The sequence below is a fragment of the Pseudomonas sp. TUM25319 genome, assembly GCF_056388475.1.
Genome location: NZ_CM150751.1, coordinates 1,914,960 through 1,965,924, shown reverse-complemented (window position 1 = coordinate 1,965,924; position 50,965 = coordinate 1,914,960). Strand labels below are relative to the sequence as shown.

Here is a 50,965-nt window from a genome sequence, read left to right as displayed (position 1 = left end):
GTACCAGGCGGAGAACTTCCGCGCCGGCATCCAGGCCATCCAGCAAGGCCAGATCGAAGCCGCCGAATCCCTCGGCATGCGCGGCCCGATGATCATGCGCCGGGTGGTGCTGCCCCAGGCGTTCCGCATCGCCTTGCCACCCTACGGCAACACCCTGGTGATGATGCTCAAGGACTCCTCGCTGGTGTCCACCATCACCGTCGCGGAAATGACCCGCGCCGGCCAGCTGATCGCCTCGTCGACCTTCGAGAACATGACCGTCTACACCCTGGTGGCGCTGCTCTACCTGGCCCTGAGCCTGCCGCTGTCGTTTGCCCTGCGCCGCCTCGAAGCGCGGATCGCCACGAGGAAGAAAGCATGATCAGCATCAAGTCCCTGCACAAAAGCTACGGCAGCACCCGCGTGCTGGAAGGGATCGACCTGAGTGTCGAAAGCGGCCAGGTGGTGTGCCTGATCGGCCCGTCCGGCTCCGGCAAGTCGACCCTGCTGCGCTGCATCAACGGCCTGGAAACCTACGAGGGCGGCGAGATCCTGGTGGGCGCCGAGCGGGTCGATCGCCATGGAAAATCCATCCATCAGATCCGCACCCAGGTGGCGATGGTGTTCCAGCGCTTCAACCTGTTCCCTCACCGCACCGCCCTGCAGAACGTGATGGAAGGCCCGGTGTACGTGAAGAAGGAGCACCCCGACGCCGCCCGCGAGCACGCTCGCGCCCTGCTGGAAAAGGTCGGCCTCGGCCATCGCATGGACGCCTACCCGGACGAGCTGTCCGGCGGTCAGCAGCAGCGCGTCGCCATCGCCCGCGCCCTGGCGATGCGACCCAAGGCCATTCTGTTCGATGAACCGACCTCGGCCCTCGACCCCGAGCTGGTGGGCGAAGTGCTGGCGGTGATGCGCAAGCTCGCCGACGAGGGCATGACCATGGTGGTGGTGACTCACGAAATGGGCTTTGCCCGCGAGGTCGCCGACAAGGTGTGCTTCCTGTATGGCGGTCGCATCGTCGAGGAAGGCGCGCCGCAAGACGTGCTGGGCGCGCCTCGCCAGCCGCGCACCCAGGACTTCCTGCGCCGCCTGCTGAACACCGACGGAGGCGTCGCATGAGCAACCAGCGTCTGCAACTGCCGCCGTCGCTCTGGGCCGCCACCGCCATCGCCGGCCCGGCCACCCCGCCGCTACCGGCGAGCGCCCGCTTCGATGTGGCTATCGTCGGTGCCGGCTACACCGGGCTGGTCACCGCCCTGCACCTGGCTCGCGGCGGTGCCCGGGTCTGCGTGCTGGATGCCGGCGAACCCGGCTGGGGCGCCTCCGGGCGTAATGGCGGCCAGGTGATTCCCGGCCTCAAGCATGACCCGGACGACCTGCGCCGCCAGTTCGGCAGCAACCAGGCAGAACGCCTGATCGAGGTCGCCGGCCATGCCGCCGATCATGTCTTCGAACTGATCGAGCACTACGGCATCGACTGCGAAGCGACGCGCAAGGGCTGGATTCAGCCAGCGGCCTCACCCGCCGCCATGCGTGCCATCGAACGCCGTGCCGATCAATGGCGCCAACGCGGCGTGCCGGTGGAAATGCTCGACCAGGCCAGCGTCACCCGTCGCATCGGCAGTCACGACTACCTTGGAGCCTGGGTCGATCCGCGTGCCGGCAGCGTCCAGCCACTGAGCTATGCCCGTGGCCTGGCCCACGCGGCGATCAGGGAGGGCGCGCAGATCCATGGCGGCACCCGGGTCACCGATCTGCGCCGCGAGGAGGGTCGCTGGGTGCTCACCACCCACCAGCAACACCGCGTCCACGCCGAGCATGTGGTGCTCGCCACCAACGGCTACACCGACGGCCTGTGGCCCAACCTGCGCCAGACCCTGCTGGCGGCCAACAGCTTCATCGTTGCCACTCGGCCGCTCTCGGACGACCTCAGGCGCAGCGTGCTGCCGGGTGGTGAAGTCTGCTCCGACGCCCGCCGTCTGCTCCTGTACTTCAAGCAGGACGCCAGCGGCCGCCTGCTGCTGGGCGGGCGCGGGCCCTTCGCCGAGCCGCGCTCGGCGGCGGACTGGAACCACCTCAAGCGCTCCATGCTCGGGCTGTTTCCACAGCTGGCCGACGTCGAGTTCGAATACCAGTGGAGCGGTCGCGTTGCCCTGACCCAGGATTTCATGCCGCGGCTGCACGAACCGGCTGCGAACCTGAGTATCCTGCTGGGCTACAACGGCCGCGGCATCGCCATGGCGACCACCCTCGGCCGGCATCTGGCGCAGCGCCTGCTGGGCCAGGAAAAGGACTTTCCATTTCCGGTCACCCCGATCCGCCCGATTCCCTTCCATGGCCTGCAGCGCCTTTACCTGGGCGTGGGCATCGCCTGGTACCGGCTGCTCGATGCCGTTTTCTGAGACACAGGAGCCCTTCGATGAAACCGGTCGTATTGAACGCCGCCCAGGACCATCACTTCAGCCAGCCTGCCGCAGTAGGCCAGCCACTGGGCAAGCCCGTCGCCCAGGCGCGCACGGCGTGCGAGCACCCACTGCAAGGCGTCGCAGCAGAAACCGGCATTTGGGAATGCACACCCGGCGCCTTTCGCCGCGGCGTGAAGGAAGCGGAGTACAGCTACATCATCAGCGGTGAAGGCAGCTTCACGCCCGACGGCGGCGAACCCCTGGAATTTCGCGCCGGTGACACGCTGTGCTTTCCGCCCGGCAGCCAGGGGGTCTGGACCATCCGGCAGACCGTGCGCAAAAGCTATGTGATCTTCGGCTGATTCAGCGTCGCCAGGGAAGGCGACCGTTGAGCAGGGCGTAAGCCAGCCATCCGATCAGCAGCCCCCAGAAAGCCCCGCCGATGCCGAAGAGCGTGATCTTCGCCGCACTGGCGAGAAAGGTGATCAGTGCCGCCTCCCGGGACCGTGCGTCCGCCAGCGCATTGGTCAGGCTCGCGCCGAGGGTTCCCAGCAAGGCCAGCCCGGCCAGCGTGCTGATGAAGGTCGCCGGAAAGGCCATGAACAGCCCCGCCAGCGTCACCCCGAACACTCCCACCAGGATGTAGCAGAAACCGGCCACGATGCCGGCAATCCAGCGTTTGCCCGGATCTTCATGAGCCTCCTTGCCGGTACAGATAGCCGCCGTGATCGCTGCGACGTTGAAGGCATGGGAGCCGAAGGGTGCCATCAGCAGAGATCCCAGCCCGGTGACGGCGACGATCGGGCTGGCACTGGTCTTGAAGCCATCGTTGCGCAAAACCAGCATGCCTGGCATGTACTGCCCGGTCAGGGTAATCAGGAACAGAGGCAGCGCGACGCTCAGCGAGGCGTTGAGGCTGAATGCCGGCACGGTGAAGACGGGACTGGCCAATTCCAGCGTCAGCCCGGACAGATCGACCTGGCGCGACGCCAACAGGTAAACCAGACCGAGCAGCAGAATCCCGACCACTGCGTACCTGGCACTGAAGCGCTTGAAGATCACATAAGCGAAGATCAGCAAGCCTGCCAGCAGCGGGTCGACCGACAGGCTGGTGAACGCGCCGACCCCGAACGGCAACAGAATGCCCGCCAGCACCCCTGCAGCGATACCCGGCGGAATCAAGCGGATCAGCTTCTCGAAATATCCCGTCACGCCGAGCAGCACGAAAGCGCCAGCCGACAGCAGGTACGCCCCTATCGCCTCCGCATGGCTGACACTGGCCAACGCGGTGACCAGGAACGCCGCCGCCGGCGTGGACCACGCGGTGATGATCGGCTCGCGGCTGTACCACGACAGCAACAGCCCGGTGACACCCACGCCAATCGACACGGCCCAGACCCACGAAGCCGTCAGCTCGGGGCTGAGCCCCGCCACCTTGGCCGCCTGGAAGACCAGGATGAAAGTACCGCCATAGTTGACGATGACCGATAGCAGTCCGGCCACCACGGGATGAATCAGATCGGTCAGGCGGATGCCGGACGCAGGACGTTCAGCGGACGTGTTCAAGATGACCTCCCGAGGGGGTTGAAAGGAGGCGTTTTTATAGCGCTAGAATGGCCGGAGATTTCCCGCCATTTCACGGAAGAAGAGCAGTCCAATGTTCAAGAATGCCCAACTGGAATCAGTCAAGGCCTGGATCAGCGATCCAGCCCACGGTGCGCTGTCGTTGCACGTGCGCATTCAGCGCGCGATTCGCCGCTTGATTCTCGATGGCGCGCTGGCAGCGGGCAAACCGCTTCCGGCGACCCGCCCGCTGGCATCGTCCCTGGGCGTTTCGCGGGATACGGTGGAGGCGGCGTACAGCCAGTTGCACGCCGAAGGCTTCATCGAACGGCAGGTCGGCAGCGGAAGTCGCGTGTCGGAGCGCATCAGTGCGCTGCCGTCGCGAACACGCCAGCGCTCGAAGCCCCGAGGTGAACAGGCGGAGCTGAGCCAGCGGGGGGCGGCGATCGCTCGAAGCGGCGGCGTCCGCAACTTCCAGTACCCGCGCGCCTTCGCTCCGGGCGTGGCCGAGACGCGGAATTTTCCATTGTCGATCTGGGAAAGACTTGAGCGTCAGGTCCTCAAGGAACACGGCACCCGAGCGCTGTTGCACAGCGCGCCGCAGGGCCTGGAGGTACTGCGCAACGCGATTGCCGATTACCTCAATCTGGAACGGGGCGCCCAGGCCAGCGGCGAGCGCATCCTGATCCTGACCAGTTCACAACAGGCCCTCGCCCTGTGCGCGACCGTCCTGACGGATATCGGCGATCAGGTTCTGGTGGAAGATCCCATGTACCACGGCGCAAGAAAGGCCATCGCCGCCGCAGGCGTCGAATGCCTTGCGGTCCCGGTCGACCGGCACGGCATGCAGGTCGAAGACATCATCGAACGAGCCCCGGATGCGCGAGCGGTATTCCTCACGCCGTCCCATCAGTTTCCCAGCGGCACCACCCTTTCCCTCGAGCGGCGCCTGGCCGTTATCGAATGGGCCCGGCAGCGGCGAGCCTGGATCATCGAGGACGACTACGACAGCGAGTTCCACTACGACGGCCGGCCGACCGCCTGCGTGCAGGGGCTCGACCCGCATGACCGGACCCTCTACATCGGCACCTTCACCAAATCCATGTTCCCCGGCTTGCGCATCGGCTACCTGGTGCTGCCGCCCCAACTCGTCGGCCCGATGACCGCGGCACGGACGCTGCAGGACGGACATAACGCCTCCCTCGCACAGCTCACCCTTGCCCGCTTCATCGAAGGTGGGCACTTCAGTGCCCATGTGCGCACGATGCGAGCGCTCTATGCGGCGCGGCGGGACATCCTGGCCGAACAGGTGCAAAACCGCCTCGGCGAATTCCTGACACCCCAGGTTCCGGCGGGCGGCATGCAACTGCCCTGCTATTTCAATCGCCCCATGAATGAACAGGCGATCGTCACGGCCGCGCAGGCCGTCGGCGTGGACCTTCTCGGCATGGGCGGCCTCTACGCGCGAGCGCGCAACGACGTGGGCTTCCTGATGGGCTTCGCGGCGCATACGCCGGCCGAACTGGCGTCCGCAACAGGCAGACTGGAGAAGATCCTTCGCGAAATGGCCTGATCCGAACGGAGAAATTGGTCGGGCCGTTCAGGCCATTCAAGCCCTATAAATCGCAATCGGGCAAACGCTCGATTTCGATCATTCCGAAGGATCCTTCCAATGGCAGCGATACAGCAACCGATTACCGTCCGTCCTGTGGCTCAGGGCGATCTCGAACAATGGCTGGAATACTGGAACGGCTATCAGGCGTTCTACAAGGTCGACCTCGGCACTGACATTACCCGGCTGACGTGGAAACGCTTCTTCGATCCCACCGAACCCGTGCATTGCGCGGTGGCGGCCGACAGCGAGCGGATCTACGGCTTCGTCAACTATGTGTTTCACCGTTCGACCTGGGGACGCAACGACTTCTGCTATCTGGAAGACCTCTACGTCTGCCCGAGCGCGCGGGGCCAGAAGGTTGGCAAGAAACTCATCGAGCATGTCCAGGAGCAGGCGCGGGAAAAGGCCTGCGACCGACTGTACTGGCATACCCAGGAAAGCAATCGCACCGCGCAGCGACTGTATGACTGGATCGCTGAAAAGCCGGGAGTGATCGAGTACCGGATGGGCCTGGACTGACCCCGGGGCCTGCACGCCCACGGCATAGCGTCCTGGCAGCCATGTGCAGACAGTTTCACCTGCCTGCACATGAAAGACGTTCCGATCGTCGCGCCTTCAGCACTCAGATACGTTGCAGGACATAACTGTTTTCGAAGCCATGCACGCTGCCCAGCACGTTGAAGCCCTGGAAGAAGCCGGTAGCCCTCAGCAGATCAACGGCCGGGCCGACTTCCGGCGAGTGCTGAAAATCGTTGTAGTCGTCGAACACGATGAATCCGCCAGGCACCACGCTTGGCGAGTACAACAGGAAATCCAGCAACACATGGCGACGGGTGTGCCCGCCATCGATATGCAAGAGCGCGACCTTGGGTGCAAGGCTGAAGAACCGCTCGGCGCTCAGTTCGGAATAGCCGCGGATCACCACCGCATCAGGCAGCAGCAGGTCCTTGTAGTGGCTGAACTCTTCGAATTGGTTATCCAGCGCGAACGGGTCGATACCAATCACACGGCGCTCGTGGTTGGAGACCTCGTTCATCAGCATCAGCGACTTGCCTTTCCAGACGCCGATTTCCACCAGATCGCCGGGCAGGTCGCCGACCAGCAACGCAAGATAGCCCAGCAGGCGAACATGGTCATGGAAGGACAACTCGCGCCGTTGCATCGCCCGCTCAGGCGGCAAGCTGGCCTGCGCCTCCTGGTAATGCTGCCCGATCAGGTTCCAGACCTGCGTTACACAGCCAGTCAGTTCAGGGTTGCTGGTGAAGTCGTTGAGCTCTTGGATCGTGATCATCGTTTTCCCTGATTACATCGAACGGCTGGAAGGACAAGTATTTTGAAAGCCAGGTCATGCGACCCGTTCCGACTGCCCGCTTCGCGCCAGGCTATCCCCGATGATGTCGGCACGGGCAGCCCTAGCTTTACCGAAAATGGCCAGAAAAGGGGACTGACGCGTTTTCCATAGCCTGCCAGCCCCCCTGAAAAGCAGATTCAGGCTAAGCCAGACAGCCCGTGAACCCGTTGTGAAAGCAACTGCCGGGCACACTATCGATGCTTCGGCTTCGGCGTCAGCACCAGGGTTGCCCCGACAATGATCAGCATGCCGAGAAGCTCGTTGGGCGCCGGCACGTCGGCCCAGCACAGGTAGCCGATCAGGCTGGCGAATACCAGGGTCGAGTACTCGAACGGAGCGACCGCCGAAGCCGGCGCAAGCTGGTAGGCCTGGGTCAGAAGCACCTGCGCCACGCCCCCGACCAGGCCGATGCCGACCAGCACCGGCCAGTCCTCGGGCGCCGGCATGATCCACTCGAACCCGAGGCTGGCGGCCCCGACCACGGTACCGAACAGGCTGAAATACAGCGCGATGGTCGTCCCCTGCTGATCTCCCGTCATCGAGCGGATCGACAGCAACGCGCCAGCGGTCGCCATTGCCCCCAACAGCGCCACCAGCATGCCCGGCTCGACACCGTCGAAGTCGGGCAGGACGATGACATAGACTCCGGCAAAGCCGACCAGCAGCGACAGCCAGCGCCCCCTGCTGACCGACTCCCGCAGGAACAGCATCGCGAACAGACCGATGAACAGCGGCGCGGTATAGGTAAGTGCGGTGGCCGTCGCCAACGGCAGCAGACCGACTGCCGCGAAACAGAGAAACTGCGAAGCGATGCCGAAACTGCAGCGGTAGGCGTGGGCCCGCAGGTTTCGTGGCCGCAGGTCGTGCCATTGCCCCAGTAGATGGATCAACAGGCAGATCGGAAGCAATGCGAACAGATTGCGCGCGAACAACACCTGCCCCACCGGATAGCTCTGGCCCAGGCTCTTGATCAACCCGTACATGACGGCAATGAGCAAGGCCGAGACCAGTTTGCAGAGGATCGCGCGCCCGACCGCAGGCGTATCGGCGACCATTACGCCGCGTAGTCCACGATGGCCAGGATCTCGTCCCGGGTTGCATGCTCCAGCCCGAGCGCGCGGAGGTTGCGACCGCAGCTCAGGTAATCGGTGTTGTTCACTGCCGACGCCAGGCGGATGATCGAACCCGTCATCGAGCTGTCGACGCCGATACGCCCGGCCAGCTCGAACCAGGGCACCAGTACGTAAGGTACGTCCTGGGTCACGAAGCGGTGATCCAGATGCTGAGGTGCCATGCGCATGGCGTTGTGTTCAGGCGAAAGGCTGGCGAATTCGGTGAAGCTGGCGAACGCCCGCCCATAGAAGCCGTTGAGGATCTCGACCACCGAACGGCTCTCCAGGCCGAAGCCCTGGGCAGTGGCTTGCCGCTCCTGATCCAGTTGCTCGGCGACCTTGCCGACCGAAGCGGAAATGCCTTCCCTGTAGAAGTAGAAGTTGCCACTGGACGTCTCGATCCAGCCGGCATTCATCAGCGCGGGAACCGGGTGAATGACACCGGTCACGCAGGACAGCCCGATCTCCAGCACATTCTTGCGCCAGTCGAGCGGCATGGGAAATATCGACTCGATGGCTGAACGTACTTGCGGCTCGAGATTGACGGGCAACGAAGCGATAGGCAGCGTCTTCTTTATCCCGGTTATACGCACGGCCCCATCTTCAAAGCGCGAAGCATAAGGCGAAGTGCTGGTTTCAATCAGGGCTTTCGCATTCAACTGGCGACGCGCCACCAGGCTGAAGAAGTTTCCGGTAATACAGATAATGATATGTTCGCTCAAGTCGTGCCGGGCCAACTCATCAATAATGGTCTGGTGTCCATAAGCCGGAACAGTAACAACTATGAATCGCGAGAACGCCAGTGCCTCGGCAATGGACGTCGTGAGTCGCGGGCTGAACTGCTCGCCGGGCGACAGGCTGGAAGACAACCCGCCGGCTTGCTGGATGCTATCCAGATTGCAACTGTGCTGTGGATGAGCGTACAGCAGCGTGTCCATGTTGCGCCGCGAAAGGTCGGCTACCAAGGCACAACCACAATGTCCGGCACCAATGATGGAAATGGGAGTTTTCATGAAGATGGCCTCACGTACTTGATGGGGCCGCCATTAAGCTCCCGGTAAAACAGGCCAAACAATACAACGGCTAAGACAAGATATTTCCGGAGGAAAAAAGTAATAAGAACCTTGAACTGAAACTTGTCGTCCATTTCTACAACGATTGAGTGACAAGGGGAAAAATAACAACAGGATTAGGTTTGTTTAAAAATTGCCTGACCTGCTTATTACATTTACGTAAGGAAAGATCGAATGGTGATGGGCGGATAGGCCACCAGAAACGAAAAAGCCCCCGAAACTTTTCAGTTCCAGGGGCTTCCTCTTGTATGGCGGAGAGATAGGGATTTGAACCCTAGGTACTGTTGCCAGTACAACGGATTTCGAATCCGTTTTAGGCCTCATATTTTTTTCATTCATTTTCGGAAAACCCAATAAAATCAGCAACTTCAACGAAGCATGACACAACAGCACTCCACACCATTCGGGGGATCAATTCCCCCAAAATTCCCCCACGATCTTTTTGCAGCACCTCGTCGGCCTACGCTGGCCGGCCAAGCCAAATCAAAATACTGTATGCACATACAGCAAAATCAGGTGCAAGATGGACGTTGATACAACCGACTTTGAGCTTGGCATACCGACCCGGCTTGAGATACTCGAGCAGCAGTGCCTGCTCATGCAGTCCGAATATGAGCAAATCGGCGAGATGCTGGCAAAGGCCCAGGCGGACATCAGACGCTTGGTCAGCATGCTCGATACCGCTGCGGGCCGGCGAGACCTCGCAATCAAAGAGCGAGACAAGGCCGAATCACTCCTCACCGATTTCCGTGGAGAAAATGCCCGCCTTGAGAAGCGAGTGCTGGAGCAGGCCGCCCGAATCAGAGGGCTGGAGCGCAGGCTGGACGCGGCAACCAGGCGCTAGCGCGTTATCTGCATGCTTGGATGGCAGCCTCTATCTGGCGTTCGTACCCTATACGCTGCCGGCGCTCAGCCAGCAGCGCCCGCACCTTCACCTCCAGGCTATCGGTCTTCCGCAGGCCTGCGGCTGCCCATGGCGGTACCGCGACCTCCGGCGGACGGCACGGCACCTGCACCGGAACCTCGACGCGCACATACTGCACCTGCGGCTCAACCTGTCCACCGCAGCCGGCAAGCGCCAGCACGCTACTGATCAGCACCCTCCTCATAACCCCAACTCCTTGTCGATGATCGACACTGCAGCGGCGCACTGGTCGCCACCGGTGCGCTCTTGCTGCAAGCGGTTCGCCGCGGTGTACTCGGCCTGGGCGCCGGCCTTCGCCTCGCCCACTGCCTGCTCTGCCCTGGTCTGTCGCTCGCTCGCGGCCAAGGTCAGGTCGCCCAGGGCCTTGCCCTGATCCTGTGCCAGGCCGGCAAGGTTATCGCGCGCAGCGGCGCACGCGGAGGCCTGGTCCTGAACCGCATCGAGAACCGGACGGAAGTGGCTGGTAGCGGCCCAAGTACCCATCACCATACCCAGCAGGATCAGCAGTCCGGCGCCGGTGAGACGCAGCCCCCAGGCGCTCATGCTGCCTCCAGGAACAAGTCACGCTCAGCGGCACGCCGGCGCACCAGGCCGGGGAGAACCTTGCCGCCGGCCTTGTTCCAGCGAGGGAACTGCTCGGCAGCGCCGCCGTAGTCGCCATCATTGAGCAGCCGGCGCAGCGTCGAAGACTCCAGGTTCGCTGCGCCGAGGTTGTACGTAAAGCAGATCAGGGCGTCCCACTGGTTCTGGCTCAGCGGCACGGTGACCAGGCGCTGCACCTCTGGCTCGAAGCGCTGCACGTCATTCAGCAGCATCCGCTCGGCCTGCTCTTTCGTGATCGACATGCCGGCTTTCACGCCGCGGGTCGCCCCATAGCCAATGGTCCAGACGCCGACGGAGTCTTGGTAGGCCTGCAAGCGCAGGCCTTCAAACGACTTGATAAGGCTCAAGCCGCGTTGCGATGTACGCATGTGTTTCTCCAGGCAAAAATAAACCCGCCGAAGCGGGTTGGATGTTGTTGCGATCAATCAGGCCGGCGGTGCGGGCCAGTCGATGCTGCTCGGGTAGCCGGGTTGTTCCGGCAGGCGGTTCAGCGCAACGCGGTACCGCTTCCAGTCTTTCAACAGTGCGGCTTCCGCATCTGTCGCTTCTTCGATATCGACGGCGTCTTGCAGCGGCGCGATCGCAGAATCAGCCGCTGCCCGACGCAGTGCTGTTTCTGCCTGCGCCTGGGCGAGCTGCTGCTCTGCTGCAGCCTGGGCTTTCATTTCAACGGTGATGAGTTGCGACCAGTCGATTACGCCGGGCGTGACAGGCGGCTCTGCGCCCAGTGCAATGCCGGGCAGGCGCACTTGGCCATCGGCCGGGTTGATGTCGGAGGGGAAGCGCACAGCTTCGGACGCATCTGCTCCGTGTGGCAGCATAAGTGTGACGACCAGGTCATCGGCGACGCGCTCGATTGGCGCGATGACGAACTCACAGCCGACCGCAACTGCTGGCAGCGTCTCGCCACTCGCAAGGCGGGAGAAGTCGAGCGACACGCCATTGATCTTGAGTACTTCGCCCATTTTGCTGACGGCTAGTTCAGCGTCGGATCGGACTGGTGAAAGCTTGATGATCATTCGAACCACCTCCCGTGGGCGGAATAACAGATGGTGTACCAGTTCGACGCACGGGCGACCGTGCCGTAGAGCAGGATCGGTGGCCAACCGGTATATGCCAATTCGCTAAAGCTGAAGTCTTGATAGCCGATCATTGTGGGACCGCCGGTCCCGTTTGCAGCAATGCTGATCGCTGGCATCGATGAGAAAACTGCCGGAAAAGTCCTACCGCCTTCAGCACCCGGCGCAGCAAATGCACCGTTGTAAGCAACGTTCACCGTCCTGAGCACTGTCAGCGACAGCCTGCAAATGAGCGTGCCACATGCGAATTTTTCGTACGTGCCATTTGCATTGGTGCCTCTCTCCATCAGAGCACCCGTTGGCACTCCAGTAGCATGGCTCACAGTGCCGAGAACCTCTGCTACAGCTGCCGACTTGAGCTCCAGTCCAGTGCGAGCAGCTGCAGGTGTGGTCCCTCCGGTGCCACCCTTGGTGACAGGCACAACGTTCTCTGTCGACACAGCGCCCAGGCCTGCGAGGGTTGAGCCCCACTGCTCGACGATCTGTCGAAGCCGGTCTGCGGACTCTTTGACGTATCCTTGCATGGGTGCGAGCCCGTACGCGCCGCCCGCAATAGTTGCACCCTGGTACGCTGGCAAGATCGACATCACGGTCGCGCTCGCAATGTTCGTGACTTCGTACCAGCGACCATCTGGCCCTTGAAATGCGTCACCTACCCGACTGTTTGCAGAGAAGCTCGTACCCGCGCCCGTCACTGTGTTTTGGCCGGCAGTGATCGCCACCGTGCCCTCTCTATACCATGGCATGCGTTTTCCTCTTAAATTGGACGCATTGGTCGAGCCGCAAAAAGCGTCCGACCGTTGGGATAAATAGCTCCGACTCCGCCGGAATTGTTAGTCCATGCCTGCATCAAACTTCGATTACCCTTGTACCAGCCTGCCGCATTAAATCGGTTGGGGTCTGATGTTCCGGCGGAGGCATAGACGAATGACAATAGAGCGTTTGCGAGAACATAGTCGGCATAGTCCCCCGTCCATGCCATTTGCGAACTTGCGTAATAAAATCCGTTTCCGGATATTGATGGGCCTCCGACATAGAACTCATTTGATTTCGGCTGACTATTCATCAAGCATAAATCATTTGTTGTTGAAAATATGTCGATCCCCAGCGCATCACGAACTCGCTCCCCGTATGCGCCCTGCCCTATCAGACCAGGCGAATAGCTGGCTACGAACCAGTTCAGCACGACTTGCTCTTGCCAATCTATTCCGGTTACTGAAGGCCAGTCGAAGCGTGCTATCCGCCAGCCGGTCCAATTGCCAGGCGAGCCCAAAACATAAAACCCATTAAAGAATCCACCGTTTGGGGTATTGATGAATACGAATGGACGCTCGTAGGTCTTAATTGGAGTGGGAAAATCAAAGCCGTTTACCCAGCCGGGCGGCGTGGGATTCTGGAGCCCGTAGAATGTAAAACTTCCCTTATAAAGAACATTTAGTGCTCGATTCACAGAATCGATCTGCATCACCGAGGATTCATTTCTTGACCTCAGTCCGTAGTCTGCCGATGACGCCGCCGAGATAGTGTTTGCCAGTATTGAGACCTGCCAAGTCTCTGTCCCGCCTCGCCGGATGAGCAAGTTGCCGGGCGAGTACCACGCTTGTGGAGACCATGTAGTTGTCGGCGAGCTGTACTTCAACGTGTCGACGACGACAAAAGAGCCGGCCGTGATTTCAGGTATTGCGAAGTTCTGCTCAAAACTCCCATTGCACGTCACTGTCAATGAGTAGAGAGACCGGATGGTAGCAATTGTCGTGTCGAGCGTGACAATGCCGGCAGCGTCCTTCGTCCTGTGCCCATACTGAACAGCCATCAGTTCAACCTCCCCACTGCAACGCGCTCTGTGCCGGCGGCGTCGTAGACATACAGTCCGCCGTTGTTCAGCAGTGTCGAGCCGTTCGCATCCTGCCCGCGCAGCACGAACGTGCCTGCCGCAAAGTTGATTTCGAGCAAAGGCAACCCTTGCGAGTTGAGTGCCGCGGACCGAATCGTCATTGCCGCAACGATCTGCTGGATGAACGCGGTGTTGATGATCGCAGTGTTGATGAACACCTGGCCGCCCTGGACAACAAAGGGCAGAACGAGCTGGCCGCTGCTCTCGTCGACGATCGCAAACCGCTGAGCAAAGGCGAGGATCTGCGAGGTTTCACCATCGCTGCCCAGCGCCAGGCCCGCCATGACTTTCCGGCCTCCAGTATCGGTCTGGGCTTTGATCGTGACCTGAGCACTGACCTTGCCATCCAGGCCGACCACGGCCTCGCTTACTTGCTGGACTGACGCTCTTGTGTCGCCGAGCGATGCCTCAAGCGTCTCCGACCTCCGCGCCAGCGCAACATCGGCATTAGCGAGCGTCCGCACCTCAGTCGAGAACTTGGCCTTGGTCTGCCAGGCATCCAGCGCGCCATTCAAATCCCCTTCCCCGCTGTCGTCGCGCCCGGCGGTGTAGACGGACTCCACTGATGTGCGCAGCGATGCAACCGCCTGATTGGTATCAGACAGGGACTCGCTCACTTGCTGGATGTGAGTCGTGTTGCCGTCGACTTCCGTCTTGAGCTGGCTGATGCGACTCGCCGCCGCCTGCTCGTTGGTGGCCACAACTTGCTCAAGCGAGGTGATGCCAGCCTTGTTCCCGGCGACCCCTGCATCGAGAGAAGTCAGGCGCGTTACCACCGCCTCGTTCTGGCTTGCACGGACGCGGACCTCTTCCGCGAAACGGGCCGTGCTATCCCATCCCTTCATCGCGTCCGCGAGATCACCCTCGCCGTCATCTGCGCGCCAGGCAGCCTGTAGAGCTTGGAGCTGGCTGGCAGAGGCAGTGACCTTGCCGTCCAACTCCTCGATCGCTGTTTGGTGCTGCTGCACCTGCATGGCCAGTGCATCGACCGTCTCGACGATGGTGCCCACGTCGGCCCAGTACTGCGGGTCCGGCGGCGCCGCTCCGGCCGGCACGGCGGCGCGGGCTTGGTACAGCCTCTGCCCCACGCGCACAACGTCACCCAGGGCATAGGCCTTCGACTCGTCATACGCGAGCGCGTCGGTCAGCTGATCGATCCGTTCGTACAACTCTTGCTTAGCGTCCTCGATGCGACCATTGACCGAATCAGGTCCATCACCCGAGATCTTCTCGATCTCCTCGCGGAGCTCTTGGTAGAGCGCGCTCGCGCCGATCTTGTCGCGGAAGTATTCGTCGTACAGCGCCTGGTCAGAACTGGCCTGGCCGTTTACGCCTACGCCCTCTGGGTACCATGGCCCGATGTTTCCGGAGCGATCGACGAGCCGCGCCCAATAGAAGAACGAAGTGCCAGGCACCAAGCCGTGCAACTCGTGCTCCGCTTGCGGGTAGGCGTAGTCGCCGAGCTTGATGGCGGCGTCTCGGCTGGTCGTCGTGCTCTGCCATATCTCTGTCCGCTGAGTGTCCTCGGCGCCAGCCGGAAAGCCCCAGTTGAGGCGAGTGCCGTAGACCAGAGCGGTGGACTCGAGGAACGCAACTGCAGGCGGCAGACCTTCCTTGCCCTTCAGTTCCGTTAATGCCGAACTGCGCCAGATCGATGTGATGTCGAAGGCGCTGACGGCGCGCACGCGAGCGAGGTAGGCGCCAGCATAAATTCCGGTAACGTCGACGCCCGTGGTGCCGGTACGCTGCAAGCGAATCCAGTTCCCGCTGTCCTTACGCCACTCCACGTCGTACGCGACCGCGCCCTCCACAGCCGGCCAGGCGATGGTCATCGTGCTGACTGCAATGCCCTGGTCCAGCGCGTAGCCCGAGGACAAACTCACGCTTGCCGGTGGCGGCACCGTGGTCACTGGGATGACGCTGATCGGGCGCTCGTCGAGCTTCGCGCCAGTGTCGATTGCTGCAAACTTGCTTGGATTGAACTCCAGCGCGGTGAACTCGTACTCCCCTTCCGTTGTGCGGGTGCGCTTCAGCACACGGAAAAGCTGGACAGCCAGGTCTTCGTAGTCGATTGCCCATTGCAACTCCGGCTCCGGCTGGAGCGCATAGGCAACAGTCACGGTCACCGCTCGCCCGGCGACGAACTCAACCGTCCGCCCTTGGGCAGTTCCGTTCGGCAGGTTGACGATCAAGCGGTCTCCGGCCTTGATCGGAGTGTCGCGGTCGAGCGTGACCACTCGACCTGCAACAGCCGAGATCCGCCCGCCATTCGGCCTACCGGCGACCAGCTCATCGGCAACGGGGATGACGTAGCCCGGGAGTACGTTGGCGCCCTCCATACCGGTCTTGAACGTGACGGTGCGATCCTGGTTATTGCTCAGTAGCGCCCACTTGCCGCGGCGCTGCGCCTCGCTCGCGCGGGTGCAGCCGATGGCCGATAGTTCAATTGGCCGATCCCGGTACCGGCGCTGCAGCGCCAGGTCGGTGACAGGGATGACGTCGGTGTCGTAGTTGTTTGCCGGATTGTCGTAGCTGACCAGAGCGCGGCTGTAGTGGGTGCCCCGCTCGGCGCCGCCGTAAACGAAGTCACCGTCAATGACGTTCGACCTGGTGAAGACGTAGTCGATGTCTTGGGCCCGAGGCATGTCGGCCTGCATGAACAGGGAGCCCTGGGCCCAATAGACCATCCCGCGGTAGATCGCGGAGAGGTCGCGCAACAGCGTCCAGGCCTCTGCCTTGCCTTGCAGGTTGAGATCGCAGAGATACCGCGGCTCCATGCCGCCGACGCCGTCCGGCACAAGCTGATCGCAGTACTGGGCGATGCGGTACATCTCCCACTTATCGACCATCCACGACTTGATGCGCTTGCCAAGGCCGAAGCGGTCTTCGACGCAGATGCCATAAGTCGCCCATACCGGGTTGTTGGTCCAGGCCTGCTTGAATGTGCCATCCCAGACCCCGGTGTAAGTGCGGGTTTCCGGATCGTAGTTGCTCGGCACCGGCCAGCGCCGAGCCTTGCAGTCCACGGTCACAGCCGGGATGTTCTGGAACTGCTGCGCGTCAAACTCGATATAGAGCAGCGCGGTGTTCGGGTACCGCAGCTTCTGGTCGATGATCTCGGTGTATCCCGCCACGGTCATTGTGTCGGCGATGGTGCCGCTGTTGGCATTCGGCGTGATCCGGCGCACACGGAGCATCCAGCCCGAGTTTGCCGCCGGCAAGTCGACACGGACGGAGCGCTGGTAGCCATTGGTAGTCTTACCGTCTACAGCTCCGCTGTGCGCCTCGACGTAAGCGCCACCATCGGTGGCTACGTCGATGGCGTACTCGATGCGGTAGCCGTTGGTGTTGCCTGAGCTGTCCTGCTGCGCCAGGCGCGGCCAGTTGAAGCGCAGGCGCACAGCGGAGAGCTGGGTATTGCTCAACGAGCGCACGAACGGATTGTCGCTGCGCAGTTCGACGTTGGTGGTCGTCTCGTTCTCGACGGCCGGAATACCTTGGATGTACTCCTGCTCCACGGTGCCGCGGCGCCACTCCCACTTCACGCCCGGGAAGTTCACGTTGCCGCTGGCATCCATGATCGGAGTGTTGTCCAGATAGATATCCCAGTCGGCCGGGATCCCTTCAAACTCGCCCTCCCCGACCGCGATCAACATCTTCGCGATGTTGGTGGACTGCAGGCTGTCCGGGGCCTCCACCGGGGATTTTGGCTTGCTCTCGCCTCCCTTCGCGCCGGCGACTTCGAGTTGCAGTGCTGCGCCCATGCTTTTCTCCAGGCAATAAAAAACCGCCCGGAGGCGGCTGGCTTTGTGGCGTTTGGATCAGGTCTTGTCTTCGGCGTAGATCGAGGCTGAGATGATCGCCCCACCCCACCGGCGCTTGCCGATGCAGATCGGGACAGGATTGCCGCTGGCGGTGGTGTTCTTCGCGCTGCCGAAGGCATAGCTGGGTAGGTTCTCCGGAGCTGCGCTCTGAGACAGACCCTTGGCCTGGGGGCTGAGCATCTGAATGACGCCGCCCGCCATCAGCGAGGCGCCGAGCGACTGCCCCCAACCCTGCATACCTGGCACGAAGAACGATGCAACAAAGATGACTGCCCCGATTATGGTTTGCAGCAGTCCGCCCCGTTTGCTACCGCTGATGACGGGGACAATCCGCAGCTCATGCGTGCCTCTGCGCCCCAGATCATCGGCGCCAACATTCTTCCGGTTGCGGAAGACCGCAAAGCGGATCCCGAGACTATCAAGGCGTTTGATCTCCTCTACAAAACCCGGGAGCGTGGCGCGCAAGGCCTTGAATGCCTCCCACCCTTCGCCGCTATCGAGCAGGCGGCGGTGTACTCGCCCGAACTTCTGAGCGAGCGAGCCAGAAAGCTTGATTGTCGTCATCGGAGCGTAATGCACTACAGTTGCAGCCACGTGGTCTCTCCAGGCATAAAAAACCGCCCGTAGGCGGCTTATGATTGATAGCGAGTCAAAGGCAAGATTTGACCGCACCCTCGATTGCAGAGCGGCCGACACCAGGCATCCATGGAACTCGTTGATAGAACACAACCGAACTCCCCGCTTTGGCCTTGGAGACCTCAAGCAACTCGTCAGTGAGATTCATTGCGGCAACCACAATCCGGTACCCATTTTGCGTTTCGGACATGGTCGCCTCTGATCGAGCGTCCTGCCATTGAGGGAAGACACAGAGCGCATATTCTCGAGGCGACTTCTTCGTCATGGCTTTCGTTGTTGGTGAATTGCTTTTCAGGTCGCTCGGAGAAACGCACCCCACCAACATCGCTAGCCCTAAGGCCGCAATCAAAATCCGCATCATTTCCCCTCCCTTGAAAACCGGGACTGTATCACCGAGCATCGCGATGACGCAGCACAAGGCGCGTTCGATCGAGCCAGGGCCCGCCGAACACGATTATTTCTGATGGCCTGCCGTACAGGTGGTGCAGCAGGAACGGACCCGGGCCGAACACCTCAGCGCGCTCGCCAGGCATCACCGGATCGGCGCCCAAGTAAATGCCGGCATGGTTCGGGTGAGAGGTACGCCCCACCGCCATGACGATCAGATCACCACGCTGCGGCCGGCTGACCTGCTGGAACCCGGCAGCCTCGTAGGCCTGCTCGTAGAGGCTCGGGCCCTCGGCTTGCTCCCACCACCCATCCTCCCGGGCGTAGGTCGGGAACTCCAGCCCCCACTCGCGTGCGTACCAGTCCGCACAGACCTGCCAGCAGTCCCACGCACCGTGGACAAATGGGCGCCCCAGTAAAGGCGTCTCGCCGGTCGGCGTGATCGTACGTAGATCTCCCTCAGGCCAGGACATGATGTGCCATGGCAGGCCAGTGGCCTCGCACATGGCCAGGTCCCGTGGCGACGGCCTGCTGGTCGCATCAGGGTGTGAGTGAACGATTCCGATCACCTGGCCCCGGTCTTCCGCCTCAGCGTACTGCTCGGGCGCAATCCGGAACTCCTCGGCCGGATCTCCGGCGGTGTTGTCGCAAGGGAAGTAGACCTGCTTGCGCCCGACTTCAAGCAGCAGCCCGCAGCACTCGCGCGGGTATTCGGCCTCGGCGTGCCTTTGCACGGCGGCAAGGATATGTTTCAGCATGATCAGCTCCTGGCAATCAGGGAGACGGCCGGGAAGCCACCGAATGGAACGGGGTTGCCGGTACCGTGCCGGACGATGCAGCCGCTGTCGAGGCAGCCGTTGCACTGGTCCTTCGCGGGATCGTCGGTCGGGTTGCCGTCGAGGTCGTAGTAGGGGCCGGTGTAGCCACAATCGGCGCCGCGGTAGCCGTTGGTCATTGCCCAGTGGCACAGCTGTGTCATCTGCCGTCCGATCGTCTCACCGCCAACATCTCCCGGACTGGCCAGCTCCCACGACACCGATGTACCGTTCTCCGATACTTTCTGGTCGATAAACCAGATCTCGATGCTTTCCTCGCTTGGCGCCGCATCAGGGTTGCCGTCAGGGAAGTTCTCCGCGTCCAGGTACTCCGCCAGCGTGTGGCGAATAGTCAGCTGGAACTCCAGCAGGTCGTCGAACGCCAGACACAGGGCGGTGATCCGCCCCGTGACATTGCCGACAGAAACCCGGGGGCGGACGGCGGTTCCGTCCGAGTTGGCTTCGATACCCTCGATCTGGATTGGCCAGGCGCCGTACTCCTCACCCTGCCACCAGATAGACTTGGCGGGCAACTGGTCCGCATCAGCGCCGGCGGCGCGAAGCTCGTCGGAGGTATGTGGGATTGAATGCCCATGAAAGCGCAAGATGTCCGCACCGAAGTCGCTGCCGTCCAGCTCGAAGAGCATGATCTCAGCCCCCGGCTCGAGTTTTTGAATCTGCGCGACAAAGCTCATGGGTGATACGCCCTTTCAAAAGTAAGCGAGAGCACCAGCACTCCGCCTGGCTTGTGCTGCCGGCGAAGAGCCGAGCAACGGTACATGCCGAGGTCATCGCCCGGCGGGGTCCAGAGAAAGGACCGGTGGCCACCGTGGCGACGCACGAAGCTCAGAACCGGTGCCATCTCCTCCTCCGTCCCGCCAAACGTGAGCGACCACGGCTCCTCCTCGGTGTTGAGCCCGTCGCCAGACACCTGGGCGTAGCCGTCGCCGAACTGGGCCTTCCGGACGCGAAACGTGCCATCCGATGTCGCCTCGTCATCCGGCACCCAGGCAAATGTTTCAATTGCCATCAGCCCCTCCCGTTGGTCTGTCGATAGCTGGTACCACCAGGGCGCCAAGAATCAGCGATCGCTTTATCGGCGACCGAGCGCATTCCCTTCTCCATGTTCTGTTGCAGCGCGGCGGCGTCGAGCTCCATACCGTCTGAACTTCGGTCCTCAACGGTGATTGCCACTGGTGCGCTGATCTGCACGGTTGTGGCTCCGCCCGCTCCGCCCACCATTCGCACGCCGAGCGATCCGTCGGAGCCACGGGCCAGCGGCATGATTGCCTCGGGCCCAGCCTCCCCCATAAGTCCGGATTGACCACCGGCCATGCCAAACGAAGTTGGGGTATTAACGACCGAGTTGGTGAACGCCCCACCTTTTGCGAACTTCTGGACCCCGCCAGACCAAGCCCCACCTTTTGCTTGAACCGCGGCTGCGGAGGTTCCGGCGGACTCCGCCGTGGCACCGCCACCGAAGTACGCCCCCGCAGCCGAGATGCCCGCACCGACCAGCCCACTCAGTAGTGAGCTCGCCGCCTGCTGACTGGCAATCCTTGCCATGTCGGCGATAACGCTGGTAGCGAAGTCCTTGAAGCTGGCCTTGCCGGTGCGGGCGAACTCGGCGATGGAGTCGCGGGCCGTATTGAAGCCGGTTGTCAGCATGTCGTCGGTAGCGCCAGCCACATCGGCTGCATCCATTTGGATGTTCTGCCAGGCCCGGCGAGCGCCATTTCGGTAGTTGCCCTGGGCCTGCAAGCGAGCCTCGAAGCCATCGACCTCCATCTGCATCTCGCGAGCTTGGTATTCAGACAGATCAGCGAGACGCTGCGCGTAGGCCTGCTGGCTGAGCCGCCGGGAAGCATCCTCTTGCTGCTCCTCCAGCGCCCGCCGGGCCTCGGCGTACTTCTCCCGCACTGCATTGAGCCGATCAGCCTGCTCGCGCTCGTTGTCGCCCATGCCGACGCCGGCCACATCGGCATTGATGGCGTCTTGCCGGGCCTGCAGCACGACCTCCATGGACTTGCGGTAGGCCTCTGCACTGTTGCGCCGGACCTCCGCCAGCTTCTGTTCCTCCTGGATACGCTTCTGGATCTCGCCCTCGCCGTAGGCCTGGTTCAGATTTTTGATGCCAAGCTCCATCTCAGCTGCAGTGAGCTTGCCGGCGGCGTGCGCCTTGCGCAGCCCAGTGACGCCTTCGGCCAGATCCTCCAGCCGTTTCTTCTCCGGCAGCGCTCGATCGATCAGCGCGTCGAGTGCTTTGAGTTCATCCTTTATCGACTTGGTTCTGGCATTTCCGGATTCGGTCGCGCTCTTGTTGGCCTTCTTCTGCGCCTCAATCGCGTTGGCCGACGACAGGATCGCAATCCGATCAACATCGGTGAGGTCGGCATTTTCCGCGATGTAGCGGTTGGCCGCCTTGACCGCGTCGCCGTTGTCCTGCAGGCCGCCGAGCTGCTTGTTCAGCGTATCCAGATAAGTCTGGCCGGCGCTGCTCATCGCCTTCTTCGCGGCGTTGTTGGCGTTGGTCGAAGCGGTGTTCTCGTCGGTAACCCCACTGAGAACCTTGAGCGTGTCGGCGATCAGCCTGGATCGCTGGTCGGCATCACTGACCGCGCCGGCCTGAGTGATCCACTGCTGAATCGTGGCCTGTGGCAGTTTCAGCCGGTCGCCCACCTCCTGGAGGATCGGAGACAGGTCGCCGCCGGACTTTCGCGCTTCGTTCAGCTTGTCGACCACCTGCTGGTAGTCGCTCAGTTGCTGACCATAGCGCCCGCCGGAATCCCGCGCGGGGGCGGTGACGGTTGCCGAGCGGATCGCCTGAGAAAGCTCGCCATAGGCGTCCTTTACCGCGTCGGTCGCACTGACCTGTTCCTGCTGCCATTTCACCAGCGAGGCTTGGCGTTGGTCCCGGTTGAGCTTTACGAACTCTTCGCGCAACTGAGCAACCGGCTTCTGCAGGTCCTCGATGCTGACGCTGGCCTTGTCGGCGTTGCTGCCCAGCAGCAGGAAGCTGGCCGCGGCGGTACCCGCGAGAATGGCCAGGCCCGTCGGGCCGCCCAGCGCCGCGAGCAGACCGCCTGTGGTCGCGCGGGTCAGGTTCGCTTGCGCGATCGCCAGGGCATCAGTCGACGCCTTGAGCGCGGCCTGCCTAGGGATCAACTGAGCCTGAACCACAGACAGCCGCTGCATGCCGGTGGCGGCAGCAACAGACGCTTGGGCCTGCTGGACCTGGGCTTGGGCATAGATGCGCTGGGCATCAGCAGCACGAAGCGCGGCCTGCGCCGCCTGAATGTCAGCGGCGCGCTGGGCCAAGGAGGCTTTGAGCGCCAGCCCGGCCTTGGCCACGTAGGTGGTGATGGCAGCAGCACCCGCGCCGCCCATGACCGCCGCTACCAGGTTGATGTTGTCAGCAACCGCGATCAGCGCTCCCGAAAGTGCACCAACGGCGCCGGTACCCTCCTCCAGCCGGCCAAGGTAGGCGCCGATGGCATTGCCGATGTTCACCATCGCGTCCTGCACGCTGGTGGACATATCCGCCGCAGCCTTGCGGTTGGCTTCCACAGTTCCGAGCAGGCCGGTGTTGAGGGTGTCGAGGGACAGCTTGCCTTCCACGCCCAGCCTGCGAATCTCTTCCGCGCTTTTCCCGGTCGCGCTTGCGATCGCATTGACGACCGTCGGCATTGCCTCTTGGATGGATACCCAGCCGTCCGCCTCGATCTTGCCGGTCTGGAGCGCCTTCGAATAGGCATCAAGCGCCGAGCCGGCCTTGTCAGCCGCCGCAGCATTGGTGACCAGCAGGAAGCTGAACGAGTCAGTGATGTCGAGCGTCTGCTGAGTGTTGAAGCCCAGGCTGCGCATCACATCAGCGGTGCGGATGTACAGCTCCTGCGCTTCAGCCAATGGCCGGTAGGTTTCCTGTGCCGTACGCAGCAGGTGATCCTGGACAAGCTGATACTCGCCAGCGCTGCCGGCGGCGGCCTTCATTCGGTCGGCCATCTGCCCATAGGCGTCAACCTGGCGAATGATCCCGCCAACCAGCCCGGCGCCCGCGACCGCAGCGAAGGCGCCACGGATCAGCGCACCAGCCTGCTGAGCGGCACCACCCACGCTGTCGAAGGCGGAGTCCACATTTGCCAGATTGCGGTCGATCGCCTGAGTGGTGCGGGCGACAACGCGATCAGCGTCCGTGAGCTCACGCCGCAGTTGCGCCGTGGTGGCCTCGATCTGGACCAGCATGCCCTGTATTTGTTGGTCCGCCATCTCGGTATCCGGTGAGGGCCGCACCAGGCGGCAAGTGTGTTATTGCGACCGCCCGCGCAGGAACGACTTCAGTCGATCGGCGACGCTGGCTTTCTTCTGAGCGGTCGGAGGCTGCTGAGCCTGGCCGCGCCCCATCCAGTCGAGGCGCGCATCAAGGGCAAGCATGATCTGAGGGATTGGGGTCTTCCACGCAGTGTCCGGCGGCCAGCCGAGCCAGCCGGTAGCCACGCCGAACAGGTAGTCGACGTAGCTGCCGTTTCTCACTGCGCTGTGCTGGCCGCCTCGGGCTTTCCCCGTTCGGCCACGCTTGGGGGCACCGGATTCAGCAGGAACGTGATGTACTCGGTCAGCTGGGCTGCCACCTTGGCGACACCGGTCTGGAATATCTCGGAGGCCACCACCGCGTGCTGTGTGGCGTTGAGCCCGGCACCGGCCAGCACGACCTCGGCACTGGCGCCGATGCTCAGCATCCGCATCGACTCCAGGGCGCCACGCAGCCCGCCGAAGTGGCTTTCGATGCGCAACGCCGCTTCGAGGGTTGGCTGCAGGGTGTAGGTTCGGGCGCCGATAACCAGGGTGACCGTGCCGTGCAATGCTTCACTCATGAGCCTGGTTCCGGTGGGTTACGGGGTGACGGGCGCCGGCAGCAGCTCGAGGATGTCCGAGTTGATACCGATGGTGATGTTGCGGCGGATCACGTTGTCCGCCGCCCCCGGGGCTACGGTGTTGTTCATCACCTTGCCGCGCATGTAGAAGGTGGTCGGATTGATCACCGGCGTGGCATCAGGGTCGCCGTCATTGAGGGTCATCTTGATGTTGTAGTCACCCTTGCTGCGGTCCTTGTGCGCAGTCTTCACCGCGTTCTGGCCAGCGTCGCCGTTGTCTAGGCCGACAGTCAGCGTAAGGTCGCCAGCATCGGCGGTACCCTTGTACTTGCGTACTCGGCCATCGCTCAGAGCGGTGAAGGTCACGCTGCTGAAGGTATCGCCGAATTCGCCCAGGTCTTCGATCTCGCCGACACCAATGTAGGTGTCAGCCTCGTACTCGGTCTGGGTGTCTGCACCGGTTTTGCCGCCGATGAAGAGGCGGCAGCCGGCGGCTGTGTTGAGGTTGTCTTCGGCCATGAGGGGTCCTCCAAAGGCACATTGGATCAAAGCCGCGGCGCGGCCGATGGGTGAATCAGTGGGTGGTGATCACGCGAACCGTGACCGAACCTTGATAGGTAACGCCGTCTGCATCGCGCTGGGCGCCGGCCTGGTCGACGCGAACCGAGACTGCTCGGCCAACGGCCAGCGGCAGCGGTCGCTCGTCCAGGGCGGCGATGATCTCGCCGTTGAGGCGCTTGACCTCTGCCTGGCCCACGGCATCGGACCAAACAGACAGGTACAGGAGGCGAGTTTCGCGCTTGCGGCCCGAGATCGGACTGCTGTTGACTGAGACCTCGCGATCAATCGACACATAGGGCATCTGAGTATTGATGTCCGCCCCGTCGTAGATTGGGCAACTGACCTCGGCCTGAAGCCTGGCAAAGATGGCCTCCTGCAGAGCCAACGAAGGATCAGCCATTGCCTACCCCCTGGCTCGCTTTGCGCAGCGTGCGGCGCACTGCTGTCTCGATATCAGCCATCACATACTCGCGGTTGACATCGATGGAGGGCCGAAGCCATGGATGCGCCGGCCTAGCCGGAATGTCCGGGTACTTGCCGAAGAAGTGCTCGCCGTCGCTCTTGTTGGCGGTTCGACGGTTGCGATTCCCGGCACGCTTGCCGCCGATGTAGCCCTTGGTGCCGTACTCGATGAAGCGCAGGTAGAAGAACTTGCGGTTGTCGCGCTTGCCGCGAATGCCGATCTGCGCATCCAGGCCGCTGGGCGCGACGTAGATTTTCAGCGCTGCAGCGGCAGCGCCCGTATCCTTGGGCATCAGCTGTTGCTGGGTGTACAGCACCCGCTCAGCGGCCTGGCGCATAGCCGGGGCCAGTTCGTTGTCCATCGTCTTGTGGATGTTGCGCAGTGTTCGCCGAAGGCGGATATCGCCACGCATCTTCGAGCGGCGGGCCATGGCCTACTCCTTGGTCTGTTCGGCCTTGCCTGACTTCGCAGCAGGCGCAACTGCAGCTTCGGTCACCTCCTCGGCATAGCCGCGCTGGATCAGTGCGTCACCGTATTCCTTGGCGACGACGAACTCCTCGCCCGTCTCACGTTCGCCTGAGGCGCCAGTCAGCGGGCCAAGTGCGCGAATTTTCATAGTTCACCTCATGGATTGGGGACGCTGGAGCACAGCAGCCGCAGCATGTCCCGTTCGTTGTTGAGCAGCGGCGCCTCGATCTTGTACGTCACACCCGTAAGCAACTCTGTGAATCGCCAGCCGGCGACCACATCAGAACGAGGCCTGATACGAATCTCAGCGCTGATAACCGCCTCGATCTGCTCCGCGACTGGTGACACTCTGCCCGTGGGCATGGTGATCTCGGCCCATACCTTGCCGACATCCGCCCACACCTGGTCGAAGCCACCCGTTTTGTTTTGCACGCGCTCCGGTTTGCTCAGCAGACCGCGGTGCCGCATGGGTCCTGCTCTCATCAGAATCGCTTCCTGTACCAGAGCAGCCTTTCGACGGCGAGCGGCATTGCCGTGGCGATGGTGCCCACGGCAACGGCCTCGCGGTTGGCGTACCAGTGGCCGACCAACAGCAGGACTGCCTGCTCGACATCGCCGGTCAGCCCCATTTCCTCTGGTTCGACCGGGTCGGCATCCACCAGTTTGCGGTCACAATGTTGCTCGACATGGGCCTTGGCCGCAGCAACGTAGCCGCCGATCAAGGCGTCTTCCTCGTCGCCGTCGACCCGCAGGTGCATCTTCACGGTGGCCAAGTCGAGCATTTACTTGGCCTCGGCCGCAGCTTTCTCGGCAGCAGCCTTGTCATCCTTGGGCGCCGCAGGCTTGGATTCCTTCGGCTTGGCCACCCGGGGCTTACCGCTGGTATCGACCTCGACAGCCAGGCCCTTGCCGATCAGTGTGTGAGCGTACTCATCATCGGCCTCGTCGAAACTTTCACCGGCTTTGACCTTGTTCGAACCGGCACCCAGCAGGGCACCGTTACCGACGAAGCCCCACAGAATCTTGATTTTCATGCTGCCTCCAGAAGCGGCGAGGCCGGCGACATGCCGGCCTCTTAAAAGGTTGCGTTAGGCGGCAGCGGGGAAGCGGCCTTTAACCAGCGCCTCCTTGCGGCGCACCCCAAGCCCCAGGCGCTCCTCGACCAGCAGGGCGCGCTCGTTCTTGATGAATTGGTCGTTGATGAGTCCCATCTTGAACAGGAAGGACATGCGGTCAAACAGCGTGGTGGAACGCGCGAAGTTCGCGGTGAGGAATTCACCGCCAGTGTCTTCATCTCCCTCATCCATGCTGTCAGAGGTGATCACCGGGCGACCCCACAAGATCGGGGTAACCAGACCCTGCAGGTTGGCGAACAGGTACCGGTTCTCGCCATCCTTCTGCAGCTCGATGTTCATCCAGTCCAGTTCGGTCATGACCACGCCGTCGGCGGACATTTTCGACTGTTTACGCACCTGGTAGATGGAGCGCCGAACCAAGTCAATGGCCGTATCACCGCCCTTGCTCAAAGCCGTGTTGTAGCTGGTGGCCTGGGTCATCAATCCGTTCAGGTTCTCGCCTGTACCGTCACCCTTGAGGATCTGCGCCTCCTCCTCCAACTTCAGGTCGTAGCGCAGCAGTTGTTGAAGGTAGGCGAAAAGCTGCGGCACATCGTCGAGGGCTTCGTCGGTCACCGGCATCCACACTGCGATCTTTTTCACGCGATCGGTTTCAGTGGTGAAGGTCACGTTGCTGGTCGGCTTGAGGCCGCCTTCGGCGACGGGGGCAGCGCCACGGGTGTGCACGTTCTCGCGGAAGTAGGTATAGCTCTGGCCGGAGACCGGTACCGCAGTCAGCAGGTCGCGGATGCGCAGCTCCTGGCGAATACCAGGCTGAATCACCGGGTCGTAGTTCGGCACGACAATACCGGCGCTGGTGACCTTCATTTCCTTCATGCTGGCCATGTCGGACTTGGTTACTTCCAGTTCGGCATTGCCCTTCTGGCCAAGGGACTTGTAGCTATCGTCCCCCTTGATCAGATCGATGAAGCTCTTACCCTCACCGGGCTGACCACGCAGCCTGACGCCCTTCTGCTCCAGATCCTGCACCTGGTCGATGACCTTCTGGAGCTCGCCCTTCTGGTCTTCGATTTGCTTTTTCAGGTCACCGGTAACCTGGTTGCCCTTCTGGACTTCGTCCATGGCTGCATCGTACTTCTTCTGCAGCCCGTCGAAGCCGGTCTTCAGCTGCAGCTCCAGGGAATCCTTCAGTTCTTTCACTTCGCTCATGGCGACACTCCGAAATATTGGGTGAACAAGTTGGGAATTTCTTTCAGCTCATCCACGATCGCCGTGGCCTCGCTCCCGCCATCACGGCGTAGCGCGGTGTAGCCGAGCGAAGCGACTGCCGCCGCTTCCTTCTGCGAGAGACCCATGCGTTCGCGCAGGGCCTTCTCGAAAAGCCTGATGTCCGACTTGACGCTGAGGACTTGCGCCTCAGGGTTCATGCCGAACGGTACGAAGGACGCCTCCCAGAGTTCGGCTTCCTTGATGAGGCGCACGCGCCGGCCGGCGCGGTCCTCGAAATCTGCCTTGATGGTGTTGAAGCCAATCGACATGCTGTCGAGGACTTCGGCCTTCATCAGCTCGTAGGCATCCCGTGCATAGCTGACGTTGAGATTGACCTGGCCCTTCAACAGCAGGCCGTGGTCGTCCTGCTTGTAATCGGCGGCGCCGACCAGGCGCGTCAGGTCGTGGTAAAGCGCCAGCTTCAGCTTGCCGCCGCGAGTTGCCTTCACTCGGGTAAAGGCCCCAGGCAAGATCACGTCATCACCCAGGTCCACGTTGTTGAACACCGCGGCGTAACCCTCGAAGTTGCCGGCTTCGTCAACGGACTTGAGCTCAAAAGGAACTTCAAGATTCGCCATTCTTTTCCATCTCCCACCGGGTGACCCGGTTGTATTCGTCGCCCTCCAGGGGAGGTAGATTCTCTTTCTCGCGAACTTCGTTGATGGTCATCCAGCCCGAACCGCCCGAGCCACCAAGGGCTCCGCCGTAGTAGGTCGAACGCCCTGCACTATCTGCCCGTAGCAGCCCTTCAACCACAAACTCCACGAAACGGGATTCGGGCCGGTAGACCTTGTCGTTGAACTCGTCCTCAACAGCATCGATGTAGGGTTTCAGGCCGAAGGTGATGAACCCTGTGAGCTGCTGCTCCAGGTTCGAGCCCATGATCGAGGTCTTCCCAGCGCGGTTGGCCAGCCACAGCGGAACACCGTAGATGCCCGCCAGCGCTTCCTCTTGAAACTGCTGGGACTCGATGAACTGCGCATCCTTCTGGCTGATGCCGGCCGGGACGATCTTGGGGTTACCCTGAAGGATCGCCATCTTGCCGATGTCATCAGCATCGGCTTTGCGCACATCTGGGAATTTCTTGAGGATCTGGGCCTGCTGGGTCTCGGTCAGGAACTGCTCGTAGATGACGTATCCGCCGGTGAACCCGCCCTTGCGCATGAACCGCGCCGACCATTGCTGCCCAGCCTTGGCCAGGCCCATGGTCTCAGCCTGGTACTCGATGGGTGAAAGACCGACGACTCCATCCAGGCTGAAAAGCTTGAAATGCAGCATGTGCTCCGGCGAGACCGGGAAAGGATCTCCTTCGCTCGGCGTCACCATGTAGATGAGGCCGTCGTCCGTATCGATCTTTACGGTCCTGCAATCCAGAGGAACGAAGCCAATCGGCTCGCCGTGAATGTTTCGTTCGATGAGAGCGAAAGCGTTACCGCGCAGCGCCATGTTCACGACCACGAACTTGAGGAAGTTCAGCATGGTCATGTAGGGGTTGGGTTTGCGCAGAAGCTTGAGATCGCGGTCGTTTCGATCAGCCTGCTTGCGACCCTTGTCGGTGTCCTCGTATAGCTTCAGCGGCAAGCCGCTCAGCGACTCCGAAAGAATCTTCACGCACGACCACACCATGCTGATCGAGAGCGCAGCCTTGGTGCTTACCCGGATTCCGGACTTGGTGCGCTTGCCGCCAACCTCCAGATCAACTTCGACGTAGTCACCCGTGGCCGGGTCGGTGTAGCCGAAGAAGGCCCAGGTCTTGGGGTTGTACCACTTGAATGCCATGGTCAGCCTATGAGGTCGAAGAACCCGTTATCGAGGTAGTCGGACATGCCGCCCTTTGCCTCTGGGTTCAGGGCGAGGAGCGTCACGGCGTTGAACAGCGCCATCAACGGGTCAATCTTTGCCGAGCCGCTGGCCTGTTTTGTAATGAGGATTGCGTTGCCTCTCGGCTCGACCCGAGCGTTGCCGCAGCACCAGGCCATCATGGGCTGGCCGCCGTGCCACATCCCACCCTCAGCAAGCTTCCGTTCCGCCGTCTTGATTGCGCCGCCCAGGGTGTAGCCCTGCTTGACGCCGCCGATTTTCTCGCGGGGTATGCCTCGCGCTTCCAAGGCATCGAGGATTGCACCAATACCGACCGGGTCCAGGCCAACCTGATCAAGCAACCCAGCCGTCTCGACCTGGGCAACCAGACCGGCGATCTGCTCCACGTCATCGCCGATGCGCTCAACAAGGGTCAGGTGGCCGTCGTTCGCGAAGTCGCGGATACGGGGGGCCTCGGCCTTGCGCCGCTCCAACACCGAGGGATGGGCCCAGGCGTGAGTCCAGACCAACCAGCGACGACTCTCTCGCTCACGACCCACGGCGGCAAAGCCGAGCAGGTCATCAAGGCCACCACCGTCGATCCCGATATCGATCACTTCACAGCGATCGATCAAATCTTCCAGGGTTCGGCAACTCTTCGAGACCTGGCGCTCCCAGTAGTCCGCCCCAGCCCAGCGATCCGACATCAGCGCAAGACCGATCTCGACGTTAAGGTGCTTGGCAAGGAAGCCGCGGAATGACTCCTCGCCATCCATCTGGGCCTGGGCATAACCTCGCTCGATGAACGGCTCGTCCACCGACAGCCCTAGATTTGGGTTGGTGATGTAGGCATTGGAGAAATCCCGGTGAGCGCCTGCGTCGAGCATCGCCTTCGGGAATTCGTACAGCACCGGCAGGAACGATTTGTCGACGATCTCACCATCGCGCACCTTCCGGGCGTACAGCAGCTTCTGCCGGAACACGCCGGCAGGCGGCGCATCGGACTGGGTGGTGGCCCAGATGATGAAACCTTCGGGCCGGGATGTCAGGCCGCCGGTGGCTTCGCGCAGCATCGCCTCGGCGTTGGCGCGCTTGCCAAACACCCACAGCTCATCGACAAACACGCCGATGGCCTTCTTTCCGGACACAGTCTCGCTGTCCGCAGCCACCACCTTGAGGGTGGCATTGCTTTGCCGGTGGGTGACCGTGCGCAGGTGATCCTGCACCTTGAGTAAAGCGTCGAGCTCCTCATCAGCCCGCACCATGTCGCGGATCGGGATGTAGGAGTTGTCGGCGATCTCCTTGGTCGGCGCCAGGATGATGAACTCACCCGAGGGGCGCCAGTTGAGGATCAATGCCGTGAGCATGATGCCGGCGGCAATCGTGGACTTTCCGTTCTTCTTGCTGATCAGCAGCATGAACTCGCTGACCAACCGCCGCCCCTCGTCCGGGTCATAGGCGCCGAAGATGGCGGCGACGAACTGATTGACCCAGTCACGGACCGTCTCGCACATCAGCGGGCTGCCCGTGGCATCGACCATTCGCAGGGCGCCGAACACGTCGAGCGCTTCCTCGGCTTCAGCAGGGAACAGCGGCGAGAACGGGATCAGGCTCTGACGCGCAACGATGCGCTGGTCCCAATCGGGACATGCAGTTGTCCACTCGATCATTTGACTGCCCTAAGCGGACCGCGCCGCGCCCCGAACTTTCCAGTGGAGGCTTGATCAGCTTTGGCCTGCGCCTGGTCCTTCTTGCCACTCTCCCCCTTGCGAGGATGCACGAAGGGCATCAGGGCCTTGGCTGCATCGACACGCAGCTTCGGCTCTGAACCCAAATCGTTCATCACCGACAGCAGGAAGTCCTTCGGGTCGCGATGGAGGAGCGCCTGCGCAAGGTCGAAACCTGCTGGCTCCGGCTCGCCTTGCTCGTCATCTGTAGGAGCCGCTTCAGGCGCCTGTCCGCTCCTCGTGGGAGACTTCGCAGTAGGCCTGGCGTTAACACCCGCTTTAACATCGCCTTTAACATCTTGAGGCATCAGGCCCAGGGCTCGGAGCTTGAGCAATTCGGCAGCCACGTCCTTGTCCTTGACCAGGCGAGACCCCGCCGCAGACGCTGTCTTCTCGGAATAGCCAGCAGCCACAGCGGCGTCCCGATTGGACGCACCCTCCCTCAGCGCGGCGATAAATGCGCGCTTGCGGGATGTTAAAGCCATTTAACAAAAATCCTGTGGAGGAAAAAAATCTGTACGTGGGGTCGGAGGCGGTCTAGTCATCGGCCGGCGGCCAGATTTTAACCCCCCCTACCATAGAAGCACGCCAATGACGTGCATCAAAGGCGCCTCGGGCGGCCGCGCGCCATTCCGCTGACGGTCAGCCGACCAGTCCAGCAGCCTCCTCAGCCTGCTTGACCGAGTCGTGGCAGGTCTTGCAGAGCGACTGCCAGTTGCCCTGGTTCCAGAACAGATCCTTGTCGCCTCGGTGCGCGATGATGTGGTCGACCACGCTCGCGGCGGCAGTCTGCCCTTTGCGAGCGCAGTAAACGCACAGCGGGTTGTCGCGTAGGTACTGCTCGCGAGCTTTCTGCCAGCGGTAACCGTAGCCGCGCTGGGAGCTGGTCATGCCGCTGCGCCAGCTGCCTGGAGTCACGACCTTGACCCTGGATCCTGCTGACTCTTTAAGTCGAGAGCCGAGAGTCTTGAGCCTAGCCATCACTCAGCCCGCCGCATGCTGAGCTGGCGAGCGATCTCGTCAGCTCTCTCGCGCACCTCCAGCACCTGGCCGTCGAAGGTGTGGACGAAGGCACAGATGCCGTGCCACTGGGAGCTGCATCCAGCCTCTTGCACACGGGCGATGGCGCTCGGTGCCAGGTGGTGCTGGCGGCGGTTGATGTCGGTCAGGGTGATCATGGCTTGCTCTCGGTTGGTTGGTTCAGCGCTCGGCGACCGGCACGCGCAAGCACCTGGTCCTGGCACCGATGGATGGCGGCACAGAACTCGCCGCGATCCATCGGATGCTCCACCGACAATTCGAGGTATGCGTTCCAGACATCACCCAGCATCTGGGCAATCCTCGCTTCGGCATCAGTCAGCTCGACCAGCATGGTCAGCCCTGAGCCTTGCGAGACAGGAACAGGTCGGAGTAGCCGCGAAGCTTCTCCACACCCATGAAGCCGACTGCGCCGCCGGCGAACGTCGCCATGCCCTGGGGCAAACCCATCCACTCAAGGAGGGGCACCAAGGCCAGCGTGATCATTCCGCACAGAGCGCCTTCAAGCAGCATCTGCCGGGTGCTGCCGCCGCCATACACGACCCGCAGGGCCGCGATGGCAACGGACAGGCCAGCGGCGTAGAGCTGGGGCTGATGGGCAACCAGCCAGGCCAGCAGCGCTGCCCACAGGGTTGGGTCCTTTTCCGGCATGTTTGGCATCCAGGTTCCTCCCTTTGCGGGGAGCGGAAATAAAAAAGCCCAGTCTATGACTGGGCTTACGAATAATTACGATCAGAGGCCGGCAGTTTTGAGCTTTTTTACCTCTGCTCGTGTCGCCTTCCAGGCCCTTCGCAGGTCTGAAAAGTCGTCAACGAAACCCCATCGCTGACCGAATGGAGGCAGGTCGTATGCCGCGCGAAGTTTTTGGGCAAGCAAAAAAGCCTCATACCCAAAGTACCCAACCAGATCAGCCTCATGTGCGCGAACTTCTATAGGGTTATGGGAGGCATCATCCACGATACTGAGGTGTTGCCCAGCAATAGCTCTATCGGTCCAAATCCAAGCCAGATCGCTAGCATGCTCTGTGCTCAGGTGCCGCAAGGCATCATCTGGAATGTCGAGATCCGGATAGGTGCATCGAGGCCAGTGCTGGTAGTGCACATGGGGATTAAGCCCTGCCGTGAGCTCATCATATGTCCAGCGCTTGCCACGGGATTGCAAAGCGTACAAGTCGAGCCTGGCTACCAACCCAATGGCTGCGAACTTCGCATCGCTCCTGCGCTCACGAGCCTTGAAGGCGTAGTCCTTCACAACCCCGATAAGAGTTGCCACCACACCACTCGCCAAGACAATTTTTGCAATCTCGCTCCAACCCAGTAAAGCAGGCACCTGCGATGCATCCATTCAACGAGCCTCACAAAAAACCCGGCGACTTGGCCGGGTTCTGATTGTCGATCCTCTGCAACGCGCAGGAATGACAGGATGGACAAATAATCGGCCACGCGGCCATTTGATGTCAAGCAGCAGTTTTGATCGCCAAGCCTTCGTTCACCAGGATGATTTCTGCCTCGTCCAAGGCCTCCTCTTCCATATCATCGAGGACATCCTCGATCGCCTTCCTCCAGCGCCGCCGGGTCCGCTCCGGACGCGCTTCGGGATCCCAGCGGTTGATGTCGTAGAACTCAACTGGCAGCACGATCATGTCGCTGGAGCGCTTGCCATCGGCACCCTTGAGCTTAGGAATGGCCCAGGCCGTCACCGCGTTGACGATGAACAGATGAGGCGCGCGGGAGGCGATCAATGGATGCAGCCTACCGATGGACTGAACCTTCCGTGCCTTGTGGGTGCTGTACTTCGCCACCAGAACATCCCAGTGCCGTGGCTTCAGTTGGCTATGCAGGCGAGCGAAGACCCAGCAATCGGCGTCACGCCTGGTGATGCTGCCTTCCTCGATCGAACGGCCAAGAGTGGCCAGGTCTCGCCCGTCCGCCCTGCCCGGCTCGTACAACTTCTGCCAGGCCTGCTTGCTTGTGTTGTCGATGGCCTCGGCAGCCAGGGCCGAAACGACCGCTGCGAGCACGCTGCTGTAGATCATGGTCAATCCCCCGTGTAGTTCGAGCCACCCGCGCCCAGGCGGTTGGCTCCTTGATATGTCGCCTCGGGCCCAGTGGCGCGAGGGTTTCGCAATTCATTGATCTGCCGCTCCAGGGCCTGCAGCTTGAAGCTGAGCTGTGTCACCAGCTCTTCCACCGGCAACGCGGATCCGGTCAGGGCCTCGACCCAACCGGATGCGTTGCACTGGACGCAGGCCATTTCGTGGAACACGCCCTTGATGACCGCCGCACCGCGGCACGCCGGGCACCGGGCCAGGTCGATCCGCTCCTTACGGAATGAAGGGCCGTGCTTCTTCATCAGTCGACCACCTTCAGGCCTTGGGCCGTCAGTGACTTTTCCGCGACTTCGCGAGCCCAGGCCGCGTCTGGATCGCCCATCAAGACGGGGAAAGGGTTGGTGACACGCAATGCCTTGAGACTGGCCTGCCATGCCCACCAGGCCGCCTGCACATTGGCCGCGTCCAGATAAATCATGTGGATCGCCGAGCCGCGGACACCTTCACCGCACTGGCGAACCTGCTCCTCGACGAATGCGGCCTCGAAATCGGCTCGGCTTTTGTCGGTATTCGTCATTTGGAATCCTCGCCTTTTACGGTTTCCTGAATAGCCTTGAAACCCGCTCCATCTGCCGCCTCGGCAGCGTTTTGCGAATTTCCGTTTCTTCCATCTATCAACCCATGAATCGCGGTGAACCCAGCCGCATCTAACCGCTCATGCCACTTCTCCAGGGCTTCGCGCTTCAGCTGTTCAGCATGGGTGTGGATGTAGGTCTGCACGTTCCGGGTGAGCGTGTGGTTCACCAGCATCTCGCCAATGAGGTAGTCCACGCCCAGATCGGTCCAGGCGGTCCGGGCAAGCTTGCGCAGGTCGTGACTGGTCCACTCGCCCTGACCCAAGCGGGTGAACACGGCACATGCCTGGCCTTCGCTCATCGGCTTGCCGCTCTTGGCTGGGAACAGGTACACGCCCTTGTAGCCGCTGCCGGCCTGCCACTCCCGATACCGCTTCAGCAGCGCAACGACTTGCGGGGTCAGTGGCAGGCGGTGCTCGCACCTGGTCTTCGTGTTCTCGGCGGGGATGAACCACTCGCCCATATCGGCCAGCGTGAAGTGCGGCCAGGTGCTCTGGCGGCTCTCCCCGACGCGGGTGCCGTGGCACAGCATCAGGGTGGCCAGCATCACTCCCGCGGGGTCGGCGTCGAACCGGTCAGCCAGCAGGCCCACGAGCGGCTCAAGCTGCACACCACGCAGCCGGGCCGCCTTTGGCTGCACGCGAGCCTTGGTGAAGTCGGTGAATTTGAAGCCTGCAATCGGATTGCCGGCGATCATCTTCAACCGCTCGGCCTGCCGGAACGCGACCACCAGAACGCCCCACAGCAGGCGGACATAGGACAGGGACAAATCCTCCTGCAGCGGCCACATCACGCGCTCATCTAGGGCGGATCGCGTAGCCTCGGTCACAGGCAGGTCGTTGAGGCGCGGCTTCAGGTGGCACTTGATCGCCGAGCTGGTCGTGGCCCGGCGCTTGCGGGAAAGGCTACGGTCGCGTGATTGGCGGTCCGAGTACCAGGCCAGCAACTGGCCGACAGTGGCCAATTCGCCCGCCGAGGCCGAGGCATCAGGATCGACTGCCAGGCGCGCCCGGATCTGCGGCAGGACTCCGACGAGGCTCTTGAACGGCAGCGCGGGATAGCCGCCGATCTTGCTCCACTTCCTGCGGCTCACAAGGTACCAAGTCGCTCGCTCGCGATCCTTGGCGAACCGCAGGTACAGGCCAGGGTATCGAGGGTCACGCAGATCGCGAACGGTCGACCCCGTAGCCTGCCGGCGAATCTCGGCATCCGAGAGCGCGACCGCGCAACAGCCGCTCATGCCGCCACCGTCACGGGCAGCGCCATGTAGGCCCGAAGGCACTCCATCGCATCGAAATGGCCTCGGCACACAACGGCGAGGTAACCCTGCTCATTCAGACGGCCGATGCATGCGTGCTGGCTCAGCGAGACGGGCGCTGGCTCGATGGTGGCTTTAAACTCGATGAACAGCCCGAAATACCCGCCGCGAGCCATCGTGAGCTGCAAATCAGGGATGCCCGCCTTGACGCCCTGCTTCTTGAGGCGATAGGCCTCAGCCTTGCCGCGATATCCACCGTTTGGGGTGTGGTGCAGATGGACGAACACTTCCGGGTAGCGCAGCTCGATCTCTTTCATCAGCGCCGCCTGCTCCTGGCCTTCTCGGTCGTCGCGCTTGGCACGCTTCGGCTTGGCGCGAAAGACCTGCATCAATGGCTTGGTCATGCCTTCACCAACCCTTCCCGGACGAGCAGGTCCTGAGTTCGCATGACGCCTTCGGCGTGCAGTTGGCGGGCCTCTTCGTGGCTGACAGCCTGGCGCCGCCCATCAATCACGTCGTGGCAGGAACTGCATGACCACGCTCCCTGCAGGTCGTTCGGCTTTGATCCGACCCCGCAGGTGCCGGCCAGTCGGTAGTGAGCGAGCACCGTGGTCTCGGGGTTGCCGTTGCACACGCCGGGGATGCGCACCTGGCACTCCCGGCCACGGGCGGCTTTGGTCAGCTTCGTTTGGCGCATGTGCCTTCTCCGGTATCAGACTTGAGCATGTTGAAACCTCCCGGCGCGCAGGGCCGCGAGCGCGGCTCGGCCAACTTCGGGAGTCGAGCGCGACTTCACTTCGGCTGGTAGTGCCAGAGGCATCTTGAGCAGAGGCTCGCCGGCGGCCAGACGCCGAACAGCGATGGCGTAATTCCGCTCGAACAGCTTCGCACCGAGGTCGCGGGCCAAGGTGTTCAGGTTCTCGAAACCACACTCCTTGGCGGCGTGCCATACCGCGTCATGACTCCACTCAGCACGACCCGCCATCGCCGGGTGAGCATTGCGACAGGCCTCGCGGAACGCCGCAGCAGGCGGCGGAAGACCCAGCATCTCGGCGGATGGCTGGCACCACTCGATGAACGTGCCCGGCGACGGGATGAAGTCCTTGCTCAACTGGCGGGCGCGCATCAGGCCGAACTGCAATTGCTCAGTGCGATTGATGCCGGCTTCGAAGAACGCCAGCAGCCATTGCTGCTTCGACGCCTTGTAGGCCTCCTTGTCCGGCCAGGCCTGTCTCCAGCCGCTGCAGATCGCTCGCAGGTCTCGAAACAGCCCGTTAATCACGATTGCGGTTTGCCGATTCAACTCCGCCCGAACTTCCTCGGGCAGCCTTTCGCCGGCGGCGATGAGCTGACCAGACTGGACCTTGGCCCAGAGGCCATGGGCGATAGCGGATGCCTGAGTCATGACGCGCCCTCCTGTAGCCAACTGGTGTCTTCATCGTCGTAGGCGCCAGGAGCTTCGCTGCGCAGCGGAATCACCTTGGCACCGGCCGCCCGATCCCGCTGCACCCAGGCCACCAGTTCGGCGACCCACTGCACCTCGGTCATGCAGATTCCCGAAGCGGACTTGAGCATCACGAACTTCGCAGTGGCGGCCTGGGTGAACGCTTCGACCGGGATGCCGGCACGGGTTGCGTAAGCCTTCAGGGTTCCGGCGGGTGGCTCCCAGTCGAGGGTCATTTCGAGCGCTGCGCCGGGCTCGCGCGGTGGGGGGGTATTACTTCCTTTCCCTTCCCCTTCCCCTTCCTTTCCGGGGGTGAGGCCTCGACCATCGCTAGACGAGTCTTCGCCGAGACCTCGACGATCGTTCGGCGAGTCGTCGTCGCTGGGTGGCTGCCCTGCTGTAGAACGCTCGACGAACTCGGGGTGCTTGTAGGTGGGGCGGTCGATCTTCTGGTGATGCCACCCATTGACGTGTAGGTACTGCTTCGACGAGTGCTCGTAGAGCGAGATCAGTCCGTTCGACCGAAGCTCGACGAGCATTCCCTCAACCTGCGCCGAGGTGATGTCGTCGCCCGGGAAGACCAGTGCCTTGAGGGTCTTTGCCGACATCGGGTGATTGCCCGCGTCGTCGCAGAAGTTCCAGATGCCGATGAACAGGAGACGAGCCAGAGCCGAGCACTCCATGACCTGCTCGCTCGTCCAGAACTCTGGCTTGATGGTGCGGATGCGGGCCATTACCGGTTCCCTCCGCCGGGTACGAACTGACGCGACAGGTTCTGCGCATAACCAAAACCTGACGCGGCAGCGGTATTGCTTGCGTCGCAGTGGATGTGCATAATCAACCTCGTTGATGTGTTGAAGAGACCGCCCTGCCAGGCGGTTTTTTTATGCCTGGGATTCAGGCGTTACACCGAAGGCCTTGGAGGCCAACATGAAACGGTTGAAGGATGCATTCGCTCGCTGGAAGGCCAAGCACTGGGATGAAGAGCTGCGGATCCACGACAGCGAGCACTTCTCGATGATTGGGTTCGACCGCCCTCCCCTTCGACGGGCTTGGGACCAACACAAGGCCGTCATCAAGCAAGTCGGCGGCTGGTTACTTGCCCTCGTCGCCGGCGCGCTCATCCTCAAGCTGCTGGGCCTGGCGTAAGCGCCCCGATCGAACGGCGTCGGCGGCTCGATCGAGGAACACCAGGCGGTCTTCGTCCGGAAGATCCGGATCGAAGCTGACGTGTGTCACCGGGAACGTCTTGTTGACGCCGCGCCGGCAGGTACCCATCGCGACGCCCGCGGCGACGCACAACGCACCGCCGCCAAGACCGAAGGCTGCAAAGAGCATGAGGTCGACCACCATTTCGTTCTCCTACTGTTCAAATTCACAGGTGTGTTGTTCATCTACTGGCGCAGTGCCAGTGAATGGATAATTCAAATCAAGCGGCAGGCGTGCCATCACCAGACGGATACAGATCTGGCCTCAAGTCATGCCGTGAGACGCCAGTTGCTTTCTCGATGGGGATGGCCTGATGCGCTGGAACTCCTCTGGTTTTCCAGTAGGAGACGGCCATAGGCGTTACCCCCAGCAGATCAGCCAGAGCCCGGCCCGTACCGGCCGCCCTTATCGCGCGCTCAAGTGGGGTGGCTTGCATAAACATTCCGCCTCAGGCGAATAAACATATCTCAACGATACGTTTATTTAATAAACACCGCAACCTACGTAAACTTTGTGTTTATGAAAATTGAACATTCAGGCGATCGCCTCAGGCAGTTCACATCCCAGAAAAGCCTGGCCCCCTCATGGCTGGCCGAGAAATTCGGCGTTTCCGCCCAGGCCCTGAACAACTGGTTCGGGCGAGGGGTGCCCAAGAAGGACCTCTACCGGGTCAGCCGAGAGCTGGGTGTCAGGTTTGAATGGCTCGAGAGCGGCGCAGGTCAGCCGACGATGGACGAGCCTGTCGGCATCCGCGACAGAGATGCTTCCAGCGAGCTTTTGGATATTGATGCTTGGGACGACCAGTCGCCTCTTCGCGATGACGAGGTGTGGATTCCGTTTCTGGAAGAGGTTCAGCTGCACGCGGGGGCTGGCGGTTTTGCTGTCGAAGAAAGCCCGACTGACCGGCTGCGATTTTTTAAGCACGACCTCAGGCGTAACGGGGTTCAAGCAGCGGACGCCAAGTGCGTGGTAGTCAGCGGCAATAGCATGCTCCCCGTGCTGCGGGACGGGGCTACAGTCGGCGTAAACACTGCCAAGCGTTCGATCCGTGACGTGGTTGACGGTGAAATGTATGCAATCAACCACTCTGGCCAGCTCAGGGTGAAGCAGGTTTATCGGCTACCAAGCGGCATTCGTCTACGCAGCTACAACCGGGACGAGCATCCCGACGAGGATTACACCTTCACCGAAATTCAAGAGCAGCAGATCCTCATCATCGGCCACGTGTTTTGGTGGGCCATGTACTCGCGGGTCTGACCCTCCCGCCCCTCACAAACCCGGCCTGGCGCCGGGTTTTTTTGTGTCTCCGTTCGCCTCAAGCCAGATCTACCCCCATCAAAATAAACAAAAATAAACATTTTGAGTTGACGGACCTGTAAACATCGCGTTTACTTCGACCCATGCCGGATCAACACCGGCGGGCAGCTTCGGCAGCCACCGCTCTTTACCACCGATGGGAACCTCGCGGATCGATCCCGGCAACGGCACAGCGCGAGCAACAAATTCGATCCCCATGCCAGCTCTGGAACTGGCGAACAGACCGCATTGCCTCTACCGGCGACCGGCGTCAGACAGCCCCGAAAGGCTGCCCACGACAGGGATAACCCTGTACGGCTGACGAAGGCGAAATGCCTGAACCGAGTGAATGACCCGGCAAGCGATGCGCCCCGCGAATCCCAGCGGCAGAAGGGAGAGACACCGAACTGAATTAGCGGCTCCGATAGCCTCGGCTGGAGCCGCCGGACCTCATGCACCCTGCCCCATCCAATCAGGGCACCAGAGCTGTAGCGTGCATGTTGTAAGGACCTGCGATCCATGGCGAACAGGCACTGATTGCCGCCATGAGGAGGAAGCTCGAAGCCCACACCGACGAAGCCTGACCTGCAATCAGCGGCGGGGATATGGCACCTGACATCGCTGACGCAATACCCCGGCCTGTCGCCAGTAGCGAGGCCGGGATTGGATCAGGAGTTTTCCTCGTCTTCCGCACGCAACTCGGCGGACTGCTTGATGCCAGCTCTCAACAATTCAATCAGGCCTTCCGCTTCGCTTGGATGCAACACGATCACCTGCTCTCCAATGCTGTGATCGTATTGCTTGAGACAGATATCGAAGTTCTCGCCAACGTAAACCTCAACGCCCAGTTTCGGGCTGATCTTTCCAACCATGGAACGCTCCCATGCAATTTACCTATGAAGTGAAGGGTGAAATGTACCTCTACAAGGGGCCTCGGGGCCATGGAGGGATCGCCTATTCCGTAGAGCAGATCAGGCAGAACCTGTCACGCACCTACGGGGAGAGCGGTTTCTCGCTCGTCCCGCTGAAACAAACAACCAGCGCCACGTCAGCCTGACGTTAACTGCCGGCGAAGCATGGCCAGCTTGGAGAAATTGGCCCGCGTCGAGACTGCGAAAATCGTCCAGTTCGACCGAGGCGAAAGCCCCATAGAACACTGGAGCCGGACAGCGTAACCGGCCCGATTCACCTGGTTCCCCATCACCAGGCTGCATCGGAATCCGCTCGGTGCTCACGCCTATTGTCATGGCCTCTGAACTGACTGCCGCCGAGCGGCTTACCAATGCAGCCACCCCGAGGATCATCATGGAAACGATAACCACCGGCACATGGATGGGCCACCTCGGCCGTGGGCTCGCCCCTCGCGAGCTCGAAGCCCTGCTGTGTGTCGCCCAGGGCATGACCACCAAGGAAATTGCCCGTCACATGAGCATCGCGCCGGGCACCGCCGCCAACCGCATCGACACGGTGCTGTTCAAGCTCGATGCCCGGCGCCGCGCCGACGCGATCGCCAAGGCCATCAAGGGCCAGATCATCAGCCCGATGTGCTTCCTGCTCGCCGGCCTGATCGCGATGCACGCAATGCTCGACGACAGCGACCCAATGCGGCGCGACCGTCGAGTGCCAGAACGCCGTACCGCTCAAGTTCGAATCGTTCGAAAGGCCGAGGCCTTCGAGCATCACGCCTGACCCCTTGAGGACCACCCAATGCAAATCGGAGCACCTATCCCGGATCCGCGCCTGCAAGTGATGGCTGAGCTGAATGCGGCCATCGACAGCTTCTTCGCCGCCGGTAAGCAGATCAACGAAATCCCGGCCGGCATCAGTGGCGAGGGCGAACCGAACAACCCGCACCAGCGCAAGCAGCGGGCCGCGCGCCAAGCCGATGCACCGATGGTGCGCGATCTTGTTGCCCAGGGCATGAACGCCTACCAGGTTGCCGAAGCGATGAAGACCAGCCACACCCGCGTACGACTGATCGCCCGCGAGAATGGGATCAACCTGGGCGGGCCGTCGTGAGTCGCAGAATTTCCAACCGCGTCCGGCATGGCCGGCGCCAGCAATTCATTCATCTGCCGCCAAGCGGCTTGAGAGGCGCCAATGGCGAAGTCTCAGCGAGAGCGGAGCGAGGCGTCCGCGCTGAAGAAAAAGGCGGCGGGAGAGAAGGAGCTTCGACACAAGGTTCGACCAGGCATCCATCAGGCTCTGGATCGTGTCAAAAAGCGGGCTCAGATGTCGATTACCAGCGAATTGCTGCAGGTCGCCATCATGAAGATGGACTTGATGAGCGACGAAGAGCTGGCCGTCTTCACGAAGTATCCGCGCCACGAAATCCTACTTAGCGAAAGTGTGGCGCGCAGGTTCAATGACGAAAGCGTCAAATCGATTCTGGGCAATCCTGACCAGGACGAAGACGACGAGATCGAATCGCCGAAACATTTTCCCCACGGCGAGCAGCAATGTAAAGCCGCCCAGCTCGACATCCTGAACTGAATCAATCACACGACCGCATCCAGCCATGGAGGGCGGCGATCACCCTGGAGAAACCCATGACCCAAGCAAATCAGCAAGTCATCGCCGCATCCGAACTGCCAGCGCTCGGCCAACCACTGCTGGGCGGTATCTTCGCCGCACGCTACTGGCTGAACGGCCAAGAGCGCGCCCTGATCCTTCCTGCCGACGAATTCGAGGGAGCCTGGGGAGAGCGTGGCGTCGAGATTCCCGGCGCCAGCAGTTACAGCGACGGGTACGCAAACACCGTGGCGATGGCCGAGGCCGGCAGCGAGATCGCAAAGAAGGCGCTGGAGCTGGATGCCTACATCCCTTCTTGCCTCGAAGGGCAACTGCTGATGGCGGCCAAAGCCGATGGGCTAGTGACCCTGCGCGAAGATCGCTTCCACTGGATGAGCACGCAGTACTCAGCCAACGGCGCCTACCTCATGGACTTTGAGAATGGCTGGCTCAACCTCGACGTCAAGAACGGCGTGCGTCTCGTGCGCCCCGTCCGCAGCCGAATTATCCAGTAATTCACCCCTTCATTCCTTTCCCTAGCAGGCGATTCCGGGTTCGTCAGGACGACGATCAGACCAGAAGCACGCCGGGAAGCGCCGGCCGCCTGCACCCTATTCACAGGAGCACCCCATGCAAGCGAATCAACTGACCACCTACACCCGCGGGGACCTGACAATCACAAGCCCTAACCATGAGGCAGTGCTGAAGCTGGCAAGCCTCGCCGTTTCTGAAGCGCCAGCGCCCTCCGCAAGTGGCATCCCGGCAATCGGCGATTACTGGCCTGGCGAGGGTGGCGTGAACGGAGGACTCTTCCCCGGCGATGGCAAGCCGTACTACCTGATCGTGCCAACCGGCGCCGATGCCGAGGCCAAGTTGGAGTTCGGCAGCTACGGCAAAGAGTCCGAAGGTGCGGCAAGCGCACATGACGGCATGACCAACACCGCCGACCTGGTCGAGACCGACGACGACTACCCGGCTGCACGGTTCTGCGCGAAGTTCGAGCGAGACGGCCACAGCGACTACTACCTGATGGCGCGCCGCGAAGCCCAGTTCCTGGAGATCACCGTGCCGAAGGTGTTCTCCAAGGGCTATCACTGGACGAGTACGCAGTCCTCAGCCAACAGCGCCTACCTCATGGACTTTGACGTTGGCTGGCTCAGCACCAGCGGCAAGGACGGCGAGCGTCTCGTGCGCCCCGTCCGCAGAAAATACTTCTGATACTTCAATTCTTCATTCATGGGCGCCTCGGCGCCCTCGCTTTTCGAGGAGGCCAGGATGGCCCTGCACACGGATCTGGAAATCCACAAGGTTGCTGAAGAGCTGCTCGGGCTTGCGCTCGACCTGGTGAGGAACATCCCGCGAGATCTGAAACAGGTCGTCGGCTCGAAGATCCGCGACGAGTGTCTGCAAGTGCTCGTGCTGATCGGCCGGGCGAATATGAGCCGGGACCGACTCAACCATCTCAACCAGCTGCTCGAAAGCGTGTGGATGCTGAACTACCTGCTGCGCGCCCTCACCAACAAGGGCTTCATCAGCAGGGGGCAGCACGCCACGGCAATGAAGCTCACGGCCTCCGTCGGCCGGCAGGCCAACGCCTGGAAGAAATCCGCAACCGCGCCCGCTGCTTGAGGGCCAAGGCCCTTCTGCCTGTGCGCTGAATCTGGTCGTGCCGCTGATCTGTGATCACCGCCATGCGCACCACGGAAACCACCGGCGAATGCCGGGAGGTCCGGCGCAGTTACCGGGCTGAGCAATCGTCCCGGCGACGTAGATAGCACGACAGGTCGCAGTACTCAGCCAACAACGCCTACAACATGGACTTTGAGAATGGCTGGCTCAACAACAACGACAAGAACAACGAGCGTCTCGTGCGCCCCGTCCGCAGATTCACCCGTTGCAAGCTTCACCTTCGAGGAGCTGGCCCTTGCCTACTACGACTGCCGTCGGCACAAGCGGAACACCGCGAGCGCACGGAAGTTCGAGCAGGACATGGAGACCAATCTCCTCGACCTATTCGACGAACTCCAGGCTGGAACCTACCGGCCTGGCCGATCCATCTGTTTCGTGGTCACCCGGCCAAAGGCCCGCGAAGTGTGGGCCGCAGAGTTTCGCGACCGCATCGTCCACCACCTGCTCTACAACCGCATCGGTCCCGCCATCGAACGCAGCTTCATAGCGGACAGCTGCGCCTGCATCCCAGGTCGCGGCACGCTGTACGCCGGTAAGCGGATGGAAGCGAAGATCCGCAGCCAGACCCAGAACTGGTCGCGCCCGGGCTTCTACCTGAAGTGCGACCTGGCGAACTTCTTCGTGTCGATCGACAAGCGCGTGCTCGCCGGGCAGCTAGAACGGCGGATCGCCGATCCGTGGTTTCGAGCCTTGGCACTGCAGGTGCTCTGGCACGACCCACGCGACGACTACGAGATCCGCAGTCCAAGGCATCTGTTCAATGGGGTGCCGCAGCACAAGCGGCTCACGACGCAGCCTGCGAACCTTGGCTTGCCGATCGGCAACCTCTCCTCGCAGTTCTTCGCGAATATCTACCTCGATGCCCTGGATCAGTTCTGCAAGCACACGCTCGGCGTGAAGCACTACATCCGGTACGTCGACGACTTCGTCCTACTGCATGACTCGCCGCAGCAGCTCAACGAGTGGCTGTTTCGGATTGAGCAGTTCCTGCCCGGGCTGGGCGCCAAGCTCAACCCCACGAAGACAACCCTTCAGCCAATCGACCGGGGCGTGGACTTCGTCGGGCATGTAATCAAGCCGTGGCGGCGCACCACCCGTAAGAAGTCCGTCGCCCAGGCATTGAAGCGCACGGCGGCGGTACCGGCAGAGAGCCTGCGCGAGACGGCCAATAGCTACTTCGGACTTCTCGGCCAAGCCAGCCACAGCCAGCGGGATCGCGCCGCACTGGCCAACCTAATTCTTCGCCGCGGGCATGTGGTCAACGGGGACCTCACGAAGACATACCCGAAATGCTGAATCGGGCCATAAAATGACCCCGGCCATCGTTTTGCAGGTCGCCCTGGCGGGCCGAGCGTCGCAACTCTTACTTCCCAAATTAAGAGCTATTTCACGCGCCGCAAGTAAGGTCGCTCGCTTGGATGCGGAGAAAACTCTTTTTTTGCCATCCTAACCAATCTTGCCATTTCCTCCAGATAAATCTCACACAACTCCACGACAGATAAGCTACGCAGTTCTGGAGGTATGCTGTCTGGAAGGCTATGAAAAACCTGTTCGAATCGCCCCATCGACTCGGGAATGGCGATGTAGTATTTAATTTTTTCGCCGCCACCAAGATCCATTTCCCAGCCTGACCCTCCGTTTACATCCCCCATAAAAAACGAGGTGGCTGGAAACGGCGGTTGCTCTAATTTGGGAAGATCTGTACTGCTAAAGTTTCGGACGGAACCGCTTGCCGCTACGTCCAGGCGCCCTTGTTTCTCGAGATTATTTCGAGCATCCACAAAATACCTCATCAGTGGATTAGAACGTAAAGCATCCTGTATCGGTTCGTACCAAGCGTTGAACCGCTGCTCACCAACGATTGATCGTAGATTCTGTATAACAAAAGTTACGGATCGGCCAAAGACCAAAACATTTCTCAAACCTGCTGATCTTTGCGAAGGGTCCTTCTGCTTCAGAAGCTTTAATCCGAAGTAGGCCGTATCAAGCACTTCTTGGGCCCGTTTTAGAGCCAGAACCACTGGTTGTTCGTTCACGCCCCGCCCCCCCCCAAACTCTTAATTGGACCGTATTGGTAAACGTCGCGACATTAGCTGCCGATCATAAACAAGGAGCAAGCATAACGCCCTAGAGATCCAAAAGCCTACCTGTACACCTCTCCCCTCTATTCAACAGCCGCGATATGGCGGCCAAGGCCAATCCATGGAAATCGTACCGAGCACGACGGGCCGGGGCTTTGCCCTGCTCGAGTTTTCTGACCTCTACGGCGCGCGCTGCAACGTCCAGCTCAGCAGCCTGGTCGATCCCGAGGCCATCTGGCTGGGCGTCGAGGATGCTGAGCCGAAGATCATGGCCAGCCAGGCGGCCGCGTTCGGCGTGGACACCAAAGAAGCGAACGGATGGGTGCCTTACCCAATCCCTGACCAGGTGCTGCTGACTACTCGAATGCACCTGAGCCGGGAACAGGTCGCGGCGCTGCTGCCGGTACTTCAACGATTTGCAGCAACTGGCGAGGTGAGCATATGAGCGACTTGGTGACGGTCACCGAAATGCCAGCCAGCGAGTTCCCAGCCTATCTGGATGGAATGAACAAGATGATGCGCGAATGGACCGATCGCGCAGCTCGCGGCGAATGCCCATGGGTCTGCGCTGACTGTTGTTACACCTTCAACGAAGGCATGCCTGACGAGTGCTATCACGGCGTCCAGCAGTGCACCGACATCATCAAGCGCGACAAGCTGCGCGCCATGCGTGAAGGAAACGAACCATCATGACCCGCCTCGCCCTCTGCCTCCTGCTGCTGGCCACCGGCGCCAGCGCAACCGAGAACGTCATCGACGTGCAGCACGACAGCCAGCGCGGCGTCACCTGCTACCTGCTCAATGGGGTCGGCATCAGCTGCATCCCCGACAGCCAGCTCCAGGCCGGCAACGAGCGCCAGCTCTCCCCGCACGAACAAGAATCCGAACCTACACCTGCAACGGCGCTTGGGCGCTGGGACGAAGAGAGGTATTCGCTGTGAGCGATAAACAGTGGAATGGCGAAGGCTTGCCGCAGGCGGGAGATGAATGCGAAGCACGAATAGGCGTCCAGAAAAATTGGCGCCAGGTAAAAATCAAATTCATCGGCGATGAAATGTTGGTTGCACAGGTCGGTGACAAGGAGCTCTGCTGGCGATTGGAGTACTGCACCTTCCGCCCTGTGCGCACGCCCGAGCAGATTGCGGCGGATGAAAGAGCTACGGCGATCGAGGAGATGTGGGCGACCTACTGGAAGCCCGGCGTGCAGACCGCCTTCGAGGGGCTTGCGCTGCTCTACGATGCGGGCTACCGCAAGCAGGTGACAACATGATCGCCCTCGCCTATATGGCCTACCTGATCTATCGGGGGCCGCGATGAACGAAGTCAGCCTCTACCACGGCGATTGCCTGGAGGTGATGAGATCGCTGCCAGACGCCAGCGTCGACCTGGTACTGGCCGACCTGCCCTACGGGACCACACAGTGCGCCTGGGACGTCGTGATTCCCTTCAGGCTGCTGTGGGAGCAGTACCTGCGCATCGCCAAGACCGAGGCCGCTATCGTGCTCTGCGCGGCCCAGCCCTTCGCGTCGATGGTGGTCGCCAGCAATCCCCGAGACTACCGCTACGAGTGGATCTGGGAGAAAGGCAATGCCACCGGTTTCCTCAACGCCAAGAAGCAGCCACTCCGGGCGCACGAAAGTGCCCAAGTCTTCTACCGGCGCCAGCCGGTGTACAACCCGCAGATGACCTCAGGCCACGAACGGCGCACGGCGAAGCGGAAGACTGTCAACTCCGAGTGCTACGGGAAGGCCCTGTCGCTCACCGAGTACGACTCGACAGAGCGGTACCCGCGATCTGTGCAGTTCTTCTCGAGCGACAAGCAGACCGCCAACTTCCACCCTACTCAGAAGCCCGTCAACTGGATGCGCTTCCTGATCGCCACCTACACCAACCCCGGCCAGGTGGTGCTCGACAACACCATGGGCAGCGGCACCACCGGCGTTGCCTGCATCCAACTGGGCCGAAGCTTCATCGGCATCGAGAAAGACCTCGACGAACATGGCAGCCCGCTTGGGTACATCGACATTGCGCGGCAGCGCATCGCCGAAGCAATCAGCATCCGCGACACGCCAGCGGCGCAGATCGAACTGTTCGAAGCGCGCACCTAACCCCTCCCCCTACAACTCAAGCCCGCCGACATGCGCGGGCATGGAGAGCTATTGCCATGTTGATCCTCAGTCGCCGGGTAGGCGAATCCATCCGCATCGGTGACGACATCACCGTCGTCGTGATCGAAATTAAGGGCGGCCAGGTCCGGCTCGGCGTCGAAGCGCCCCAGGGCGTAGCCATCGACCGCCAAGAGATCCGCCTGCGCAAAGAAGCCGGCCTGCACCCGGCGCCAGCGAAGCCGCAGGACGAACCGCTGTACGCCAACCGCACAGAAGCGGAATGGCGCCAGCTTCTTGCTGATGAGCAACGGGAGCGGGAGCGCAGCGATGACGCAGCCTAAACACCGCGGCGAATTCGAAGACCTCGGCGATCGCCTGGTGCGATTCGGCTAAGCCCTGCAGGACCCGGCCACCAGCGTTGCCAAGCTGCACCAGTTGGCAAAGGCCTGCGGGATCACACTTCGGCTGCGCGCCGTCGCCGATACGGAGGGCGCCAGCAATGAGCATCATCGCTGAAATGGCACTCCGCCGGGCGCGCGGAAGACTGAACTCGGTGCAGTCCAGGGCCTCAGCCAAGGCGCCAGCCAGCACGCCAGTACCGCCACGGCCGAACCTTGATCAGGTGGAAGTGTCGGCGAGCGGACCGATAAATCGCCTGATGTTTGTGGAGGGTCGGACATGGGCGATTGAACTGGTCAGATCTCTCCGCGAGTCGCCTGCGGCGGTGGTCATCGATCGACTGGCCCGCGCGGCGGCTGGCAGACCAGGAAGCTACGTGGCCGGAATCCAGTCCGTGATCACGGAATTGAAAGAGGCTGATCTCACGGGTCAGCACGAAGACGGGAGCCTGAACAGCCAGGCCGGGAGGACGGAATGAACGAAGAGACCGAGGTACTGACGCTCGACGGGCTGGCCAAGCTGCTTGGTCGCACAGAGGCGTCAATCAGGGAAGGGATTCGCCGAGGCGTGCCGTGGCTCCCCAAGAGCTTCAAGATGGGTAACCGGCACTGCTGGCTGAAAGAGGATGTGCGCAAGTTTCTGCGCGAGTTCCGGGATGGGGAGCACCAAAAGCCAAAGCCCGGGCGCAAGCGGAAAGATCCGCCTACGCTGCGTGTCGCATGAGCTCAACCGAGCTTTTCGGCAAGATCCTGGGGGCTGAGGTGCGTGTAGCGCTTGAGCATCGCCAGGGTCTTGTGGCCCGTGATACTCGCGACCTCCATCATGGTGAAGCCGCGCTCGAAGAAACGGCTGGTCGCTTCGTGGCGCAGGTCGTGAAGGCGCAGGCCCTCGATGCCGGCGGCTTCGCAGGCTCTAGGGAAGTAATTGCTGATCGTGTTGAGCGCCAGGCTGAAGTACCGGCCGCCACCGATTGGCGTGGGCAGGCCCTCAAGCAGCGCCATCGCCCGAGAAGAAAGAGGCACCGCGCGCCGTTCGCCGTTCTTGGTGTCTTCCAGGTAGGCCACCTTGCCCCGCACCTGGTCGCGGCGCAGCAGAAGCAACTCAGATCGACGCATCGCCGTCTCGACCGCCAGCTCGATGAACACCGGAAGCTGAGCGTTCATCTGACCCGCCGCCTTGAAGAGGGCTGTCAGCTCCGCCGGCGTTGGCCGCCGGTCGCGCTCCTTGCTGCCCTTCGGCATGCGGATCGCGCGGCAAGGGTTCGTCAAACCCTCGATTCCCCACTCCTTCGTCGCCACCGTGAACAGGTGGCTGATCACCGCAAGGTTGAGGCGCACTGTCGCCGTCGACTTCCCTTCTTTCAGCTCAGCATCCCGATAAGCGGCCATGTCGCTTGAGCGGATAGCAGCCAGCCCCTTCCCTGCCAGCTTGTGCTCTTTCCACTTCTTGATCCTGACCTCCTCCTGCTTGGCCCCCTTCTTCGTCGATGTGACTTCAGACAGGTACCGATCCAGCGCCTCAGCCAGGGTGGTGCTCTCGGCCTCGCGCATGTCGACAAAACGCGCACGCGACATGTCACCCTCGATCTCCGCCGCCCAGCGTTGCGCCTCGGCTTTGGTGTCGAAAGTTGCAGAAAGTGTTGGATATCCTTTGCGGCGGATCTGGGCGCGCCAGGCGTCCCCGCGCTTCTCGTAGTAGGCCATGGGGGAAATGATAGCGAAGGCATGGGGGAATTACACGCTCCCCCA

74 protein-coding genes and 1 pseudogene (1 of these 75 running past the window's edge) are annotated in these 50,965 nt (G+C 61.7%); 25 read left to right on the top strand and 50 right to left on the bottom strand.

Annotation, left to right across the window (positions count from 1 at the left end):
* The 4 genes in view from AC05QJ_RS09275 to AC05QJ_RS09260 are tightly spaced (at most 17 nt apart) and all read left to right on the top strand, a layout consistent with a single transcriptional unit that may run on beyond the window.
* Nucleotides 1–361 carry the 3' portion of an amino acid ABC transporter permease gene (locus tag AC05QJ_RS09275; RefSeq protein ID WP_476746572.1) on the top strand. 296 nt of this gene lie to the left of the window's left edge, so only the last 361 of its 657 coding nucleotides appear in the window; its start codon lies off the left edge, out of view; it ends in the stop codon at nt 359–361.
* Entirely contained in the window at nt 358–1,101 is a 744-nt protein-coding gene (locus tag AC05QJ_RS09270) for an amino acid ABC transporter ATP-binding protein (protein ID WP_476746571.1), read from the top strand. Before AC05QJ_RS09275 ends, AC05QJ_RS09270 begins: the two co-directional genes overlap by 4 nt.
* Nucleotides 1,098–2,384, top strand: coding sequence for an NAD(P)/FAD-dependent oxidoreductase (locus tag AC05QJ_RS09265; protein WP_476746570.1), 1,287 nt, complete (start codon nt 1,098–1,100; stop codon nt 2,382–2,384). Before AC05QJ_RS09270 ends, AC05QJ_RS09265 begins: the two co-directional genes overlap by 4 nt.
* A gap of 17 nt (nt 2,385–2,401) precedes the next feature.
* Nucleotides 2,402–2,749 carry a cupin domain-containing protein gene (locus AC05QJ_RS09260; RefSeq protein WP_476746569.1) on the top strand — a complete coding sequence of 116 codons (348 nt, stop codon included), beginning with the start codon at nt 2,402–2,404 and terminating at the stop codon, nt 2,747–2,749.
* A 1-nt stretch (nt 2,750) separates the two neighbouring features.
* On the opposite strand, the gene AC05QJ_RS09255 is transcribed toward AC05QJ_RS09260, so the two are convergent.
* A complete protein-coding gene (locus AC05QJ_RS09255) occupies nt 2,751–3,953 on the bottom strand; it encodes a benzoate/H(+) symporter BenE family transporter (RefSeq protein ID WP_476746568.1) in 1,203 nt (400 codons plus the stop codon).
* Between the two features lie 91 nt (nt 3,954–4,044).
* Between AC05QJ_RS09255 and pdxR the strand changes: the two genes are divergently transcribed.
* Nucleotides 4,045–5,523, top strand: coding sequence for a MocR-like pyridoxine biosynthesis transcription factor PdxR (gene pdxR, locus AC05QJ_RS09250; RefSeq protein ID WP_476746567.1), 1,479 nt, complete (start codon nt 4,045–4,047; stop codon nt 5,521–5,523).
* A 99-nt stretch (nt 5,524–5,622) separates the two neighbouring features.
* Nucleotides 5,623–6,084 (top strand): N-acetyltransferase family protein, encoded by a 462-nt coding sequence (locus tag AC05QJ_RS09245; protein ID WP_476746566.1) that lies wholly within the window; start codon nt 5,623–5,625, stop codon nt 6,082–6,084.
* Nucleotides 6,085–6,187: 103 nt separating this feature from the next.
* Here the strand turns inward: AC05QJ_RS09245 and AC05QJ_RS09240 are convergent, their stop codons facing one another.
* The 3 genes from AC05QJ_RS09240 to AC05QJ_RS09230 all read right to left on the bottom strand — a co-directional run bounded on the left by AC05QJ_RS09240 (nt 6,188) and on the right by AC05QJ_RS09230 (nt 9,041).
* A complete protein-coding gene (locus AC05QJ_RS09240) occupies nt 6,188–6,856 on the bottom strand; it encodes a class I SAM-dependent methyltransferase (RefSeq protein WP_476746565.1) in 669 nt (222 codons plus the stop codon).
* A 251-nt stretch (nt 6,857–7,107) separates the two neighbouring features.
* Nucleotides 7,108–7,971, bottom strand: coding sequence for a DMT family transporter (locus AC05QJ_RS09235; protein ID WP_476746564.1), 864 nt, complete (start codon nt 7,969–7,971; stop codon nt 7,108–7,110).
* Nucleotides 7,971–9,041 carry an NAD/NADP octopine/nopaline dehydrogenase family protein gene (locus tag AC05QJ_RS09230; protein ID WP_476746563.1) on the bottom strand — a complete coding sequence of 357 codons (1,071 nt, stop codon included), beginning with the start codon at nt 9,039–9,041 and terminating at the stop codon, nt 7,971–7,973. The genes AC05QJ_RS09235 and AC05QJ_RS09230 overlap by 1 nt, the downstream gene beginning before the upstream one ends.
* Nucleotides 9,042–9,624: 583 nt before the next feature.
* Between AC05QJ_RS09230 and AC05QJ_RS09225 the strand changes: the two genes are divergently transcribed.
* Nucleotides 9,625–9,945, top strand: a complete 321-nt coding sequence (locus tag AC05QJ_RS09225; protein ID WP_476746562.1) for a hypothetical protein — start codon at nt 9,625–9,627, stop codon at nt 9,943–9,945.
* A gap of 4 nt (nt 9,946–9,949) precedes the next feature.
* Here the strand turns inward: AC05QJ_RS09225 and AC05QJ_RS09220 are convergent, their stop codons facing one another.
* The 40 genes from AC05QJ_RS09220 to AC05QJ_RS09025 all read right to left on the bottom strand — a co-directional run bounded on the left by AC05QJ_RS09220 (nt 9,950) and on the right by AC05QJ_RS09025 (nt 38,658).
* Nucleotides 9,950–10,210, bottom strand: coding sequence for a hypothetical protein (locus AC05QJ_RS09220; protein WP_476746561.1), 261 nt, complete (start codon nt 10,208–10,210; stop codon nt 9,950–9,952).
* Nucleotides 10,207–10,569, bottom strand: coding sequence for a hypothetical protein (locus AC05QJ_RS09215; protein WP_476746560.1), 363 nt, complete (start codon nt 10,567–10,569; stop codon nt 10,207–10,209). Before AC05QJ_RS09215 ends, AC05QJ_RS09220 begins: the two co-directional genes overlap by 4 nt.
* Nucleotides 10,566–10,997, bottom strand: a complete 432-nt coding sequence (locus AC05QJ_RS09210; protein WP_476746559.1) for a lysozyme — start codon at nt 10,995–10,997, stop codon at nt 10,566–10,568. Before AC05QJ_RS09210 ends, AC05QJ_RS09215 begins: the two co-directional genes overlap by 4 nt.
* A gap of 57 nt (nt 10,998–11,054) precedes the next feature.
* On the bottom strand, nt 11,055–11,648 hold the full coding sequence (locus AC05QJ_RS09205) for a tail fiber assembly protein (RefSeq protein ID WP_476746558.1): 594 nt from the start codon (nt 11,646–11,648) through the stop codon (nt 11,055–11,057).
* The gene (locus tag AC05QJ_RS09200) at nt 11,645–11,995 is read right to left on the bottom strand and encodes a hypothetical protein (protein WP_476746557.1); all 351 of its coding nucleotides are present in this window, start codon (nt 11,993–11,995) and stop codon (nt 11,645–11,647) included. The genes AC05QJ_RS09205 and AC05QJ_RS09200 overlap by 4 nt, the downstream gene beginning before the upstream one ends.
* A 470-nt stretch (nt 11,996–12,465) precedes the next feature.
* Nucleotides 12,466–13,521, bottom strand: a complete 1,056-nt coding sequence (locus tag AC05QJ_RS09195) for a hypothetical protein (RefSeq protein WP_476746556.1) — start codon at nt 13,519–13,521, stop codon at nt 12,466–12,468.
* Nucleotides 13,521–17,366 carry a TipJ family phage tail tip protein gene (locus AC05QJ_RS09190; RefSeq protein ID WP_476746555.1) on the bottom strand — a complete coding sequence of 1,282 codons (3,846 nt, stop codon included), beginning with the start codon at nt 17,364–17,366 and terminating at the stop codon, nt 13,521–13,523. The genes AC05QJ_RS09195 and AC05QJ_RS09190 overlap by 1 nt, the downstream gene beginning before the upstream one ends.
* Before the next feature lie 57 nt (nt 17,367–17,423).
* On the bottom strand, nt 17,424–17,990 hold the full coding sequence (locus AC05QJ_RS09185) for a tail assembly protein (RefSeq protein WP_476747899.1): 567 nt from the start codon (nt 17,988–17,990) through the stop codon (nt 17,424–17,426).
* 85 nt (nt 17,991–18,075) lie between these two features.
* Nucleotides 18,076–18,423 (bottom strand): hypothetical protein, encoded by a 348-nt coding sequence (locus tag AC05QJ_RS09180; RefSeq protein WP_476746554.1) that lies wholly within the window; start codon nt 18,421–18,423, stop codon nt 18,076–18,078.
* Between the two features lie 28 nt (nt 18,424–18,451).
* Entirely contained in the window at nt 18,452–19,207 is a 756-nt protein-coding gene (locus AC05QJ_RS09175; protein WP_476746553.1) for a C40 family peptidase, read from the bottom strand.
* A 2-nt stretch (nt 19,208–19,209) separates the two neighbouring features.
* Nucleotides 19,210–19,959 carry a phage minor tail protein L gene (locus tag AC05QJ_RS09170; RefSeq protein WP_476746552.1) on the bottom strand — a complete coding sequence of 250 codons (750 nt, stop codon included), beginning with the start codon at nt 19,957–19,959 and terminating at the stop codon, nt 19,210–19,212.
* On the bottom strand, nt 19,956–20,294 hold the full coding sequence (locus AC05QJ_RS09165) for a phage tail protein (protein WP_476746551.1): 339 nt from the start codon (nt 20,292–20,294) through the stop codon (nt 19,956–19,958). The genes AC05QJ_RS09170 and AC05QJ_RS09165 overlap by 4 nt, the downstream gene beginning before the upstream one ends.
* On the bottom strand, nt 20,294–23,530 hold the full coding sequence (locus tag AC05QJ_RS09160) for a phage tail tape measure protein (protein ID WP_476746550.1): 3,237 nt from the start codon (nt 23,528–23,530) through the stop codon (nt 20,294–20,296). The genes AC05QJ_RS09165 and AC05QJ_RS09160 overlap by 1 nt, the downstream gene beginning before the upstream one ends.
* A gap of 39 nt (nt 23,531–23,569) precedes the next feature.
* Nucleotides 23,570–23,794: a hypothetical protein gene (locus AC05QJ_RS09155; protein WP_476746549.1), complete on the bottom strand. Its 225-nt coding sequence runs from the start codon at nt 23,792–23,794 to the stop codon at nt 23,570–23,572.
* Complete coding sequence (locus tag AC05QJ_RS09150; protein WP_476746548.1) at nt 23,791–24,135, bottom strand: hypothetical protein; 345 nt, start codon at nt 24,133–24,135, stop codon at nt 23,791–23,793. Before AC05QJ_RS09150 ends, AC05QJ_RS09155 begins: the two co-directional genes overlap by 4 nt.
* Before the next feature lie 18 nt (nt 24,136–24,153).
* Nucleotides 24,154–24,654 carry a hypothetical protein gene (locus tag AC05QJ_RS09145; RefSeq protein WP_476746547.1) on the bottom strand — a complete coding sequence of 167 codons (501 nt, stop codon included), beginning with the start codon at nt 24,652–24,654 and terminating at the stop codon, nt 24,154–24,156.
* 55 nt (nt 24,655–24,709) lie between these two features.
* Nucleotides 24,710–25,096 carry a DUF3168 domain-containing protein gene (locus tag AC05QJ_RS09140; RefSeq protein ID WP_476746546.1) on the bottom strand — a complete coding sequence of 129 codons (387 nt, stop codon included), beginning with the start codon at nt 25,094–25,096 and terminating at the stop codon, nt 24,710–24,712.
* A complete protein-coding gene (locus AC05QJ_RS09135) occupies nt 25,089–25,589 on the bottom strand; it encodes an HK97 gp10 family phage protein (protein ID WP_476746545.1) in 501 nt (166 codons plus the stop codon). The genes AC05QJ_RS09140 and AC05QJ_RS09135 overlap by 8 nt, the downstream gene beginning before the upstream one ends.
* 3 nt (nt 25,590–25,592) lie before the next feature.
* A complete protein-coding gene (locus AC05QJ_RS09130; protein WP_476746544.1) occupies nt 25,593–25,775 on the bottom strand; it encodes a hypothetical protein in 183 nt (60 codons plus the stop codon).
* An 8-nt stretch (nt 25,776–25,783) separates the two neighbouring features.
* Complete coding sequence (locus tag AC05QJ_RS09125; protein WP_476746543.1) at nt 25,784–26,110, bottom strand: phage head closure protein; 327 nt, start codon at nt 26,108–26,110, stop codon at nt 25,784–25,786.
* On the bottom strand, nt 26,110–26,409 hold the full coding sequence (locus tag AC05QJ_RS09120; RefSeq protein WP_476746542.1) for a head-tail connector protein: 300 nt from the start codon (nt 26,407–26,409) through the stop codon (nt 26,110–26,112). The genes AC05QJ_RS09125 and AC05QJ_RS09120 overlap by 1 nt, the downstream gene beginning before the upstream one ends.
* On the bottom strand, nt 26,410–26,661 hold the full coding sequence (locus tag AC05QJ_RS09115) for a DUF7302 family protein (protein WP_476746541.1): 252 nt from the start codon (nt 26,659–26,661) through the stop codon (nt 26,410–26,412).
* 54 nt (nt 26,662–26,715) lie between these two features.
* Nucleotides 26,716–27,912, bottom strand: coding sequence for a phage major capsid protein (locus tag AC05QJ_RS09110; protein ID WP_476746540.1), 1,197 nt, complete (start codon nt 27,910–27,912; stop codon nt 26,716–26,718).
* Nucleotides 27,909–28,550, bottom strand: coding sequence for an HK97 family phage prohead protease (locus AC05QJ_RS09105; protein WP_476746539.1), 642 nt, complete (start codon nt 28,548–28,550; stop codon nt 27,909–27,911). Before AC05QJ_RS09105 ends, AC05QJ_RS09110 begins: the two co-directional genes overlap by 4 nt.
* A complete protein-coding gene (locus tag AC05QJ_RS09100) occupies nt 28,537–29,751 on the bottom strand; it encodes a phage portal protein (protein ID WP_476746538.1) in 1,215 nt (404 codons plus the stop codon). The genes AC05QJ_RS09105 and AC05QJ_RS09100 overlap by 14 nt, the downstream gene beginning before the upstream one ends.
* Nucleotides 29,752–29,753: 2 nt before the next feature.
* Nucleotides 29,754–31,442, bottom strand: coding sequence for a terminase large subunit (locus AC05QJ_RS09095; protein ID WP_476746537.1), 1,689 nt, complete (start codon nt 31,440–31,442; stop codon nt 29,754–29,756).
* Nucleotides 31,439–31,984, bottom strand: a complete 546-nt coding sequence (locus AC05QJ_RS09090) for a terminase small subunit (RefSeq protein ID WP_476746536.1) — start codon at nt 31,982–31,984, stop codon at nt 31,439–31,441. The genes AC05QJ_RS09095 and AC05QJ_RS09090 overlap by 4 nt, the downstream gene beginning before the upstream one ends.
* A gap of 157 nt (nt 31,985–32,141) precedes the next feature.
* Nucleotides 32,142–32,480, bottom strand: coding sequence for an HNH endonuclease (locus AC05QJ_RS09085; protein WP_476746535.1), 339 nt, complete (start codon nt 32,478–32,480; stop codon nt 32,142–32,144).
* Nucleotides 32,480–32,677, bottom strand: a complete 198-nt coding sequence (locus AC05QJ_RS09080) for a hypothetical protein (RefSeq protein ID WP_476746534.1) — start codon at nt 32,675–32,677, stop codon at nt 32,480–32,482. The genes AC05QJ_RS09085 and AC05QJ_RS09080 overlap by 1 nt, the downstream gene beginning before the upstream one ends.
* Nucleotides 32,674–32,871, bottom strand: a complete 198-nt coding sequence (locus tag AC05QJ_RS09075) for a hypothetical protein (RefSeq protein WP_476746533.1) — start codon at nt 32,869–32,871, stop codon at nt 32,674–32,676. Before AC05QJ_RS09075 ends, AC05QJ_RS09080 begins: the two co-directional genes overlap by 4 nt.
* A gap of 2 nt (nt 32,872–32,873) precedes the next feature.
* Nucleotides 32,874–33,197, bottom strand: coding sequence for a phage holin, lambda family (locus tag AC05QJ_RS09070; RefSeq protein WP_476746532.1), 324 nt, complete (start codon nt 33,195–33,197; stop codon nt 32,874–32,876).
* Between the two features lie 72 nt (nt 33,198–33,269).
* Nucleotides 33,270–33,881 (bottom strand): hypothetical protein, encoded by a 612-nt coding sequence (locus AC05QJ_RS09065; RefSeq protein ID WP_476746531.1) that lies wholly within the window; start codon nt 33,879–33,881, stop codon nt 33,270–33,272.
* Nucleotides 33,882–33,993: 112 nt separating this feature from the next.
* Nucleotides 33,994–34,572: a hypothetical protein gene (locus tag AC05QJ_RS09060; RefSeq protein ID WP_476746530.1), complete on the bottom strand. Its 579-nt coding sequence runs from the start codon at nt 34,570–34,572 to the stop codon at nt 33,994–33,996.
* A gap of 2 nt (nt 34,573–34,574) precedes the next feature.
* A complete protein-coding gene (locus AC05QJ_RS09055; RefSeq protein WP_476747898.1) occupies nt 34,575–34,892 on the bottom strand; it encodes a hypothetical protein in 318 nt (105 codons plus the stop codon).
* Entirely contained in the window at nt 34,889–35,164 is a 276-nt protein-coding gene (locus AC05QJ_RS09050) for a phiTE_015 family protein (protein ID WP_476746529.1), read from the bottom strand. Before AC05QJ_RS09050 ends, AC05QJ_RS09055 begins: the two co-directional genes overlap by 4 nt.
* Complete coding sequence (locus AC05QJ_RS09045; protein WP_476746528.1) at nt 35,161–36,462, bottom strand: tyrosine-type recombinase/integrase; 1,302 nt, start codon at nt 36,460–36,462, stop codon at nt 35,161–35,163. The genes AC05QJ_RS09050 and AC05QJ_RS09045 overlap by 4 nt, the downstream gene beginning before the upstream one ends.
* On the bottom strand, nt 36,459–36,884 hold the full coding sequence (locus AC05QJ_RS09040; RefSeq protein WP_476746527.1) for a VRR-NUC domain-containing protein: 426 nt from the start codon (nt 36,882–36,884) through the stop codon (nt 36,459–36,461). Before AC05QJ_RS09040 ends, AC05QJ_RS09045 begins: the two co-directional genes overlap by 4 nt.
* Nucleotides 36,881–37,177: a DUF1364 domain-containing protein gene (locus AC05QJ_RS09035; RefSeq protein WP_476746526.1), complete on the bottom strand. Its 297-nt coding sequence runs from the start codon at nt 37,175–37,177 to the stop codon at nt 36,881–36,883. Before AC05QJ_RS09035 ends, AC05QJ_RS09040 begins: the two co-directional genes overlap by 4 nt.
* A gap of 15 nt (nt 37,178–37,192) precedes the next feature.
* Nucleotides 37,193–37,885, bottom strand: coding sequence for a replication protein P (locus AC05QJ_RS09030; protein ID WP_476746525.1), 693 nt, complete (start codon nt 37,883–37,885; stop codon nt 37,193–37,195).
* Nucleotides 37,882–38,658, bottom strand: a complete 777-nt coding sequence (locus AC05QJ_RS09025) for a DnaT-like ssDNA-binding domain-containing protein (RefSeq protein WP_476746523.1) — start codon at nt 38,656–38,658, stop codon at nt 37,882–37,884. The genes AC05QJ_RS09030 and AC05QJ_RS09025 overlap by 4 nt, the downstream gene beginning before the upstream one ends.
* A 196-nt stretch (nt 38,659–38,854) precedes the next feature.
* Between AC05QJ_RS09025 and AC05QJ_RS09020 the strand changes: the two genes are divergently transcribed.
* Complete coding sequence (locus tag AC05QJ_RS09020; protein WP_476746522.1) at nt 38,855–39,073, top strand: hypothetical protein; 219 nt, start codon at nt 38,855–38,857, stop codon at nt 39,071–39,073.
* Here AC05QJ_RS09020 and AC05QJ_RS09015 read toward each other — a convergent pair.
* Together AC05QJ_RS09015 and AC05QJ_RS09010 are read right to left on the bottom strand one after the other, a co-directional pair.
* On the bottom strand, nt 39,020–39,277 hold the full coding sequence (locus tag AC05QJ_RS09015; RefSeq protein WP_476746521.1) for a hypothetical protein: 258 nt from the start codon (nt 39,275–39,277) through the stop codon (nt 39,020–39,022). The genes AC05QJ_RS09020 and AC05QJ_RS09015 overlap by 54 nt on opposite strands.
* A 76-nt stretch (nt 39,278–39,353) precedes the next feature.
* Nucleotides 39,354–39,569, bottom strand: coding sequence for a Cro/CI family transcriptional regulator (locus AC05QJ_RS09010; RefSeq protein ID WP_476746520.1), 216 nt, complete (start codon nt 39,567–39,569; stop codon nt 39,354–39,356).
* 83 nt (nt 39,570–39,652) lie between these two features.
* On the opposite strand from AC05QJ_RS09010, the gene AC05QJ_RS09005 reads away from it, so the two are divergent.
* A complete protein-coding gene (locus tag AC05QJ_RS09005) occupies nt 39,653–40,390 on the top strand; it encodes a LexA family transcriptional regulator (RefSeq protein ID WP_476746519.1) in 738 nt (245 codons plus the stop codon).
* A gap of 78 nt (nt 40,391–40,468) precedes the next feature.
* Here the strand turns inward: AC05QJ_RS09005 and AC05QJ_RS09000 are convergent, their stop codons facing one another.
* Nucleotides 40,469–40,648 (bottom strand): hypothetical protein, encoded by a 180-nt coding sequence (locus tag AC05QJ_RS09000; protein WP_476746518.1) that lies wholly within the window; start codon nt 40,646–40,648, stop codon nt 40,469–40,471.
* A 449-nt stretch (nt 40,649–41,097) separates the two neighbouring features.
* Nucleotides 41,098–41,301, bottom strand: coding sequence for a hypothetical protein (locus AC05QJ_RS08995; protein WP_476746517.1), 204 nt, complete (start codon nt 41,299–41,301; stop codon nt 41,098–41,100).
* A gap of 11 nt (nt 41,302–41,312) precedes the next feature.
* Between AC05QJ_RS08995 and AC05QJ_RS08990 the strand changes: the two genes are divergently transcribed.
* The 8 genes from AC05QJ_RS08990 (at nt 41,313) to AC05QJ_RS08955 (ending at nt 45,925) form a co-directional block, all read left to right on the top strand.
* Nucleotides 41,313–41,486: a hypothetical protein gene (locus AC05QJ_RS08990; RefSeq protein WP_476746516.1), complete on the top strand. Its 174-nt coding sequence runs from the start codon at nt 41,313–41,315 to the stop codon at nt 41,484–41,486.
* Nucleotides 41,487–41,734: 248 nt separating this feature from the next.
* On the top strand, nt 41,735–42,118 hold the full coding sequence (locus AC05QJ_RS08985; protein ID WP_476746515.1) for a response regulator transcription factor: 384 nt from the start codon (nt 41,735–41,737) through the stop codon (nt 42,116–42,118).
* 18 nt (nt 42,119–42,136) lie between these two features.
* Entirely contained in the window at nt 42,137–42,448 is a 312-nt protein-coding gene (locus AC05QJ_RS08980; RefSeq protein ID WP_476746514.1) for a hypothetical protein, read from the top strand.
* A gap of 81 nt (nt 42,449–42,529) precedes the next feature.
* Entirely contained in the window at nt 42,530–42,922 is a 393-nt protein-coding gene (locus tag AC05QJ_RS08975) for a hypothetical protein (RefSeq protein WP_476746513.1), read from the top strand.
* 56 nt (nt 42,923–42,978) lie between these two features.
* A complete protein-coding gene (locus tag AC05QJ_RS08970) occupies nt 42,979–43,455 on the top strand; it encodes a hypothetical protein (protein ID WP_476746512.1) in 477 nt (158 codons plus the stop codon).
* A 115-nt stretch (nt 43,456–43,570) separates the two neighbouring features.
* Entirely contained in the window at nt 43,571–44,158 is a 588-nt protein-coding gene (locus tag AC05QJ_RS08965) for a DUF1566 domain-containing protein (RefSeq protein ID WP_476746511.1), read from the top strand.
* A gap of 57 nt (nt 44,159–44,215) precedes the next feature.
* Complete coding sequence (locus AC05QJ_RS08960; protein ID WP_476746510.1) at nt 44,216–44,569, top strand: four helix bundle protein; 354 nt, start codon at nt 44,216–44,218, stop codon at nt 44,567–44,569.
* A gap of 198 nt (nt 44,570–44,767) precedes the next feature.
* On the top strand, nt 44,768–45,925 hold the full coding sequence (locus AC05QJ_RS08955; RefSeq protein WP_476746509.1) for an RNA-directed DNA polymerase: 1,158 nt from the start codon (nt 44,768–44,770) through the stop codon (nt 45,923–45,925).
* A gap of 86 nt (nt 45,926–46,011) precedes the next feature.
* Here AC05QJ_RS08955 and AC05QJ_RS08950 read toward each other — a convergent pair whose 3' ends face one another.
* Nucleotides 46,012–46,665: a hypothetical protein gene (locus AC05QJ_RS08950; RefSeq protein WP_476746508.1), complete on the bottom strand. Its 654-nt coding sequence runs from the start codon at nt 46,663–46,665 to the stop codon at nt 46,012–46,014.
* A 166-nt stretch (nt 46,666–46,831) separates the two neighbouring features.
* On the opposite strand from AC05QJ_RS08950, the gene AC05QJ_RS08945 reads away from it, so the two are divergent.
* The 8 genes and pseudogenes from AC05QJ_RS08945 to AC05QJ_RS08910 all read left to right on the top strand — a co-directional run bounded on the left by AC05QJ_RS08945 (nt 46,832) and on the right by AC05QJ_RS08910 (nt 49,940).
* Nucleotides 46,832–47,155 (top strand): hypothetical protein, encoded by a 324-nt coding sequence (locus AC05QJ_RS08945; protein WP_476746507.1) that lies wholly within the window; start codon nt 46,832–46,834, stop codon nt 47,153–47,155.
* A complete protein-coding gene (locus AC05QJ_RS08940; RefSeq protein ID WP_476746506.1) occupies nt 47,152–47,403 on the top strand; it encodes a hypothetical protein in 252 nt (83 codons plus the stop codon). The genes AC05QJ_RS08945 and AC05QJ_RS08940 overlap by 4 nt, the downstream gene beginning before the upstream one ends.
* Complete coding sequence (locus AC05QJ_RS08935; protein WP_476746505.1) at nt 47,400–47,651, top strand: hypothetical protein; 252 nt, start codon at nt 47,400–47,402, stop codon at nt 47,649–47,651. The genes AC05QJ_RS08940 and AC05QJ_RS08935 overlap by 4 nt, the downstream gene beginning before the upstream one ends.
* Nucleotides 47,648–47,980 carry a hypothetical protein gene (locus tag AC05QJ_RS08930; RefSeq protein WP_476746504.1) on the top strand — a complete coding sequence of 111 codons (333 nt, stop codon included), beginning with the start codon at nt 47,648–47,650 and terminating at the stop codon, nt 47,978–47,980. Before AC05QJ_RS08935 ends, AC05QJ_RS08930 begins: the two co-directional genes overlap by 4 nt.
* Before the next feature lie 43 nt (nt 47,981–48,023).
* Nucleotides 48,024–48,818, top strand: a complete 795-nt coding sequence (locus AC05QJ_RS08925) for a DNA-methyltransferase (RefSeq protein WP_476746503.1) — start codon at nt 48,024–48,026, stop codon at nt 48,816–48,818.
* Between the two features lie 56 nt (nt 48,819–48,874).
* Nucleotides 48,875–49,063, top strand: a pseudogene (gene csrA, locus AC05QJ_RS08920) (carbon storage regulator CsrA); the annotation flags it as partial.
* Nucleotides 49,064–49,317: 254 nt separating this feature from the next.
* Entirely contained in the window at nt 49,318–49,695 is a 378-nt protein-coding gene (locus tag AC05QJ_RS08915) for a hypothetical protein (RefSeq protein ID WP_476746502.1), read from the top strand.
* Nucleotides 49,692–49,940 (top strand): helix-turn-helix transcriptional regulator, encoded by a 249-nt coding sequence (locus AC05QJ_RS08910; RefSeq protein ID WP_476746501.1) that lies wholly within the window; start codon nt 49,692–49,694, stop codon nt 49,938–49,940. The genes AC05QJ_RS08915 and AC05QJ_RS08910 overlap by 4 nt, the downstream gene beginning before the upstream one ends.
* 2 nt (nt 49,941–49,942) lie before the next feature.
* Here AC05QJ_RS08910 and AC05QJ_RS08905 read toward each other — a convergent pair whose 3' ends face one another.
* A complete protein-coding gene (locus AC05QJ_RS08905; protein WP_476746500.1) occupies nt 49,943–50,920 on the bottom strand; it encodes a tyrosine-type recombinase/integrase in 978 nt (325 codons plus the stop codon).
* Nucleotides 50,921–50,965: the final 45 nt, after the last annotated feature.

Coding starts and splice junctions, on each gene's coding strand:
- AC05QJ_RS09270 (WP_476746571.1), top strand. CDS start 358: ATGATCAGCATCAAGTCCCTGCACAAAAGCTACGGCAGCACCCGCGTG.
- AC05QJ_RS09265 (WP_476746570.1), top strand. CDS start 1,098: ATGAGCAACCAGCGTCTGCAACTGCCGCCGTCGCTCTGGGCCGCCACC.
- AC05QJ_RS09260 (WP_476746569.1), top strand. CDS start 2,402: ATGAAACCGGTCGTATTGAACGCCGCCCAGGACCATCACTTCAGCCAG.
- pdxR (WP_476746567.1), top strand. CDS start 4,045: ATGTTCAAGAATGCCCAACTGGAATCAGTCAAGGCCTGGATCAGCGAT.
- AC05QJ_RS09245 (WP_476746566.1), top strand. CDS start 5,623: ATGGCAGCGATACAGCAACCGATTACCGTCCGTCCTGTGGCTCAGGGC.
- AC05QJ_RS09240 (WP_476746565.1), bottom strand. CDS start 6,856: ATGATCACGATCCAAGAGCTCAACGACTTCACCAGCAACCCTGAACTG.
- AC05QJ_RS09235 (WP_476746564.1), bottom strand. CDS start 7,971: ATGGTCGCCGATACGCCTGCGGTCGGGCGCGCGATCCTCTGCAAACTG.
- AC05QJ_RS09230 (WP_476746563.1), bottom strand. CDS start 9,041: ATGAAAACTCCCATTTCCATCATTGGTGCCGGACATTGTGGTTGTGCC.
- AC05QJ_RS09225 (WP_476746562.1), top strand. CDS start 9,625: ATGGACGTTGATACAACCGACTTTGAGCTTGGCATACCGACCCGGCTT.
- AC05QJ_RS09220 (WP_476746561.1), bottom strand. CDS start 10,210: ATGAGGAGGGTGCTGATCAGTAGCGTGCTGGCGCTTGCCGGCTGCGGT.
- AC05QJ_RS09215 (WP_476746560.1), bottom strand. CDS start 10,569: ATGAGCGCCTGGGGGCTGCGTCTCACCGGCGCCGGACTGCTGATCCTG.
- AC05QJ_RS09210 (WP_476746559.1), bottom strand. CDS start 10,997: ATGCGTACATCGCAACGCGGCTTGAGCCTTATCAAGTCGTTTGAAGGC.
- AC05QJ_RS09205 (WP_476746558.1), bottom strand. CDS start 11,648: ATGATCATCAAGCTTTCACCAGTCCGATCCGACGCTGAACTAGCCGTC.
- AC05QJ_RS09200 (WP_476746557.1), bottom strand. CDS start 11,995: ATGGAGAGAGGCACCAATGCAAATGGCACGTACGAAAAATTCGCATGT.
- AC05QJ_RS09195 (WP_476746556.1), bottom strand. CDS start 13,521: ATGGCTGTTCAGTATGGGCACAGGACGAAGGACGCTGCCGGCATTGTC.
- AC05QJ_RS09190 (WP_476746555.1), bottom strand. CDS start 17,366: ATGGGCGCAGCACTGCAACTCGAAGTCGCCGGCGCGAAGGGAGGCGAG.
- AC05QJ_RS09185 (WP_476747899.1), bottom strand. CDS start 17,990: ATGACGACAATCAAGCTTTCTGGCTCGCTCGCTCAGAAGTTCGGGCGA.
- AC05QJ_RS09180 (WP_476746554.1), bottom strand. CDS start 18,423: ATGATGCGGATTTTGATTGCGGCCTTAGGGCTAGCGATGTTGGTGGGG.
- AC05QJ_RS09175 (WP_476746553.1), bottom strand. CDS start 19,207: ATGCTGAAACATATCCTTGCCGCCGTGCAAAGGCACGCCGAGGCCGAA.
- AC05QJ_RS09170 (WP_476746552.1), bottom strand. CDS start 19,959: ATGAGCTTTGTCGCGCAGATTCAAAAACTCGAGCCGGGGGCTGAGATC.
- AC05QJ_RS09165 (WP_476746551.1), bottom strand. CDS start 20,294: ATGGCAATTGAAACATTTGCCTGGGTGCCGGATGACGAGGCGACATCG.
- AC05QJ_RS09160 (WP_476746550.1), bottom strand. CDS start 23,530: ATGGCGGACCAACAAATACAGGGCATGCTGGTCCAGATCGAGGCCACC.
- AC05QJ_RS09150 (WP_476746548.1), bottom strand. CDS start 24,135: ATGAGTGAAGCATTGCACGGCACGGTCACCCTGGTTATCGGCGCCCGA.
- AC05QJ_RS09145 (WP_476746547.1), bottom strand. CDS start 24,654: ATGGCCGAAGACAACCTCAACACAGCCGCCGGCTGCCGCCTCTTCATC.
- AC05QJ_RS09140 (WP_476746546.1), bottom strand. CDS start 25,096: ATGGCTGATCCTTCGTTGGCTCTGCAGGAGGCCATCTTTGCCAGGCTT.
- AC05QJ_RS09135 (WP_476746545.1), bottom strand. CDS start 25,589: ATGGCCCGCCGCTCGAAGATGCGTGGCGATATCCGCCTTCGGCGAACA.
- AC05QJ_RS09130 (WP_476746544.1), bottom strand. CDS start 25,775: ATGAAAATTCGCGCACTTGGCCCGCTGACTGGCGCCTCAGGCGAACGT.
- AC05QJ_RS09125 (WP_476746543.1), bottom strand. CDS start 26,110: ATGAGAGCAGGACCCATGCGGCACCGCGGTCTGCTGAGCAAACCGGAG.
- AC05QJ_RS09120 (WP_476746542.1), bottom strand. CDS start 26,409: ATGCTCGACTTGGCCACCGTGAAGATGCACCTGCGGGTCGACGGCGAC.
- AC05QJ_RS09115 (WP_476746541.1), bottom strand. CDS start 26,661: ATGAAAATCAAGATTCTGTGGGGCTTCGTCGGTAACGGTGCCCTGCTG.
- AC05QJ_RS09110 (WP_476746540.1), bottom strand. CDS start 27,912: ATGAGCGAAGTGAAAGAACTGAAGGATTCCCTGGAGCTGCAGCTGAAG.
- AC05QJ_RS09105 (WP_476746539.1), bottom strand. CDS start 28,550: ATGGCGAATCTTGAAGTTCCTTTTGAGCTCAAGTCCGTTGACGAAGCC.
- AC05QJ_RS09100 (WP_476746538.1), bottom strand. CDS start 29,751: ATGGCATTCAAGTGGTACAACCCCAAGACCTGGGCCTTCTTCGGCTAC.
- AC05QJ_RS09095 (WP_476746537.1), bottom strand. CDS start 31,442: ATGATCGAGTGGACAACTGCATGTCCCGATTGGGACCAGCGCATCGTT.
- AC05QJ_RS09090 (WP_476746536.1), bottom strand. CDS start 31,984: ATGGCTTTAACATCCCGCAAGCGCGCATTTATCGCCGCGCTGAGGGAG.
- AC05QJ_RS09085 (WP_476746535.1), bottom strand. CDS start 32,480: ATGGCTAGGCTCAAGACTCTCGGCTCTCGACTTAAAGAGTCAGCAGGA.
- AC05QJ_RS09080 (WP_476746534.1), bottom strand. CDS start 32,677: ATGATCACCCTGACCGACATCAACCGCCGCCAGCACCACCTGGCACCG.
- AC05QJ_RS09075 (WP_476746533.1), bottom strand. CDS start 32,871: ATGCTGGTCGAGCTGACTGATGCCGAAGCGAGGATTGCCCAGATGCTG.
- AC05QJ_RS09070 (WP_476746532.1), bottom strand. CDS start 33,197: ATGCCAAACATGCCGGAAAAGGACCCAACCCTGTGGGCAGCGCTGCTG.
- AC05QJ_RS09065 (WP_476746531.1), bottom strand. CDS start 33,881: ATGGATGCATCGCAGGTGCCTGCTTTACTGGGTTGGAGCGAGATTGCA.
- AC05QJ_RS09060 (WP_476746530.1), bottom strand. CDS start 34,572: ATGATCTACAGCAGCGTGCTCGCAGCGGTCGTTTCGGCCCTGGCTGCC.
- AC05QJ_RS09050 (WP_476746529.1), bottom strand. CDS start 35,164: ATGACGAATACCGACAAAAGCCGAGCCGATTTCGAGGCCGCATTCGTC.
- AC05QJ_RS09045 (WP_476746528.1), bottom strand. CDS start 36,462: ATGAGCGGCTGTTGCGCGGTCGCGCTCTCGGATGCCGAGATTCGCCGG.
- AC05QJ_RS09040 (WP_476746527.1), bottom strand. CDS start 36,884: ATGACCAAGCCATTGATGCAGGTCTTTCGCGCCAAGCCGAAGCGTGCC.
- AC05QJ_RS09035 (WP_476746526.1), bottom strand. CDS start 37,177: ATGCGCCAAACGAAGCTGACCAAAGCCGCCCGTGGCCGGGAGTGCCAG.
- AC05QJ_RS09030 (WP_476746525.1), bottom strand. CDS start 37,885: ATGACTCAGGCATCCGCTATCGCCCATGGCCTCTGGGCCAAGGTCCAG.
- AC05QJ_RS09025 (WP_476746523.1), bottom strand. CDS start 38,658: ATGGCCCGCATCCGCACCATCAAGCCAGAGTTCTGGACGAGCGAGCAG.
- AC05QJ_RS09020 (WP_476746522.1), top strand. CDS start 38,855: ATGAAACGGTTGAAGGATGCATTCGCTCGCTGGAAGGCCAAGCACTGG.
- AC05QJ_RS09015 (WP_476746521.1), bottom strand. CDS start 39,277: ATGGTGGTCGACCTCATGCTCTTTGCAGCCTTCGGTCTTGGCGGCGGT.
- AC05QJ_RS09010 (WP_476746520.1), bottom strand. CDS start 39,569: ATGCAAGCCACCCCACTTGAGCGCGCGATAAGGGCGGCCGGTACGGGC.
- AC05QJ_RS09005 (WP_476746519.1), top strand. CDS start 39,653: ATGAAAATTGAACATTCAGGCGATCGCCTCAGGCAGTTCACATCCCAG.
- AC05QJ_RS09000 (WP_476746518.1), bottom strand. CDS start 40,648: ATGGGGATCGAATTTGTTGCTCGCGCTGTGCCGTTGCCGGGATCGATC.
- AC05QJ_RS08995 (WP_476746517.1), bottom strand. CDS start 41,301: ATGGTTGGAAAGATCAGCCCGAAACTGGGCGTTGAGGTTTACGTTGGC.
- AC05QJ_RS08990 (WP_476746516.1), top strand. CDS start 41,313: ATGCAATTTACCTATGAAGTGAAGGGTGAAATGTACCTCTACAAGGGG.
- AC05QJ_RS08985 (WP_476746515.1), top strand. CDS start 41,735: ATGGAAACGATAACCACCGGCACATGGATGGGCCACCTCGGCCGTGGG.
- AC05QJ_RS08980 (WP_476746514.1), top strand. CDS start 42,137: ATGCAAATCGGAGCACCTATCCCGGATCCGCGCCTGCAAGTGATGGCT.
- AC05QJ_RS08975 (WP_476746513.1), top strand. CDS start 42,530: ATGGCGAAGTCTCAGCGAGAGCGGAGCGAGGCGTCCGCGCTGAAGAAA.
- AC05QJ_RS08970 (WP_476746512.1), top strand. CDS start 42,979: ATGACCCAAGCAAATCAGCAAGTCATCGCCGCATCCGAACTGCCAGCG.
- AC05QJ_RS08965 (WP_476746511.1), top strand. CDS start 43,571: ATGCAAGCGAATCAACTGACCACCTACACCCGCGGGGACCTGACAATC.
- AC05QJ_RS08960 (WP_476746510.1), top strand. CDS start 44,216: ATGGCCCTGCACACGGATCTGGAAATCCACAAGGTTGCTGAAGAGCTG.
- AC05QJ_RS08955 (WP_476746509.1), top strand. CDS start 44,768: ATGGCTGGCTCAACAACAACGACAAGAACAACGAGCGTCTCGTGCGCC.
- AC05QJ_RS08945 (WP_476746507.1), top strand. CDS start 46,832: ATGGAAATCGTACCGAGCACGACGGGCCGGGGCTTTGCCCTGCTCGAG.
- AC05QJ_RS08940 (WP_476746506.1), top strand. CDS start 47,152: ATGAGCGACTTGGTGACGGTCACCGAAATGCCAGCCAGCGAGTTCCCA.
- AC05QJ_RS08935 (WP_476746505.1), top strand. CDS start 47,400: ATGACCCGCCTCGCCCTCTGCCTCCTGCTGCTGGCCACCGGCGCCAGC.
- AC05QJ_RS08925 (WP_476746503.1), top strand. CDS start 48,024: ATGAACGAAGTCAGCCTCTACCACGGCGATTGCCTGGAGGTGATGAGA.
- AC05QJ_RS08915 (WP_476746502.1), top strand. CDS start 49,318: ATGAGCATCATCGCTGAAATGGCACTCCGCCGGGCGCGCGGAAGACTG.
- AC05QJ_RS08910 (WP_476746501.1), top strand. CDS start 49,692: ATGAACGAAGAGACCGAGGTACTGACGCTCGACGGGCTGGCCAAGCTG.
- AC05QJ_RS08905 (WP_476746500.1), bottom strand. CDS start 50,920: ATGGCCTACTACGAGAAGCGCGGGGACGCCTGGCGCGCCCAGATCCGC.